We start from the raw sequence: 57,671 nt of genomic DNA, 5'->3' as shown, positions 1-57,671 counted from the left end.
CCGGCTGCTCAGCCTGCTCTGGAACGGACAGGTGGACGTGCTGGAGGGGCCGGAGGACTCCCCGCACCTGATCCGGCTGCGGCTGTTCCGCGACCGCGGCGTGGACGTGCCGGGCGTGCGGCTGCGGCTCGGCGAGCAGCAGAACGGGGTCTCCAGCTGGGCCGAGCTGCTGCGCGCCTACGAGCGCTGGACGGTGCTGGACGACGAACGGACGGTCGAGGACTACTGCAGCCGGCTGATGGCGGCCCGCCCGGCGGGGCTGACCCGCTCCGCCAGCCGGCCGGACCCGCTGTTCGTCCGGCTGGTCGAGCAGATCGCCCCGCAGCAGCTGCGGATGCTCCGGTCCCGCCGGGAGATCGGCGGGGAGCGGGTCGACGGCTGGTTCCGCCCGCTCTGGCAGTTCTGGGCGGACACCCTGCCGGCCGCGCTGAAGCTGGAGTTCGGCGACCAGCGGGCCGTCCAGCCGAACCTGGAGACGCTGCTGGACGTCATCCAGCGCGGGGAGCTGTCCCCGCGCGCCGTCGAGGACACCGAGGAGGACGCGTACGGCACCCGCGTCCCGCCGGTGCGGGAGGAGGACGACTTCGGCACCGCCCGACCGGCCGACCGGCCCGACGGCCGGGGCCGCGCTCGCACCTGGGAGCCCGCCCCGAAGCGCACCGGCGGCGAGCGGGACCCGTACGACGACGACCGCCACGGCACCGCCGGCGGGGAGCGGGACCCGTACGAGGACCGGGCCGACCGCGCCGACCGGGCCGGCGCCGCGTACGAGTCCCGCGCCGACCGGTCCGACCGGGCCGACCGCTCCGACCGCTCCGGGGCCGCGTACGACGACGACTGGACGAAGCCCTCCCCCCGGCCGGCGGACCGGCGGGAGGAGCCCGCCCCGGACACCGGGTTCATGGGACACCCCGACCGGGACACCGGGTGGGACACCGACCGGAGCGCCGACCGTGGCAGCGACCGGGACACCGGGTGGGACACCGACCGCAGCACCGACCGGAGCGCCGCCCGGGGCGAACCCCCGCGGGAGTTCCCCGACGAGCCGCGCTCCACCTCGTGGTGGGACGAGCCGGGCGAGCCGGGCACGGAGCGCCGGGGCGGTGAGCCCGCTTGAGCACTCCCCTGTCGCAGTCCGCGCCGGTCGTCCACCTCGATCTGCGCACCGCCGAACTCGCCGGCGAGGACCCCGCCGTGCTGCGGGCGGCCGTCTCGGCCCGGCTCGCGGCGCAGGGCCTGGTCCAACCGCACGACCAGCGCTTCCTGGTGGTCGACACCCCCGCCGGGCTGGACGAGCACCGCACCCGGTTCGAGCAGATCATGGGCTACCGCACGCCCGGCCGGGTGCGGGTGCTCTGCCTCCTGGTCGGCGGGCTCCCGGCCCGCTCCGACGAGGACCTCCCGGCGGAGCGCCGGCTGGTGCGCCCCGCCACCCTGCGCGCCCCCGAGGCGGGCCTGCTCTGGGCCGGCGACCTCCAGGCCGGTCACGGCGCCGCCGACCAGGCCGGGCCCGCCGACCCGCAGGCCCTGGCCGTCCTGGTCGACGTCCTCGCGATGCCCGAACTGTTCGACGAGACACTGGAGCTGCTCGGCTCGCTGCCCGACGGCGTGGCCGCCCCGGCCCTGCGCGTCCTGGAGCACGGCCTCTCCCCCGAGGTCCGCGGCCAGGCCTGGAGCGAGGCGCTGCTCCGCTTCGCCGGCTCGCACACCTCCGGTCCGACCGTCCTGGCCGGCGCCACCCTGCCCACCACCCTCGCCGGTCTGGTCGCCGGTTCCACCACCGGCACCCCGGGGCGGCCGGTCGACGGCGGCGAGACCTCCCGGGTGCGCCACGAGGTCGTCGACGCGCTGTCGGACGCCGAGGCCGAACTGGTCACCCTCGGCAGCCCGGCCGGGCTCGTCAACGGGGCCGGCCACCGTGAGCTGGAGTCCGCGCTCGACCGGGCCCGGTCGGCGCTCGACCGCTACGGCAGTCTGATCGGCAAGGTGCTGCGCAGCGACGGCGGCACCGTCGGCGCGCAGTCCGCGGCCGAGTCCGCGACCAGGCTCGCCCGGCTGGGCGTCGCCGTGGATCCCGCCACCACCACCGGCGAGCAGATCGGCGAGAGCCTGCGCAGCCTCGCCCTCGGGCTGCTGCGCGACGGCCTGTCGCTGCGCTCGGTGGAGCAGCAGTTGTCGCTGCTCGCCGAGCAGGTGCAGCCGCTCTCCAACGCCCCGCGGATCGCCGAACTGGACCGGCTGCGGGAGGCCGCGCCACCCGACCGTCCGCTGCCGCCCGACCCGCCCGGCTCCGGCGTGCTGGCCCTGACCGGGCTGGCCGGCGCGCTCGGCGGATTCTGGACCTGGCCGGCGCTGCCGGCCGCGCTCACCGTCCCGGTGCTGCTCGTGCTCGGCATGCTGCGGGCCGTCACCCGGCTGCCCGGCGGCCCGGGCCGGGCCTCCGACGCCGGCCGGTTCGGCGTGGCCGCCCTCCTCGGGGCCGCGGTGGCGGCCGCGGCCGCCGGCGCGGCCGGACTGCCGGTCTGGGCGGGCGCGCTCGGCCTGCCGGCCGGGCTCGGGCTCGGGGGCTGGCTGCTGCTGCGTACCTGGCACGACCACGCCCAGCGCTGGGGCCTGGAACGCGGGGTGACACCGCTGCAGGACGGACTGAACGGCCTGGACGAGCTCCTCGCCCGCGCCCTGCGCGAGTTCTGGGCCGTCGAGGAGCGCCGGTACTGCGCCGACGCGGCGCTGTCGGTGGTCGGGGTGCTCCGCGCCTCGGTCACCGCCGCCGAGGAGGAGGCCACCCGCGACCTCGGGGCCGACCCGCCCGAGGCCATGGCGGAGAGCGACGACGACTGGCTCGGCCGCACCGCCGACGACGATCCCGGGAACGACGCGTCCACCCCGTACAGGGGGGACGACGGGGACGACCGGTACGACGAACCGGACGAATCCGACGAGTACGACTGGACCAGCGTCCCCTCCGGAGGCGGCACCGAGCGGCGGGAGGAGGCCCGGACGGCCGACCCCTTCCGCCCGGCGGGGCCCCTGCCCGGCACCGCCCCCGCGGGCCCGCGCTGGCTGGAGCGCGGGGAGGCCAAGGGCGGTCCCGACCTGGTGCCGACCCTGGCCGGCGACCTCACGGACGCCACACTGACCGCCCTGGAGCCCTACTGGGGCGCGGTCGAGCGCGGCCACGCCGGCGACGCCGCCCAGGAGCGGATCGCCGAGCGGGTGCGCGAGCTTCTCGCGGTGGCCCGTGACCACCTGCGGCGCAACGACGTCCTGCCCGCCCCGCCGTTCGCCGCGCCGCACCGGGCCCGCAGCGGCCCGGCCGGGCTGCTCGGCATCGACATCCGCCGGGCCGCCGACGCGGCCGGCCCCGACCAGGACGGCCAGGGCCTGCTGCAGCTGAACTCGGCCGAGCAGTTGGACCTGCTCAGCCGCAACCCCGACGCCGTCGCCCTGATCCGGTTCGCCCCGGAGGCCGCCCAGGACGGCTCCGGCGGGCACCGGACCTCGCCCGGCCGACCCGAGGTCCGGGACGTCCGGACGGCGGCCGGCCGCTACGCCGGGCAGCTGCGGCTCACCGCGCTGCGGGCCGGCGTCGTCGAGACCGTCCGGCAGCGGCACGTCTCGCTGCCCGAGGAGGAGGAGCAGTGGTGAGCACCACCGGGCCCGTCCGGCTGCGGAGCCCCGGCGACCCCGGCCGCCCCAAGGGCGTCGACCTGCCCTACCTGACGCCCGCCGGGCGACGCCTGCTCGCCACCGCGAGGTTCGGCCCCGACCCGACCGGGCCGGTGGTCCGCGACGCCCCCCTGATGCGGAACACCCTGCTCGACGGCACGGTCAAGTGCGTGCAGGTCCGGGCGGCGGCGCCCCCCGGCACAGGGGTCACGGACGCCGCCCGCGACGCGCTCGACACCGAGGCGGCGACCGCCCTGCGGCTGCACCGCACGTTCGGGGACACCGAGTTCGCCCGGCTCTTCCCCGTGGTGATCGGCTACGACCTGGACGTCGCCGAGCCGTTCGTGCTCTACCGGCCGCCGCGCGGCACCCCGGCCGAGCGGCTGCACGGCCTCGCGGTCACCCAGCTGCGCACCGTCGAACGGGACCTCGTCGACGCCACCGCCCTGCTCGCCGAACTCGGCCTCGTCCACCACGGCATCACCCCCGCCGCCGTCCGCTGGGACGGCCGGGCCGTCCAGCTGTGGGGCCTGGACGCGGTGGCCCACACAGGGCGGCCGCGCACCCCGCGCGGCCCCGCGCCGTACGCCTCGCCGGAGGTGCGCGGCGGCACCGGGCACACCGACCCGCGGGACGCCCTCTGGAGCACCGCCCAGGTGATGTACCGCCTGGTCACCGGGCGGCCCGGCGACCCGGACCGGGAGCCCGCCGACCTCGCGGACCACCGCTCGCTCGCCCACACCATGCGGTCCTCCTTCGCCCCCCGCGCCGCCGACCGGCCCGCCCCGGCCGCGCTCCTCGGCCTGCTCGCGCCCGACCGGCGCCCGGGCGCGGGCCGCACCGCCGGCGGCGACGGCCTCGGCCGGCACCGCGCCGAGTTCGACCGGGCCGTCGCCCTCAAGCACCCCGGCGACACCGGGCTGCCCGGGTACGCCGCGCTCCCCGGGTACGGCGCCCCGGCGGCCGCCGACCAGGACGCGACGGCCGGCCCGGACGGCGCGCCGTACGGGTACCCGGCCGCCGACCCCGGCGGCGTGCTCTGCCCCTACTGCCTGGAACCCATCCGGTTCGACCCGAACGCCCTCTACGTGCCCGACGCCGTCCAGGACCTCCAGCCCTACCGGTTCGCCGACCAGCAGAACCCGCGGGTGCTCGCCGACGAGCTGCGCGGCGCCTTCCAGCTCTGCGAGGGCGGTCCGGCGACGCCGCCGCACCACATCCCCGTCCCCTACCTGACCCACGGGCGTCCGCTGACCGTCGCCATGATCGGCCAGTCGAACACCGGGAAGAGCCACCTGCTGACCCAGATGATCGCCGAGATCGCCGACGACCGGCTGAAGCCCTACGGCGTCAGCTGGCAGTCCGTCAACCCGGAGCAGCACGCCAGCTTCCTCAACGACCGCGTGGTGCCGCTGCGCGACGGCAACGTGCTCGCCCACACCGCCGGGCTCGGCGCCGGCGACTCCGCCCGCTTCGTGGAGTCGCTGCTGATCACCGACGCCCGCGGCCGGGTCCGCCCGCTGGCCTTCTTCGACCTCGCCGGCGAGGACCTCCTGCGCACCGACGCGCTGCTGCGGTTCCTCCTCGGCATCGACGCCCTGGTCTTCGTCGTCGACCCCACCCTCGCCATGCCGCTGCCGCAGCTCGACGAGATCCGCACCGCGCTCGGCCTGCACGTCAACCGGGACGGGGACCCGGCGTTCGCCACCGCCCTGGACCGCATCCCCCGCAACGGCCCGTACCTCACCGTCCCCTCGGCGGTCGTGGTCGCCAAGGCCGACCTGCTGCGCTCCGAGCCCCCCGTGGACCGCTGGCTGACCGAGCCCGGCCACCTTCCGCTGAGCCGCCGACGGCTCTTTGAGGAGAGCCGCGACGTGTACGCGCTGCTGCACCGCCACGCCGGGAAGGCCTGGCTGCGCCCCTTCGACACCGCCCTGCACTGCACCCTGCACATCTCCTCCGCCACCGGCGGGCGGCAGGAGGACAGCCGCTACCCGCGCGGCGTCCGGGCGCAGCGGGTGCTGGAGCCGCTGATCTCGCTGCTCGCCATGCACGGCATCATCGAGCTGGCCGACGGCCACGCCCCCGGGGAGGTGACCGGATGAGCGCCCCGGGCGCCACTGCTCCGGACAGCACCGTCGACCAGATCGTGTTCCGCTGGCAGGGCAATCTGGGGCGGCGCGGCTCCGGCATGGCCGCCGCCGCGTGGTCCTGCCCGCCGGAACGCGCCGACGAGCTGGCCCGCGAGCTCGCCCCGCTGCTCAGGGTGGACGGCGCGCTGCGCCCCAGCCTGGTCCGGACGGTCACCAAGCGCGGCGAGGCGGCGGTCATCCGGCGGTGGCCGACCGCCGACCTGGGCGGGCGGCCCAACACCGCCTGCCACCTGCTGCTCGGCCACCAGGATGTGCTCGGCGCCCGGCTCTCCCTGGCGCTGCGCGACTGGTCGTTCGGCACCAAGCGGTTCGCCGAGGAGGCCACCGACCGCTGCCCGCCCGTCTCCCGGGCCCTGCTGCGGGACAGCGCCGAACAGACCTGGGCCGACACCCCGGCCCGGATCGCCGGGGTGACCGACGCACTCACCGTCGCCACCGCGGCCCTGCTGCGCCGTCCTCGGCACCGCCTCTCCCTGCGCAGCGACGCCCTGCCGGGCTGGCCCGAGCGGAACCCGTCCGCCGCGGTGATCAGCGGCCTGCACGAGATCTTCGGCCACACCTGGCTCCAGCAGCCGTGGACCTTCGCGACCTACGACGTGACGGACCGCCACGACCTGCTGGTCACCTGGGTCGCCGACTGGGCGACCGACTCCGGGCAGCAGCAGCCCCGCTCCCGGGTGGACCCGCGCCGCCCCGAGGCCGACCTCGCCCACGAGCTGGCAGCCCGTCTGGTCGAACGCTGTCTGGAGACCACCGGCCGCCGGGCGGCCGGTCTGCCCGAACTGACCGGCGAGCTGCGGGACGCCGCGAGCTGGCCGGCCGAGGAGCGCCTACGGCGCCTCGCCCGCACCCTCGGCGTCCGAACGGCCAGACCGGATCCCGCCCCGGGCCCTGCCCCAGTCCCCGCCCCGGATCCCGCCCCGGGCCCTGCCCCAGTCCCCGCCCCGGATCCCGCCCCGGACCCCGACGACCAGCCCGTCTACGCCCCACCCGAGCGCCCCGTCCCGCCGGCGGTGCCGCCCACCGAAGAACTGCGCCGGGCCCTGCTCCGGCCCGGCTCGACCAATGACCTGCTGCCCTACCTGCTACGGCTGACCGACGGCATCGGCGACCGGCCCCTGCTCGACATCCTGCGCGAGGAGGACCTCCCGGACCCGGCCACCCGCCGCCTGCTGCTCGTCCTCCACCGCCGCAGCCCCCAGCGGCACCCGGAGGACGAACACCGCCTCTGCGCGGAGGTCCTGGACCAGCGGCTCTACCTCTACCGCACCGACCGGGGCCGGCCCGACCCGTCCGCCGAGTCCACCACCGAACTCGCCCGCCGCGCCGCCTGGCTGTTCCAGTGGGCCGTCACCCCGCACGTCCGCGACCGGCGCCACGCACCGGCCCTCGACGCCCTGCTGAGCGCGCTCCTCTACGAGGGCACCGCGGTCGAACACGAGCTGCTGCGCCACCTCGTCCCACCCCCCGGCGCCAAGGCCGCACCCCCCGACCTCCCACCCGAACTGTGGCAACGCCTCCTCCACGAACTCCCCCCCGGCACCCTCACCCCACCCACCGACCCGCCACGCCCCGCCGCCCCGCCTGACCCCCCACCACCCGACCGACGCCCCGCCCCACCCCCGGTCCCGTCCCCACCCCGCCGGCCCCCGCCGCCCCCACCCGACCCCCAGGGCCGGAACATCCTCATCCTCTGCGGCACCGTGGTCGGCCTGGTAGTCATCCTCGCGGCCGCGATCTACCTCATCCTCTGACCCACCCGCCCCCCGGCCGGAGCCCCCGTGCCGTCGCATCACACCCACTGCCACGTGCGAGGCCGCACGTGGCAGTGGCTGTGGTGCGACGCGCCCCTACCCGGTAGCCACCTTTTTGTGCGTACTGGGCAGCGAGACGCAGCGCGACAAGACTGGTCCCAGGGAAATGACAGCAAGTCAGAAAGCCGGCTGTTCGACCTGTTCGACCTGTCCGACCCGTTCCACCTGCTCGACCTGTTCCACCTGCTCGGCCGCCATCCGGTCGAGCCGCTCGTGGCCCAGGTCGGAGATCGGGCCGAGCGCGTCGGAGAGTCGGCGGCCGAAGTCGGTCAGGGAGTAGACCGTCTTCAGCGGAAGGACGTCGTACACCTCGCGGTGCACCAGGCCGTCGGACTCCATCTCGCGCAGGGCCTGGGTGAGGACCTTCTCACTGAGGCCGGGCAGCCGTCGGCGCAGTTCGGCGGGGCGCTGCGGGCCGGCCTCCAGCAACCAGAGCAGGGACGTCTTCCACTTGCCGTCGATCACGGCGACCACGGCGGTCACCCCGCACACGTTCGGGTTCACGGCCTGACCGCGCGTCATCTCTTTCCCCCGGAGTCGTCGCTGTCCACCACCATGTCTACAGGAGATGAAGTATGCCCACCAACCTCACCCGGCCCACCGTCACCGTGCTCGGACTCGGGCCGATGGGACGCGCCCTGGCCGGCGCCTTCCTGGACGCCGGCGTTCACACGACGGTCTGGAACCGCACCCCGGGCCGGGACGCCGCACTGGTCGCCCGGGGCGCCGTGAGCGCGACCACGCCCGAGGAGGCCGTGGCCGCGAGCGAGCTGACCGTCATCTGCGTGGTCAACTACGACGCCTCGGACGCCGTGCTGCACCGCGAGGAGGTGGAGGCCGCACTCAAGGGCCGGACGCTGGTCAACCTGACCGCCGACTCGCCGGACCGCGCCCGGGCCACGGCCGCCTGGGCGGCGCAGCACGGCATCGGGTACCTGGACGGCGCCATCATGACGCCGGCCCCGAGCATCGGCACCCCGGAGGCGGTCTTCATCCACAGCGGGCCCGCCGACCTCTACGAGCGGTACGCGCCGGTGCTGGCGGCGCTCGGCGGCACCCACACCCACCTCGGCGAGGAGATCGGCCGGGCGGCCGGCTTCGACATCGCGCTGCTGGACATCTTCTGGACGGCGATGGCCGGCTTCGTGCACGCGCTGGCGCTGGCCAAGGCCGAGGGCATCGCCGGGCGGGACCTGGCGCCGTTCGCCCAGGGAATCGGTGCGATCCTGCCCCCGCTGTTCGCCGAGTTCGCCGAGGACTTCGACAGCGGCAGCTACTCGGGCGCGATCAACCCGCTCACCTCGGCGGTCTCCTCCATGGCCCACGTCGTGCACACCGCCGAATCGCACGGCATCGAGTCCGGACTGATGCGCGCCGCCGAGGGCCTGGTCCGCCGCACCATAGCCCTCGGCCACGGCACCGACGGAGTAAGCCGCCTCGCCGAAATCCTCGGCCGCCGCTGACCCCAACCGGCAACGGCCCGGTCGCCGGCACCCACGACGACGGCACCACAATCGCCGACCACCTGTCGGCCGATCAACAAGAAAGGCCGTTGGCCTGGGATCGCTCCCAGGCCAACGGCCTTCCGACATCACTGTCGGGACGACAGGATTTGAACCTGCGACCCCTTGACCCCCAGTCAAGTGCGCTACCAAGCTGCGCCACGTCCCGTGGTCTCGGTGCCTTTGGCGGGGCCTGGGGGGCTCTGCTGTGGGGCTTCTCGACCTTGTCGCCGTTGTCCCGGCGACGTGGAAAACAATACAGCACGTCGGGGGGTGCTCGCTGCCAGGTATGGCGGTGGTGTCAGGGGGTCGGGTGGCGGGCGTCGTAGCGGAGGAAGGCGGGGCGGCGGGCGGCGAGCAGGGCGATGGCGGCGACGCAGGCCAGGCCGCCGCTGATGACGGAGGTGGCGGGGTTGGTGAGGGAGGCGACGGTGCCGGACTCGAAGTCGCCGAGGCGGGGGCCGCCGGCGACGACCACGATGAAGATGCCCTGGAGGCGGCCGCGCATCTCGTCGGGGGCCGCGACCTGCATCATCGTGTTGCGGAAGATCATGCTGACGGTGTCGGCGCAGCCGGCCACGGCGAGCAGGAGGAGGCCGAGCCAGAGGTTGTGGATCAGGCCGAAGGCGGCGATGGCAAGGCCCCAGGCGGCGACGGCGGCGAGGACGGCCACGCCCTGGCGGTTGACCCGGCCGACCCAGCCGGAGAACAGGGCGCCGGTCAGGGCGCCCACCGCGGGGGCGGCGACCAGCAGACCGACGGTGCGGGCGTCGCCGGCGTAGAAGGTGACCGCGATGGCGGGGAAGAGGGCTCGCGGCATACCGAAGATCATCGCGGCCAGGTCGGCCAGGAAGCTGGTGCGCAGGTTCGGCTGCTCCCGCAGGAAGCGCAGGCCGTCGAGGACGGAGGCGCGGCCGCGGCGGTCGCCGAGCGGGCGCATGGCGGGCAGGCGCCACATCGCGTACAGGGTGGCGGCGAAGGCCACGGTGTCGACGAGGTAAGCGGCCTGGGTGCCCCAGGCGCCGATGAGGACGCCGCCGAGCATGGGGCCGACGGTGAGGCCGAGGTTCATGCTGACGGTGTTCAGGGCGTTGGCGGCGGGGAGTTGGTGGCTCGGGACGAGGCGGGGGATCATCGCCGACCGGGCGGGCGAGCTCAGCGCGAAGAAGCCCGCCTGGACGGCGACGGCGGCGTAGAGGACGGCGACGAGGCCGAGCCCGGCGAAGGCCTGGGCGGCGAGGACGGCGGAGACCGCGGCGAGGCCGGCCGAGCCGATCAGGCCGAGCTTGCGCCGGTCCACGGTGTCGGCGATCGCGCCGCCGTAGAGGCCGAAGGCGACCAGCGGGAAGAGGGAGAAGAGCCCGACCAGGCCGGTGGCGAAGCTGGAGCCGGTCATGTCGTAGACCTGGACGGAGACGGCCACGGCGGTCATCTGCTGACCGATCGACGAGACCGCCTGCCCGAACCAGACCCGCCGGTAGTCGACGTTGTCGCGCAGCGGGCTGAGGTCGGCGAAGGCCTTGCGGTACCAGCGCGCGGACGAGGCGGGGAGCTCTGCCGAGGTGGCGGGGGGTTCGACGGACGTGGCGGGGGGCTTCACGGCCGGGGCCGGGGAGGGGCCACCCTCGGGGCCACCAGGGGTCGCGGCCGACCCCGGGGGCCCCGCGGGAACCGGGGACACGACGGGTACCCGGGGCACACCGGGTACCGGGGGCGCGGAGGCGGCCGCGGGCGGCGCGGCATCCGAATTGGCAGGATGATTGGTCGACACAGCCCCCCATATTCGACCTCCGCCCGTGCTCCCGGCCCACCGGGGTACCGGCCGAGCTGCCGCGGCCCCGCTGGGCTGGGCGGCCTCACCGGCCGGCCGCACCCCCGATGAGCGGCGGCAGCGACGGCAGTGGCGGCGGCTACCGGGTCAGGACCTGCTTCTCGCCCGCCTCGACCACGAAGTCCAGCCGGTTGCCCGGCGGCGGGAAGGGGCAGATGAAGTGGTCGGCGAAGGCGCACGGCGGCAGGTAGGCGCGGTTGAAGTCCAGAACCGTACGGCCGTCCGCGTCGGGCTCGGGAAGGCTGATGAAGCGGAAGCGGTAGGTGTCCGCGCCGCTGCTCGCGTCCGCGATGACCCCGCTCAGCCCGCGGCCCGCGCTGCCGACCGTCAGGGTGCGGTGCTCGCCCGCCACGGTGAAGGAGATCCGACCGGTGAGGGTCAGTGGGCGGTCCTTGCCGTCCGCGTTGGGGACGAGGACGGCCCGGGCCTCGCCCTCGAAGGGGGTGTAGACCGCCGGGACGGCCCATTCCGGCGAGTAGGGGTACGCGGAGATGCCGGCGAAGGACTGCCGCCCGGGCGAGGCCGGGTCGAAGACCCGCAGAGCGAGTTCACCCTCGCGCTCGATCGGGACGAGCAGCACGTCCCCAACCGAGGCGCTGTCCGCGGCCGGGTCGGTGTCCGGGCGGAGCAGCACCTCGCCGTCGACCGGGGCGGACGCGCCCGCGACGGTGATGCCCTCGGACGCCGTCGCCCGGAGCCGGACGCCCTCCGCGTCGGCCCACCAGCGGCCGGGCACGCCGGGTATCCCGGCGGGGTCCGGCTCCAGCCAGTGCGTGCCGGTGAGCGCCAGCTGGCCGTGGCGGGCGCTCACCGCCGCAGCGCGGCCCTCGCTCCAGTGCTTCCAGTCCTCCGCGGCTGTCGCCGTCATCGGTGTGCCCTCCCAGTCGGTCCGGGCCAGCCGGACTGTCCGCCGGGCACCGGGGCCCGGCGGACAGTCCGGCACCGCCCGTGCGGTGTCCGTCATCACGTCAACGTCGATCACCGGGGTGGATCATTCCCGGCAGGTCCGACGGGACGGACGGCGGGCCTCACCCGGGCGCCGAGGGGCGGGTCAGCCCTTCAGTGGCCGGAAGAGCCCCTCCTGCACCACGGACACGACCAGCTGCCCGTGGCGGTCGAAGATCTGCCCGCGCGCGAGACCGCGGGCGCCGTGGGCTATCGGGGACTCCTGCTGGTAGAGCAGCCAGTCGTCGGTCCGGAACGGTCTGTGGAACCACATCGCGTGGTCGAGCGAGGCCATGTCGAAGTGGCGCGTGCCCCAGAGCGGCTCGACGGGGGCGCGAACGGCGTCGAGCAGCGTCATGTCGCTCGCGTAGGTGAGCGCGCAGACGTGGATCAGCGGGTTGTCGGGCAGGGCGCCGTTGGTGCGCAGCCAGACACCGCTGCGGGCCTCGACGCCTGCCAGCTCCTCCTTGGTCCAGCGCAGCCGGTCGACGTAGCGGATGTCGAAGGGCTGGCGGCGGCTGATGAACGGGGGCAGCTCGCCGAGCCGGGACCCGACCTCCTCCAGAGCGCTCGGCAGGTCCTCGGGGGCGGCGACGGCGGGCATCGGGTACTGGTGCTCGATGCTGCCCTCCTCGGGGACGTGGAAGTCGGCGGTGAGGGCGAAGATCGAGCGGCCGCCCTGGATGGCGAGCACCCGGCGGGTGGTGAAGGAGCGGCCGTCCCGGATCCGGTCCACCTGGTAGACGATGGGCACGCCGGGCACGCCGGGGCGCAGGAAGTAGGCGTGCAGCGAATGGACGGGGCGGTCGCCGTCCACCGTGCGCCCCGCCGCCACCAGCGCCTGGCCCGCGACCTGGCCGCCGAACGTCCGCTGCAGCGCCTCCTCCGGGCTGCGCCCGCGGAAGATGTTCAGTTCGATCTGCTCAAGGTCCAGCAGCTCGACGAGTTCGTCGACAGGGGTACCCATGCGTGCGCTTCCTCTCCGGGTGACCGACCCGGACGGAGATGCCCGCCCGGCTGCCGACGCCCGTTCTATCGAATTCTCCCGCCCAGTCGAATCCTTCAGCGAGCCAGGGCATTCCCCTCGCCCCCGCACCCCTCCACCGATTCACTCGAACGAGGACCCATCGCTTCGAACACGCCGGCGTAGGAGCTCCGCCCGGCCACCGCGAGCACCGCAGACGGGCACCGCGAGCGCCGCAACCGGGCACCGCCGGCACCGCAAAGGGACACCGCGACCACCGCCCGGACGCCGAAGGCTCCGCACGCGGACGCCGACAGCGCCGCCGTCACAGACCCGACTGGCGGACGGTGATGTTGAGCCGGCCGGTCAGCCCGAGCGCCGGATCCGCCGTGCCGGGCAGCGTGCGCACCACCCCGTGGTACGCGAAGCGAGCCGGCCCGCCGAAGACCAGCAGGTCACCGCTGCGCAGTTCCAGGTCGGTCCACGGCCGGGTGCGGGTCCGGGTGTTGCCGAGCCGGAAGAGGCAGGTGTCGCCGAGGGAGAGCGAGACCACGGGCGCGTCCGTGCGCTCGTCGCGGTCCTGGTGCAGCCCCATCTTCGCGCCGTGCGGGTAGTGGTTGACGATCGCGATGTCCGGTTCGTACCCGGCGGCGCCCGCGATCGCGTCGACGGCCTCGCCGTACGCCGCGTCGACCGCGCCGCGGGCGAGCCGGGCGAGCTCCGGCGGGAACGCCTTGACCGGTGCGCCGTCGGCCGCGACGCGACGGTAGCCGTAGGGGTACCAGTCCCAGCCCAGGGCGACCATGCGGACCGACATCATGCCGCCGGTCGGCATCCGGACGGCGTGCATCCCGGCCGGCGGCCGGGCCCACTCCCGGCACGCGGCGACCAGGCGGAGCTGGGCTTCGGCGTCGAGCCAGCCGGGGACGAGCACCGCGCCGGGCGCCGGTTCGGACCGCCCGGGGACGGAAGCCCCGTCAGCGCCCGACCCGGCACCGGACCCGAGGTCACGACCGGCACCGGACCCCGGGACGCGACCGGCACCCGACCCGAGGTCGCGACCGGAGCCCGTACCGAACAGTTCGCCCTGGATCACGCCACCATCCTCCCGCACCCACCGGGCGGCCGGCAGGGCGAGCGGGCGCAGGACCCGATCAGTGGCGGTCGGGCGCTCCACCGATCATCCCGATCTCCCGGGCACAGGCCGGCCACGCCTCCCACCCCTGCAGATGGAGGATCTCCTCGGCCACGGTGGTCTGCTGGCGCCGGCTCGCCCGGTCGGGGCGGTCGGCGAAACGCAGACCGCCCGCCTCCTCCCAGGTCGGCGGCCAGATCTGCAGGCCGCCGAAGTAGCCGTTGCCGGTGGCGGCCCGCCAGTCGCCGCCGCTCTCGCACTCGGCGAGCTCGTCCCAGATCATGTCCGCCACCGTCGAAGCGGCCCGGGCCCGGCCGGCCGGGAGCGGCGCCACGGCCGGCAGAACACGACGGCGAGCGCGACGGCGAGGACGACGAGGGGCGCGGGGACGACGCCGGCAGCCGAGGACCGCACCGGGTGACCGGTCGGTACGAAGGATTCACGGCTGATCCTATGAACGCTGAGAAGGCACAGCAGCCGACCCTAAGCGCACCTCTCGCCGGCCCGTCCCGACGCGCCGGACACGCCGACGGCCGCTCCCCCGCACAGCGGAGAAGCGGCCGTTCGAACAGCACGTCCGGAGTACGGCGGCCACCTGGAGCAGGCGGCCCGCCCGAACCGGCGGCCCCGGTCGCACCGGAAGGCACGACGGACCGGAGCGCACGACGGACCGGCGGGATCCTCATGGACCCGAGAGGTCCGTCGGACCCGAGAAGTCGGCCGACCCCGAGGGATCACGCGGTCCCCGAGGGATCAGACAGTCCCCGAAGGATCAGACGGTCAGGGTCTGGCCCGGGAAGATCAGGTCGGGGTTGCCGCCGATGACCTTGGCGTTGGCGTTGTACAGCTCGTGCCAGTCGGTGCCCTGGGCAGCGGCGATGGTGCTGAGGGTGTCACCGGCCTTCACGGTGTAGTTGCCGCCGGTGACCGGCTTGGCGTCGTTCGAGGCCGGAGCGGCGGGTTTCGCGGGCTTGGCCGGCTTCTCGGCCTTCCAGGAGGCGGCGGCGTCCGAGGACTTCGGCGCGGCCTTGGGGGCCTCGGCAGCCTTGGGCGCGGCCTTGGGGGCCTCGACGGTCTTCGGCGCAGCGGTGGCGGCCGGGGCGGCCGGCTTCGCGGCGGCGGCGGTGTCGACGGCGGCCGGGGTGCCGCCCTTGGTCAGACCGGCCTTGACGGAGCAGACGGGCCAGGCGCCCGGGCCCTGCGAGGCGAGCACCTTCTCGGCGACGGAGATCTGCTGCGCCTTGGTGGCCAGGTTGGCCTGCGCGGCGTAGGCGGTGCCACCGAAGGCGGCCCAGGTGCTGGAGGTGAACTGCAGGCCGCCGTAGAAGCCGTTGCCGGTGTTGATGGCCCAGTTGCCGCCGCTCTCGCACTGGGCAACCGCGTCCCAGGTCGAGACGGAGGCGGCGGAGGCCGAGTTGGCCGTGACGAGGCCGGCCACCGGCAGGGCCGCGACAGCGGCACCCGCGACAACAGCCATCCGAACGCGGTTGCGCTTGGTGACGGTGGAGGTGGTGGCAGCGGCGGTCTCGTTACGGAAGGTCATGAGGTTCCTCTCGACAGCCCCGGGCGGGCATGCGGAACCAGACCCTCGAAGGAGTCGAATCGCTCGCCGCGTCCATCGGGCGGCCGGGCACGTGTCGGACGTGCCGCGCCGCCCCGGCCACCCACCACGCACCGGCGACCAGATCGAGCGGTCGCATCGGTGGGCACGGCCCGCGCCGGGGTGAGCCGGTGGGCTGTGCGTCGGAGGTGAACCCGGGTGGTGCTCGTTGCACCGCCAATGAAGCTACGAGTCAGGTCGCCGCGGAACCAAACACCCGACGGTCTGCCCAGCTCAGCAAGGCGTTACCGGCGGTAATGACCATGCAAGCATGTCCAAAATGTCCGATATAACCGTCATTTCCTAGATCAAACATTGCCCGGCCGTGACCCACCTCACGGTTTCCTTCCGGCCTTCCTGCCGCCGACATCGACAGATTGTGAGCATTCGACCACGTCACGCGGTCGGATCAGGGGCAATTCCCGTCACCCTCGGTGTCCACCCGTGACCCCTGCCACAGGGGTCCGTTGGTAAAGGCGGCCGGAAAGGCCCCTCGCCCCACCGCCCGTCCCGCCCCGTCCCAGCCCGGTCCCACCCCCGACGACCACCCCCGAGGACCGACCCCGGCCCGACCCGAGCGCCCACCCAGAGGCCCTCCAGCCGATCCACCAGCTCTTCCAGCCCCACCAGCGCTACCCGCTCCACCTACTGCACCAGCCACACCCAGCCCCACCGCCCGCTCCCCTCCCCCGCCCGCGTCACCCCTGACCGCCGGCGAACCCGACAACCGAGGAGTCCCAGTGCCGCGCATGCTCGCCGTCAGCGACGAGGTCCGATCCGAGATCGGCGACGACGAGGCAGACCGCCTGCTCGGCGGCGCCCACACCCCCGACAGCTACGAGTGCACGTCCTGCCGCACCCCCGGTGACTCCCTCCAGGAGCCCACCAGCACGGTGCTGTTCGTCGGCGAGGAGACGGCGGTGCTCGCCTTCGCCCATGCCCGCTGCATCCCCTCCCAGGTGGTGCCGGTCTCCGAGGAACAGCTGGTGGGCGCGGTGCGCAGCATCAGCCAGGCACAGCCCGCCGTCCCGGGCCCCGCGATCCCGGGGCCCGCCGTCCCGAACCCGGCCCAGTCCGCCGGTGCCCAGGCCACCAGTGCCCCGTCCGCCGGTGCCCAGGCCACCGCGCCCGGCCAGGCCGCCATCCTCGGCATCACCTGCGGGCTGGTCCTGCACGGCGACACCGGTCACGCCGCGGTCGTCGTCGAGCCCACCGGACCGGTCGGCCGGCCGGGCAACACCTCGGGCACCGACGAGTTCCTGGACCTCCTCCAGGACGCCGGCTTCCAGCCCGTCACCGACCTCGACAAGACGCCGGACCAACTGGCCGGCTGGTCCGTCCTGGTGGCGATGGGCAAGCTGCACGCGATCCTGCAGCCCGCGGCCGCCGGAGGCAGCACCGGCTGGTGGCAGGCCCATCAGCCGCTCCAGGTCACCGACGCCTGGAGGTTCGCCGCCAACCAGCTCACGGAGGTGACCATGTACGCGGTCCCGGCGGGCATGGTGGGCCGGCAGCCGCGCGAGGACCTGCTGCGCCAGGCGCTGGAGCGTGCCGTCGCCCTGGGTCAGGTGGTCGGCGCCTCCCTCCCGCTCGCGGGCACCTGAGCCTCCCCGACACCCCCGGCACGCCTCGTCCCGCCCCGGCCGGAAACCCACACCCGCCGGAAACCCCCGTCCGGAAGCCCACCCCGGCCGGAAGGCCCGCCACGGACCGGTCCGCACCCCGACCGGCACAGGCCAACCTTCCGGCCGGGGCGGGGCACCCCGCATCCCCCGGGGGACTCGCTCGTTGGCCCCTGTGTGTACAGCTACGACGTCTCCGCATCCCACCGCCGGTCCACCACCGCCCCCCGAGTGATCCCGGGCATGCGCCCGTCGTTCGACGCTGAGCACCCGCACTCGGCCACGCCGATCTACGACGAGCTGTACTCCGAGTACCGGCGGCTGTTCCGCGCGCTGCCCGGCGACCGCTCGGGCGAGGAGAACCTGAGGTTCGCGGGCTTCGCCGTCCGCGACGGCTACCCGGTGCTCGCCGAGCCCCGTCCGTACCCGCCGCAGCACCAGGCGTTCCAGACGTACGCGGGCCAGGCCGCCGGCCTCCCCCAGTTCATGCCGAACCAGCAGAACGGCCAGGGCCACACCGGGCACCACACCGGCAGCACCCACAGCACCCACAGCACCCACAGCAGCGGCACCCACACCACCCACACCCACCACACCGCGAGCCAGCACACCGGGGCCCCGCACACTCCCGCGGACCCCACCAGCGACGGGCTCGGCCAGGTCGGCCAACCCGCCCAGCCCGCCGCCCAGTTCGCCAACGGCCAGGGCTGGGTCGCGGCCGGCTACCTGGGGCCCGTGCCGCACCCGATGCCCGCCCCGGCACCGGCACCGGCGCCGGTGATGAGCAACGGCAGCGGCCCCATCGCCGGTCCGGCCACCGGCGGACGCCACCGCAACCTGCTCTCGCTCCCCCCGGGCCGCAGCAGCGACCAGCACTGACCCGGCCCACGCACCGGCCCGCACCCGCCGGAGCACCCGCCCGCGCACGCAGGAGGGCCCCCGCCGTCGAAACGGCGGGGGCCCTCCTGTCGAACCGTCCGTCGACCCCCCGGCCGACAGACCACCGGACCACCGGGCCGGCCGGCCCGCCCGCCACCAGGGCGCGGCGGCCGACCGGGCGCAGCGGCGGCGACTACTTGCGCTTGCGCTTCTCCCGCACCCGCACCGAGATCGAGATCGGCGTGCCCACGAAGCCGAACTCCTCACGCAGCCGGCGCTCGACGAAGCGGCGGTACCCGGCCTCCAGGAAGCCCGAGGCGAACAGCACGAAGCGCGGCGGGCGGGTACCCGCCTGGGTGCCGAACAGGATGCGCGGCTGCTTGCCACCGCGGATCGGGTGCGGGTGCGCCGCGACCAGCTCGCCGAGGAAGGCGTTCAGGCGCGCGGTCGGGATGCGCGTCTCCCACCCGGCGAGGGCGGTCTCGATGGCCGGGACGAGCTTCTCCATGTGCCGGCCGGTCTTCGCCGAGACGTTGACCCGGGGCGCCCACTGCACCTGGACGAGATCGCGCTCGATCTCGCGCTCCAGGTAGAAGCGGCGCTCCTCGTCGAGCTGGTCCCACTTGTTGTAGGCGATGACGACGGCGCGCCCGGCCTCGACGGCCATCGAGATGATCCGGGTGTCCTGCTCGGCCAGGGTCTCGCTGGCGTCGACCAGCACGACCGCGACCTCGGCCTTCTCCAGGGCGGCGGAGGTGCGCAGCGAGGCGTAGAAGTCCGCGCCGGCGGTCAGGTGGACCCGGCGGCGGATACCGGCGGTGTCGACGAACTTCCAGGTCTTGCCGCCCAGTTCGATCATCTCGTCGACCGGGTCACGGGTGGTGCCGGCCAGCTCGTTGACGACCACCCGCTCCTCGCCGGCGACCTTGTTGAGCAGGCTGGACTTGCCGACGTTGGGCCGGCCGATCAGCGCGACCCGGCGCGGGCCGCCGGCGGCGACGCCGAAGGTCTGCGGCGGGGCCTCGGGCAGGGCGGCCATGACGGCGTCGAGCAGGTCACCGGAGCCGCGGCCGTGCAGGGCGGAGACGGGGAAGGGCTCGCCGAGGCCGAGCGACCACAGGTACGCGGCCTCCGCCTCGGTGGACTGGCCGTCGACCTTGTTCGCGCAGAGCACGGTCGGCTTGCCGGCCCGGCGAATGATCTTGATCAGGGCTTCGTCGGTGTCGGTGGCGCCGACGGTGGCGTCGACCACGAACAGCACCGCGTCGGCGGTCTCGATGCCCAGCTCGGCCTGCGCCGCCACCATGGCGTCGATGCCGAGGACGTCGATCTCCCAGCCGCCGGTGTCGACGACCTTGAAGCGGCGGCCGTTCCAGGTGGCCTCGTAGCTGACCCGGTCGCGGGTGACGCCCGGCTTGTCCTCGACGACGGCCTCGCGGCGGCCGATGATGCGGTTCACCAGGGTCGACTTGCCGACATTCGGGCGGCCGACGACGGCCAGCACGGGCAGCGGCGCGTGGTCGGCGCCCCCGAGCCCGTCGACGTCCTCGGGGTCGAACCCCTCCTCGGCGGCGAGCGCCATGAATTCGGCGTACTCGGCGGCGTCCAGCTCACCGTGCTCGGTGGCGGAGTGCTCTGCGGTCATGTTCGTGTTTTCCGTTTCCCGGCGCGGCCCTTCCCAGGGGCGTGCCGTGCGTACCTGCCCCGGTCGGGGCAGCGCGAGTACTTCGAGGAAGGCGCCCCGCGGGCGCTTCCGTACTTCCAGGGAGGCGCCCCGCGGGCGCTCCCGAACAGCGGGCCGCGACCGGCGAAGGCCGCGGACGGTGTGCCCCGGGCGGTGGGCCCGGAGTGATGGATCCCGGACGGCGCGGGGGATGGGACCCCCGGGCGGCGCCCGGTGGCGACTCAGACCGCCGACAGCCCGGCCCGCTCCTCCACCAGCATGATTATCGTGCCGATGACCTGCTCCAGGCTGAGTTCGCTGGTGTCCACCAGGACGGCGTCGGCGGCCTGGGTCAGTGGAGCGGTCTCGCGCGAGGAGTCCGCCTTGTCCCGGCGGACCAGGTCGGCGGCCATCTCGGCGATGGTGGCCTCGTCGACGCCCTTGGCGCGCAGCTCGGCCGCCCGCCGCTCGGCCCGGGCCGCCACCGAGGCGGTCAGGAAGATCTTGACGGTGGCGTCCGGGAACACCACGCTGCCCATGTCCCGGCCCTCGGCGACGATGCCGCGCTCGGCGACCTCGGCGCAGCCGCGCTGCAGCTCCACCAGGCGGGTCCGCACGGCGGGCACCGCGGCGACGGCGCTGACCTGCGCGGTCACCTCGGGCCCCCGGATCGGACCGGACACGTCCTGACCGTCCACCGTGATGGTCGGGCCGGCCGCGTCGGTGCCGGAGACGATCACCGGCTTGCCGCAGGCCACGGTCACGGCCTCCGGGTCGTCGATGTCCACGTCGTTGGCCAGCATCCACCAGGTCAGCGCCCGGTACATGGCGCCGGTGTCCAGGAAGCTCAGCCCCAGCCGGGCGGCGACCGCCCGGGAGACGGTCGACTTGCCGGAGCCGGAGGGTCCGTCGATGGCGACGACGACCGGGGCGTGCGCTCGGTCGGCAGTGTCCACGGGGCGAACCTCTCTCTGGGCCTGAGCCCGAACCTGAATCCTGTGCGGCGCGAGCCGCACAGCCTGAAACCGGGGGATGTCTCCCTCCAGGTTAATGGACCGGCGCCAGACCCCGCCCCGGTGCTCCGTGCCACCGGAACCGGCCCCGTACCGGCCGCGTACCGCCACCCCCGCACCGGCACCCGCACCGGCCCCTGATCCGACCCCCGAACCGGCAGGCACCCCTACCGGCCGCGCTCCGGCCCCTCGGGTACCGGTCCTCAGTCCCGGACGCTCCAGCCGCTCGCCCGGAGCGCCACGGTGAGCGGCGTCACCGCGCCCGGCGCGACCGACAGCTGGACGAAGCCCACCTGCTGCCCCGACGAGTGCTCGATGACGACGTCCTCGATGTTGACCCCGGCGGCGCCGACCTCGCCGAAGAGCCGGCCCAGCTCGCCGGGCTGGTCGCCGAGGACCACCGCCACCGTCTCGTACCGGGTCGGCGGCGCACCGTGCTTGCCGGGGATCCGCGACTGGCCGGCGTTGCCCCGGCGCATCACGGTCTCGATCCCGGCCGCGCCCGCTCGGCGCTCGCCCTCCTCGGTGGCCTGCAGCGAGCGCAGGGCGGCGACGGTCTCGCCGAGGTCGACGGCGACCTCCTCCAGGATGTCGGCGACCGCGCCGGCGTTGGCGGAGAGGATGTCCACCCACATGCCCGGGTTGGAGGCCGCGATCCTGGTGACGTCCCGAACACCCTGGCCGGAGAGCCTTATGGCCGTCTCGTCGGCCTTCTCCAGCCGGGCCGCGACCAGCGAGGCGACCAGCTGCGGGGCGTGCGAGACCAGGGCGACGGCCCGGTCGTGCGCGGCGGCGTCCATCACGATCGGCATCGCGCCGCAGAGGGCGACCAGCTCCAGGACGGCGTTGAGCGTCTCGGTGTCGGTGTCGGCGGTGGGGGTGAGCACCCAGGGCCGGCCCTCGAACAGGTCGGCGCGCGCGGCCAGCGGGCCCGAGCGCTCGCGGCCGGCCATCGGGTGGCTGCCGATGTAGTGGACGGTGTCGCAGCCCAGCGCGGCCACCTCGGCCCTGGGCCCGTCCTTGACGCTGGCCACGTCGGTGTACCAGCGCGCCAGTCCGCGCCGCTGGCAGTCGGCGAGCACCTTGCCGACGAGAGCGGGCGGCACCGCGATGATCGCGAGGTCCACCGGACCGTCGGCCGGCTCGGTGGTGCCGGCGCCGAGCGACGCGGCGGTACGGGCCGCGTCCGGGTCGGCGTCCTCCAGATGAACGGTCAGCCCGCGTCCGGTCAGGGCGAGGGCGGCGGAGGTGCCGATGAGTCCGGTACCGACGACGGCGGCAGTGCGCATGGCGGGGTGGCTCTCCTCAAGGGGCTGGCCTGGACGTGCCCGCCCATCCTCTCGCATCCCCACCACCCCCGCGGCCACAGTCCACCCCCGCCGACCGCAACCGCGCGGCCACCGGCTCCGTCCCCCCTGACGCGACACCACGCGCACCGCACCGCACACGCACCGCACCGCGGACACGACACACCGCGACCACAGGACACCGCACCACGCACCGCACCGCACCGCACCGCACCGCACCGCACCAGCACGCACGCACCGCACACGTGCGGACACACACCGCCGCACACGCACGCCGCACACGCCGAGCGGGCGAAATCCGAGGACGCCCGCGCCGATGCGAGGCAGACTGACCGCCCAGGGGGCGGCAGCGCGCCGTCGGCGCGAGCGGCGCGAACGAAGGGGTAGGCCGGGTGGACGACCAGCACAGGGCAGACGACGAACAGCAGTCCGACCGAACCGCGGTACCGGCCCATCCGTCGGAGCTCGACTCCGTCGTGGTCCACGCCGTCGGCGCGGTCTGCCGCCGGCGCGCCCGGGTGGCCCTGCCGCCCGGCGGGCGACTGCGGCTGACCGGGCTGCCGCAGGTGCTCGACGGGCGGTCGCTGCGGGCCCGGGTGCTCTCCGGCCCGCCCGGCACCGCCGTCACCGAGGCCCGCCTCGAACCGGTCGCCGAACTCCGTTCCCCCGACGAACTCCCCGAGCTCCACAGCCGGTTGAAGGCCGCCCGGGAACACGAGTCCGCCGTCCGCGAGCGGCAGCGCCTGGTCCTCGACACCATCGCGGAGACGACCGCGCTGCGCGCCGTCCCGCCGGCCCGCCGCCGGGACGAACCGCTCCGCCGCACGCCCGCCGACGCCTGGCTGGAGCTGGCCGAGTTCGTCGACGAGCGGCTCACCCGGCTCCACCTCCGCGCCGACGAGCTGGCCGAGGAGCTCGAACGGGCCGAGCACGCGACCGAGACGCTGGCCGACCGGCTGGCGCGTTCGTCCACCGCCGGACCGGCCCGGCCGGTGGAGACCTCCGCGACCGTCCTGCTCACCCTCACCGCTCCCGCGCCCGCGAACTCCCGGCCCGAGGGCACCGCACCCGCCCCCGAGATCGACATCGAACTCGAATACGGCGTCCCCGCCGCCCGCTGGGTGCCCGCCTACCGGCTCTCCTACCAGCAGGGCTCGGACACCGGCCGGCTGGTCCTGCGCGCCTCCGTCGCCCAGCGGACCGGCGAGGACTGGACCGGCGTCCGCCTCGCCCTCTCCACCGCCGACCTGGAGCGGCGCACCGACCTGCCGAAGCTGCGCTCGCTGCGGATCGGCCGCAGCCAGCCCGCCCCGCCGCCCTCCGGCTGGCGCGAGCCCCCGGCCGGGCTGAGCGACCTCTTCACCGGCTACGACACGGTGGGCCCCCGCCCCGAGCCCCGCCGGAGCGGACCGGTCCTCGTCGGGACCGCCGCCCCGCTCCCGCGCCCCGTACCGCCCCCTGCCCCGATGGCACCGGGCGGCGCACCCCTGGCAGGCGGCACCCGCGGCGGCGTCCAGGCCTTCGAGGCGCCCGCCCCGTCCCTCGGCTTCGCCGGCTACGGCGGGCCGCCGCCGCCGCAGCCCGGTGCCCCGCTGCCCCCGCCGGCGGCCGCCGCGGCCCCGGCGCCGCTCGCCCGCCGGGACCGCTCCGCGCGCCGCTCCGCCGCCGGCGGGGTGGCCGAGGCCGCGTTCGCCGACGAGTTCGGCGCCGCCGCGGCCCCGTCCGCGCCCCCGGCTCCTCCCGCCCCGGGCGCCACGCTGCTCGACTACCCCACGCTCGTCCTGGCCGGCCCCGACGAGCCCGTCGCCCGCCGGGGCACCCTCCACCCGACGGCCCCGACCCGCCCGACGCCCACCGGCTCCTCCCTGAGCGGCCTGCCGCTCCCCCGCCACGCCGTGCCGCCGCGCGCCTCGGCCGGCTCCTTCGACCACCGCTTCGACGCCGCCGCCCCCGCCGACATCCCGTCCGACGGCACCTGGCACACCGTCACGATCGGCGAGATCCCGGTCACCGTCCGGCCCGAGTACGTCACCGTCCCCTCCGTCGAGGAGAAGGTCTACGGGACGCTGGTACTGGCCAACGGGACGGCCCACGCCGTGCTGGCCGGTCCGGTCGAGGTCACCGTCGACGACGAGTTCCTGCTCACCGCCGCCCTGCCCACCCTCGCGCCGGGCGGGACGTGCCGGCTCGGCACCGGCGTGACCGAGAGCGTCGAGGTCGCGCGCCGCACCGAGCTGCACGAGTCCACCACGGGCATGCTGAACACCAACACCGTGCTCGACCACCGGGTGCACGTGGAGCTCGCGAACCGGCTCGGGCACGCCGTCACCGTGGAGGTCCGCGAGCGTGTGCCGGTCACCCCGGACAGCGAGATCCGGATCGAGGAACGGGCCGACTGGCACGCGCCCGCCGTCCCCTCCCCGGAGTGCCCGCCGAGCAGCCGGCTCTGGCGGGTCGAACTGCCGCCGGGCGGGCGGGCCGAACTCGACGGCGGGTACCAGATCAGAATCCCGGCCGGAAAGGCCATCGTCGGTGGAAACCGGAGGAACTGAACGATGAGCAGCGACACCATCCCCCTCCCGGTCACCGCCGTCACCTGCCTGGAGGACCGCAGCCAGGTCGAGCGCGCCGTGATCGTCGACCTCGCCGCCGGCGTCCAGCGGCTGCGCCTCGGCCCGATCACCGCGCTCGCCGTCGACCGGACCCTGCGGGCCGAAGCCACCGGCCTCGCCCCCGCCGACGCCGAGTCGTCCGGGGTGGCGGGCCCCCGCGTCCTGGACGCCCGGATCGTCCGCGCCTGGACCCCGCCCGCCCCGCTGGCGCCCGGTCCGGACGACTCCGCGCTGCGCCACCGCGTCCACGAGCTCGACGTGCGGGCCCGCCAGGAGGACCAGCTGCGCCACCGTCTGGAGGCCCGGCTGGCCCTGCTCGCCCAGCTCTCCGCCGACCTGCTCCGCGAGGTCGGCGAGGGCGCCGGCGCCGGCGAGGTCGAACGGGCCCGCTGGGCCCGCGAGCTGGACCGGGTGGACGCCGAGCGCGAGCGGTACGGCGAGGAGCTGCGGGCCGCCCACTCCCGGCTGCGCGACCTGGAGGTCGAGCGCTCAGAGGCCCGGACGGCCCTCGACGAGGCCGAGGAGGCGCCCGCCGAGCTGGTCGCCCACCTGGACCTCACCATCGAGGCGTCCGCCGCAGGACCCGCCCGGCTGACCGTCAGCCACCTGCTGCCGTGCGCGGTCTGGCGGCCCTCCTACCGGGCCACCCTCGCCGAGGGGTCGCTCCACCTGGAGTCCGAGGCGGTGGTCTGGCAGCGCACCGGCGAGGACTGGACGGGCGCCCGGCTGACCTTCTCCACCGCCCGCTCGGCACTGGCCACCGCACCGCCCGCGATCAGCGAGGACGTGCTGGCCCTGCGCGAGCGCAGCGCCGAGGAGCGGCGCACGGTCGAGGTCGAACTGCGCGAGGAGACGATCAGCACCCTCGGCCCGTCCGAGGCCGTGCCGGGGGTGGACGACGGCGGCGAGGTCCGGATCCTGCGGGCCCCCACGCCGGCCACCGTGCCCTCGGACGGCCGGGCGCACCGGGTGCCGCTGGGCTCCTTCACCGCGCCCGCCACCGGCGAGTACGCCTGCGCCCCGGAGCTGTCGCCGCTGGTGACCCAGGTGGTCCGGTTCCGCAACGCGGCCGGGCACGCGCTGCTCGCCGGCCCGGTGGAACTGATCCGCGGCAGCGGCTTCACCGGCCGGGGCGAGCTGCCCTTCACCGCCGCGGGCGCCGAGGCGGAGCTGGCGTTCGGCAGCTCGGACGGCTACCGGGTGGTCCGGGAGACCGACGAACGGCAGGGCACCGCGGGGCTCACCCAGCGCTCGGTGACCACCCGGACGGTCCGGCTGCACATCTCGCGCTTCTCGGGCCCGGAGGAGCGGGACGAGCAGTTGGTCACGGTGCGCGAGCGGGTACCGGTCTCCGAGGTCTCGGCGGTCGAGGTGCGGCTGCGCAAGGAGGAGTGCTCCCCGGCTCCGGACGCCTTCGACACCGAGGGCATCGTTCGCTGGGACCTCCCGCTCGGCCCGGGCGCCCGCCGGACGGTGACGCTGGTGTACGAGATCTCCGCCTCCGCGAAGGTGGCGGGCCTGTGACACCACGACCTGTGACACCGGCGCCCGAACCCGGTCGGCCGCGCCCTCGCCGTGACGACCGTTCAGGTACAACAGGAACATGATCCTGCACCTCGCCCCCCTCGACGACTGGCTGGCCGACCCCGGCCGGCCGTACGCCACCGCCTCGCTGCTCACCGACGGGTTCATCCACTGCTCGGCGGACGAGCGGACGGCGCTCGCGGTGGCCAACGCCTTCTACGCCGACACTCCCGGTCCGCTGATGGTGCTGCTGATCGAGGAGTCGCTGGTGGAACCGATGGTGAAGTGGGAGGCCCCGAACGGCGCACCGCCGCCCGGAGCCACCCCCGGTGTGCTGTTCCCGCACATCTACGGGCGGCTGAACCGGTCCGCCGTGGTCGGCCTGGAGAAGGTCGAGCGCGGCCCGGACGGCCACTGGGCGAACCTCACGCCCTGGAGCTGAACCGCCACCGGCCCGGCTACAGCCAGCCCCGCTCCCGGGCCGCCATTCCGGCCTGGAAGCGGGTGGTGGCGCCCAGCTCGCGCATCAGGCTCTGCAGCCGGCGCTGGGTGGTCCGGGCGCTCCAGCCGAGCGAGCGGGCGATCGACTCGTCGGTGAGGCCGGCCGCCAGCAGGCCGAGCAGCTTGCGGTGGTCGGCCTCCGGCTCCAGCGCGCCCTCGGCGGCGCCGATCGCGGACTGGAGCTGGACCGCCCGTTCCCACTCCGCCTCGAACAGCGTGTCCAGGGCCTGGAGCAGCGCCGACGGGTGGATCACGTAGGCCGCGTCGAGGACGCTGTCGCCCACGCTGATCGGGATGATGGCCATCCGGTCGTCCGACATGATCATCTTCATCGGCAGCACCGGCCGGACCCTCGCCTCCTCGCCGTCCGCGACGCCGGCCAGGATGTTCTTCTCCAGCCGGCCGGGCCAGGCGACCGCCTCCCGGTCGTAGATGGTCCGGAACCGCAGCCCCTCCCGCATCCGCTCGCGTTGCAGCGGGATGTTGGCGACCGGGTCCTGGATGTACGGGGGGCAGTCGAAGCCGCGGACCTGGTACTGGCTGGTCTCGGTGATGTGCTCCAGCCGCTGGGCGATCGCCTCGCCGCCGGTCAGCACCTCGACCGAGTGCGCCGGGTCGGTGTAGCGCGAGGCCTCCCGGAAGGCGTCCATCAGCCGGTGCATCTCGGCCCTGGCGTGCCGCAGCTCGGACTCGCGATGGCCGATCAGCGTGCCGATCGCGACATCGGGCGCCACCGGGAGGAAGCGGTGGCGGTCCACCGGCGCCCTGGTCGCCATGCCCTGCTGTGCCAATCGGTCCAGCGCGCGGACGCTCTGCTGGAGTGTCAGACCGCAGCAGGTCGCGAGGTCCTCCGCGGTGGACTGCGGGTTGGCCACCAGCGCCGCGTAGACCTGACCGTCCGGCGCGGCCAGTCCCAGTGTGCTGAGTGGTGCATCGGACACGACGCCGCTCCCCCGTCTCGACTCCCGCCCGCGCCCCCGGTGGCGCAGTCCCGCCACTCGGCGGGTCGTGGTCAGGTGGCAATCTTCGGCCACGGATCATCGCGCTGACAAGGCGATGACCAGGCGATGCGTCCTTGCTCACAGCAGGACCCGCCGAACAGCAGGAGGGTCTCCCCGCCACTCGGCGGGGAGACCCTCCCGAAACACCCGAATATGTAGACCGGTCTACCGATGCAGTCCCGCTCACGCGGATTATGCAGACCGGTCTACAGACACGGTGCGCGAATATGTCGGTCGGTCTACAGAACCAGCCCCCGATTATGCAGACCGGTCCACAGAAACGCCCCCAACTCTGCAGACCGATCTACAGAGATCGCCAGAATATGTCGACCGGTCTACAGAGGAGAGGAACCCCTCTATCGACCGGTCCACAGATTCCTACAGGCCGACCTCGCGCATCAGCTGACCGACCTCGGGGTTGGTCAGACGACGCAGCCAGCCGGACTTCTGGTCGCCCAGCGCGATCGGGCCGAAGTGCGTGCGCACCAGCTTCTCGACCGGGAAGCCGGCCTCGGACAGCATCCGGCGGACGATGTGCTTGCGACCCTCGTGCAGGGTCACCTCGACCATGTAGTTCTTGCCGACGTTGGAGATCACCTTGAAGCTGTCGGCCCGGGCGAAGCCGTCCTCCAGCTCGATGCCCTTGGCGAGCTGCTTGCCCAGGTCACGCGGGATCGGTCCCTGGATCGCGGCCAGGTAGGTCTTGGTCACGCCGTACCGCGGGTGGGTGAGGCGGTGGGCCAGCTCGCCGTGGTTGGTGAGCAGGATGATGCCCTCGGTCTCGGTGTCCAGACGACCGACGTGGAAGAGCCTGGTCTCCCGGTTGGTCACGTAGTCACCGAGGCACTGGCGACCGTCCGGGTCCTCCATGGTGGAGACCACGCCGGCCGGCTTGTTCAGCGCGAAGAACAGGTACGACTGGGTGGCGACGGTCAGGCCGTCCACCTTGATCTCGTCGTTCTGCGGGTCGACCCGCTTGCCCTGCTCGGTGACGCGCTTGCCGTTGACCTCGACCCGGCCCTGCTCGATGAGCTCCTCGCAGGCCCGGCGGCTACCGATGCCGGCCCGGGCCAGCACCTTCTGCAGGCGCTCGCCATCGGGCTCGCCGGCGGTCTTCGGCAGGTTCACGGCCGGCTTGTCGTGCCGGGCCAGAACGGCGTCCTCGATCTTGGCCTGCAGCTCGCGCGAACGCTGCGGCTGACGGCGCGGGTCGCCCGGGGCGCCCTGGCCCTCACGGCGCGGCCGCGGTGCCGGGTTGGGACGGCGCCCGGAGTAGCCGCCGCGCGCCGGCGTGGCGTTGGGGCCGCCGCCGAACTCGGGGCGGTCGTAGCGCCGCTCCTCGGGGCGCAGCGGGCGCTCCAGGAAGCCGCGGTCGTCGCGCCGGTCGTCCCGGCGGTCGTCACGCCGACCGTAGGAGCCGGACCCGCCACGCGGCGCGCCGGAGCCGCCGCCGTAGGACCCACCGCGCGACGAGCCGGAGCCGCCGCCGTACGAACCGCCACGCGAGGAGCCGGAGCTACCACCGTACGAACCGCCGCGCGACGAGCCGGAGCCGCCGCCGTACGAACCGCCGCGCGACGAGCCGGAGCCGCCGCCGTACGAACCGCCGCCCGACGAACCGCCGCGCGAACCCGAACCGTACGAACCGGACCCACCGCGGGAGCCGGAGCCACCGCCGTAGGACCCACCACTCGACGAGCCGCCGCGCGAACCCGAACCGTACGAACCGGACCCACCGCGGGAGCCGGAGCCACCGCCGTAGGAACCCCCGCCGTACGAACCGCCGCCCTGCGAGCCGCCGCCGGACGAACCCCCGCGCGGAGCGCCCGATCCGCCACGGCCCGCGCCGCCCCCGTGGGAGCCGCCGCCGCTCCGGCCCCCGCCCTGTCCGCCGCGACCGCCGCCGCCGCCGCTGCTGTTCCTGCCGTTGCCACTGCTACGCATCAAAGTGTCCGTACGTCGTTCCGTCTGGGATTGGGCTGTGCGGTCGTTTCGGCCGACCTCACCGCCCCCCTATCGATCGAGCGGAGCCCGATCGGCTTCGCCACTGCCGTCCGCAGCCTGCGCGGCAGCGGCGGCGACCGCCTCCGCGATCATCGTGCCCTCCAGGGACTCCGCTTCCACGTCGTCGACCTCGGGCAGGAAGGGAGCGAGTTCCGGCAGCTCATCCAGGCCGCGGAGCCCCATCCGTTCCAGGAAGTAGTTCGTCGTCCGATACAGGATCGCACCTGTTTCGGGCTCGGATCCGGCCTCTTCCACCAGTCCTCGCTGTACCAGGGTACGCATCACGCCGTCACAGTTCACACCACGGACGGCTGAGACCCGTGATCTGGACACCGGCTGCCGGTAGGCGACGACCGCCAGAGTCTCCAGCGCGGCCTGGGTCAGCCGGGCCTGCTGGCCGTCCAGGACGAAGCGGTCGACGGCCGCCGCGCAGTCGGCCCGGGTGTAGAACCGCCACCCGCCGGCGACCAGCCGCAGGTCGAAGCCCCGGCCCTGGGCGGTGTACTCGGCGGACAGCTCACGCAGCGCCGACGCCACCTCCTCCCGCGACCGTTCGAGGACGGACGCCAGGTGGGCCTCCCGGGCGGGCTCGTCGACGACCATCAGAATCGCCTCCAGCTCGGCCCTCAGCCCGGGCCCGTCCGCCGCCTCAAGCCTGACGGGCCCGGACGCGGGCGCCGCAGGCGCTGGTGCAGGCACAGGCGCAGGCGCAGGCGGCGCAGGCGCAGGCACAGGCGCCGCGGACACCCGCCCGCCTCCCCCTGCACCAGAAGTCGACGGGGCCGACTTCTGGTGCACCACCAGGGCCTCGGACGCCACCGGACCGGGCTCGACCCCCCGCGCCCCACCGGGAGCCGCCCCACCAGGAGCAGCGAAAGCACCAGGAGTCACGGGAACCACGGGCGCGGCAGCGACCTCCCCCTCCCCGACCACCCCCGGCGCCGGCTCCAGCCACTCCCCGACCACCCCCACCCCCGGCTCCAGCCACTCCTGGGCCCTCGGCTGCCCCGGCACGCCGAGCGGACGCCGCACCGGCCGCTCCCCACCGTCCGCCCCAGTCGTCATCGCTCCTCCTTCTGCTCACCGGCCGGCCGGTCGAACTCGTCCGTCACCTCGACCACACCCCGGTCCTCCTCGGCCACCCAGCGCACCAGCAGCTCGCCCAGGGCCTCGGGCTGCTCGAAGGCGAGCACCCGCTCCCGGTACAGCTCCAGCAGGGCCAGGAAGCGGGCGACCACCACCAGGGTGTCCGGCGCGTCGGCGACCAGCTGCTGGAAGGACGCCTCGCCCAGCTCGGTGAGCAGCCCGACCACCAGCCCGGCCTGTTCCCGCACGCTGACCGGCGGACTGTGGATGTGGTCGACGTAGACGACCGGCTCCGGCCTGGGCGCCATCGTCCGCGCCGCCAGCTGCGCGAACCGCTCCGTGCCGATGCTGATCACGACCTCGGGGAGCAGCTGCGCGTGGTGGGGCTCCAGTCCGACGGTCCGGGGGCGCCGGAGCAGTTCGGCGGCCCAGCGGTCGCCGAACAGGGCCGCCGCGCGCTTGTAGGCCCGGTACTGCAGCAGCCGGGCGAAGAGCAGGTCGCGAGCCTCCAGCAGGGCGAGGTCCTCCTCGTCCTCGACCTCGGCGGCCGGCAGCAGCCGGGCGGCCTTGAGATCGAGGAGCGTCGCGGCGACCACCAGGAACTCGGTCGCGGCGTCCAGGTCCCAGTTCGCGCCCATGGCCCGGATGTGCGCCATGAAGTCGTCGGTGACGGTGGCCAGCGCCACCTCGGTGACGTCCAGCTTGTGCTTGGCGATCAGGCTCAGCAGCAGGTCGAAGGGGCCCTCGAAGTTCTCCAGCCGCACCCGGAAGCCACCGCCGGGCGAACCGGCGGCCGTCCCCGGCCCGTCTGCCGCGGCCGACCCTTCTGCCGCGGCCGACCCCTCTGCCGTACCCGGATCGGTCCCCGCAGCGACGCGAACGTGCGCGTCGACGGTCTCACCGGACCTGACGGACCCATTGGCCCCACCCGACCCACCAACCCCGAGGAACGCATCGGATCCGGCGGTCCCATCGGCAGCGACGGACCCGGCGGCGGGCGGTTCGGGGGTGCTCGGCATAACGGTCCATCTTCACCCGGCGGCCGCCGCCCGCCCCGCGCCGGGGCCGCCGACACGCCGCACGCAGCGCCGGGCGCCGCCGGTCACCGGTACAACGCCGGACCACCGGCCCAGCCCCCCCAGAGGCATCACGAGCCCACCGGCACCACCGGCCCCACGAGCGCCACAAGGCGCCCCGCAGGCCTCAGCGCCCGCGCAGCCGCCGTACCAGGATGCTCGCCTCGCCGCGCTGCTCCAGATCGGCCAGCACGACCGCGATCGCCTCCCGGACGATCCGGCCGCGGTCCACCGCCAGCCCGTGCTCACCGCGGAGCACCAGCCGGGTGTGTTCGAGGTCCATCAGTTCCTCGGCGGACACGTACACGGTGATCTTCTCGTCGTGCCGCTCCCGCCCGGTGGGGCGGCGCGGTGCCCGTCCACGCGGCCTGGGGCGCCCTGTGGCGCCCGCCTGGTCCTCGGTGGCACCCGCATGCTGGCGCGGCGCCGGAGCGGCGCCACGGCCACCCTGAGCCGTCTTACCGGCCTGCGCGGCACCCGCCGCTCCCCCGGCCGTACTGCCCGCCGCACCGGGCTGCCCGATGCCCTGGGCCCCGCCCGGCTGGGCGGGGGCCGGCACCGAGGCGCCGCCCGCCGAGTGGTGCTCGCGCGGCCGACCGGCCTCGCCGCCGTTCGCGGCGCCCCCGGTCGCACGGCCCGCGGCACCGCCGGTGCCGTCGTCGGCGCCCTCGGCACCGTCCGGGCCGGCACCGTTGACGGCCCGCGCGGTCTCCGGTCTGGGCGCCTCGGCGGCCGGACGCGGCGCGAGGGACGGCGACAGCGCCATCCCGCCGGTGGTCCGGAACAGCTCGTCGGCACCCGGGAGACTCACTCGGCGGGGCGGCACCGGTCGAGCACCTCCCTGGCGAGCTGGCGGTAGGCGGCGGCACCGACCGAGTTGGTCGCGTACGTCGTGATCGGCTCACCGGCGACGGTGGTCTCCGGGAAGCGCACGGTCCGCCCGATGACGGTGTGGAAGACGTGCTCGCCGAACGCCTCGACGACCCGGGCCAGCACCTCACGGCTGTGCACGGTGCGCGAGTCGTACATGGTGGCCAGGATGCCGTCCAGGCGCAGCTCGGGGTTGAGCCGCTCGCAGACCTTCTCGATCGTCTCGGTCAGCAGCGCGACACCGCGCAGCGCGAAGAACTCGCACTCCAGCGGAACGATGACGCTGTGAGCGGCCGTCAGGGCATTGACCGTCAGCAGGCCCAGCGAGGGCTGGCAGTCGATGATGACGAAGTCGTAGTCGGGCAGCAGCGGCTTCAGGGCGCGCGCCAGCGCGGACTCCCGGGCCACCTCGCTGACCAGCTGCACCTCGGCGGCGGAGAGGTCGATGTTGGAGGGCAGCAGGTCCATGCCGGGCACCGCGGTCTTCAGCAGCACCTCATCGGCCGTCAGGCCGCGCTCCATCAGCAGGTTGTAGACGGTGACGTCGAGTTCCATCGGGTTGACGCCGAGACCGACCGAGAGCGCGCCCTGCGGGTCGAAGTCCACGAGCAGCACCCGGCGGCCGTACTCGGCCAGCGCCGCGCCCAGGTTGATGGTCGACGTGGTCTTGCCGACGCCGCCCTTCTGGTTGCACATCGCGATGATCTGCGCGGGGCCGTGCTCGGCCACCGGCGCGGGGATCGGGAAGTACGGCAGCGGACGGCCGGTCGGGCCGACCCGCTCGCGCCGCTGGCGCGCGGCGTCGGGGGCCAGCGTGGCGGCGTACTCCGGGTCCGGCTCGTACTCGGCGTCCGGGTCGTCGTAGGCGCCGTAGGCGAACTCGCCGTAGGCCAGGCCGTGGGCCGGCAGGTCGACGTCGTAGTCGGTCACCGTGGTCACCTGTGCTGTGTTCTGTCGTGCTTCGAAAGTGCGGAGTGCGACCGAGCCGACCTCGGCCGAGCCCACGGTGGCCTGCCGGGCCCCGGACTCCTCACTCGGCTGGACGGCGGTGTGCTCCGCCAGTCCTGGCTGACCACCCCCGGGAGCAAATGTCGACTCATTCACAAGTCGTCTTACCTCCTTGGGCATCCAGGACTCTATGTCGATTCGTCAGCGTGGCAGCATGCCGACGGTTTGCGACTCTAGGCCGTTCAAGGCGTTCGCAGCAACACAATCCACGGTAGTGGGCAGGATGTGTCGACTATCGGGCAACCCTCTGTCAAGGGATGCGCGGGCCCTTGACCCTAACGTTTCTGCGGTCGGGTGACACGACCCACAGAAATTGACGACAGAGCGACCCGCCCACATCACCCCCGTTCACGCGTCCGGATCGGCGCCGCCCACCCACCCCGGCCACCCCCGATCACGTGTCCGCGTCGGCACCGTTCACCCGCCCCCGTCGGCGCCGCTCACCCGCGCGCGTCGGCGCCGCTCGCGAGCATGGCGAAGCCCCCGATCCGAGGACCTCCGGCCCGCTGGCGGACGAGGAGGGACGGTCGGGGGCCTACGGGCCGTCCCACCGGGAACGGCCCAGGTCGGAGCGGTCCGCGCCGGCGTGGCGCGGACCGCTCCGGACCGGGGGAACCGAGATCAGGCGAGCACGCTCTCCAGGGAGACGGACTCCAGGCCGAAGGCCTCGGCGACGGCGCCGAAGGTGATCTGGCCCTCGTGCACGTTCAGGCCCTTGGCCAGCGCCGGGTCACGGCGCAGCGCGTCCTTCCAGCCGCGGTTGGCCAGCTCCACGATGTAGGGCAGCGTGGCGTTGGTCAGCGCGTAGGTGGAGGTGTTCGGGACGGCGCCCGGCATGTTGGCCACGCAGTAGAAGACCGAGTTGTGGACCTGGAAGGTCGGCTCGGCGTGCGTGGTGGCGTGCGAGTCCTCGAAGCAGCCGCCCTGGTCGATGGCGATGTCAACGAGCACGGAGCCCGGCTTCATGCGGGAGACCAGCTCGTTGGTGACGAGCTTCGGGGCCTTGGCGCCCGGGATCAGCACGGCGCCGATCACCAGGTCGGCCTCCAGGACGGCCTTCTCCAGCTCGAAGGCGTTGGAGGCGATGGCCTTGATCTTGGTGCCGAAGACCTTGTCGGCCTCGCGCAGCTTGTTGATGTCGCGGTCGAGCAGGGTCACCTCGTAGCCCATGCCGATGGCGATGGTGGCCGCGTGCCAGCCGGAGACGCCACCGCCGATGACGACGGCCTTGGCCGGGTGGGTGCCGGGCACGCCGCCGGGCAGCACGCCGCGGCCGCCGGCCGGGCGCATCAGGTGGTACGAGCCGACCTGCGGGGCCAGCCGGCCCGCGACCTCGGACATCGGCGCGAGCAGCGGCAGGGCGCCGTTGGCGAGCTGCACGGTCTCGTAGGCGATCGCGGTGGTGCCGGACGCGACCAGCGCGTCGGTGCCGGCGCGGTCGGCCGCCAGGTGCAGGTACGTGAAGACGGTCTGGCCCTTGCGCAGACGGTGGTACTCCTGGGCGATGGGCTCCTTGACCTTCAGCAGCAGGTCGGCGGTGGCCCACACCTCGTCGGCGGTGGGGAGGATGGTGGCGCCGGCGGCCACGTACTCCTCGTTGGGGATCGAGGAGCCGAGACCGGCGTTGTCCTCGATGTAGACCTCGTGTCCGTTGCGGACGAGCTCATGCACGCCGGCGGGCGTGATGGCCACGCGGTACTCGTGGTTCTTGACCTCGCGGGGGATGCCGACCTTCACGGCTAAACACGTCCTCTTGCCATGGGGGTCCCTACCGGAGAAGACCGGCGGGCGACGCGCACGTGGGGAAGCCTCCGGACGACACCGGGGCATGGATCGCTGCGCGACTGAGTTCGAGTGTAATGAAGCCCAGGCGGCGTGTCAGCCTTCCAAAGCGAACAAATCTGCCGGACACATTGGCAGGTTCGTAGGCTTCCCCAGCGATCTTCCCGCCGAAGCAATGCCAACCGGGCATCTCCGACAATACTCCGGAACCCGCCCCTACCACCCGCCGTCGAGGCGTTCCCGCAGCTCCGCGAGGGCGTCGCCGACCACCTGCTGCCCGCGCTCGTCGCCCAGCCTCCGCAGCACCGACAGGGAGGCCCGGTACTCCCGCTCGGCCTCCTCGAACCGGCGCTGCGCGGTGTGTGCCTCGGCCACCCGGGCGAGCAGCCGGGCCTCGGCCGCGTGGTCGCCCATCGCCTGCCGAAGGGCGAGCGCCCGCCCGTACCAGTCGGCGGCGCGAACCGCCTCGCCGAGCGCCCGGTAGCAGCCGGCCGCGCCCTCCAGGGCCCGGGCGCAGAGCGCCTCGTCGTCGGCCGACCGGGCGTGCTCCAGGGCCGCCCGGTAGTGTGCGCAGGCCTGCTCCCAGCGGCCGGCCGCGGCCTGGAGGTCCCCCAGATTGAGCAGTGCGGCGGCGGCCCGGCGCGGTTTGCCGTGGCGTTCGGCCACGGTCAGCACCTGCTCGTGCAGCTGGTAGAGGTCGGCGGGGGCGGCCGCGCCGGTCAGCGGCAGCGCCCGGAGCAGGGCGGTGACCAGCCGGCCGGCCGAGCCGTCCAGATCGCCCTGGCCGATCGCGTCGGCGACCGCGCCGAGCAGGACGTCGCGCTCGCCGAGCAGCCACTGCCGGGCGTCGGCGGCGGAGCGCAGCCGGAGCGGGCCGGGCAGCGGGTCGGGGCCGGGGCCGCCGGCCGGGTCGAGCAGCGCGCGGGCGGATTCGGTGAGCCGGACCAGCCGCTCCAGCAGCCGGGCCCGGGCCAGTTCGACCTCGGCGGGCCGGTCCTCGCTCTCCCGCAGCCGGACCAGCCGGGGGTAGAGCCTGCCGGGCACCCGGTACCGCGGGGTCCCGTCGGCGGCGGGAGGCTCCGCCCCGAGCAGCTCCCGCTCGGCGAGCGCGGCCAGCATGGTGGCGGCCTCCGGCGCCGGGCAGCCGACCAGGGCCGAGGCGGTCCGCAGGTCGGCCGTCTGCCCCGGTGCGAGGGTGAGCGCCCGCAGCATCCGCGCCTGGGCGGCCGACAGCGTGCCGTAGAGCAGGGTGAACGCGCCGATCAGCGGATCGTTGTCCGGCACCGGGACGGGCTCGGCGGGTTCGGGCCCGGGCTTCACCCAGGCCGCGGGGTCCGTCACCGGGACGGCGGCAGCGGCGGCAGCGGCCGGCTCCACCTGCTCGGCCTTCGAGCCGACCGTACCGACCGGGCCGGCCGGGCCGGCCGGGCCGACTGCACCGCCCGCAGCGGTACCGGCGGTCCCCGGCTTTCCGGCCCCGCCCGGCCGGCCGGGCCGCTCCGGGGCCGGGGCCTGCTCCGGAGCCGGCGGGGAAACGTGCTCCGCGGGCTGCGTCCCGCCGCGCCGATCACCGCGCTTCGCGCCGCCCCGCGCGGGCCCCGCAGGACGCCTGACACCCTTCCCGTCCCCCGGACCGGCCCCGGCGCCGCCCGGAGCCCGCCCGTCCGCCCCGGTCCCGGTCCCGGCCTTGGGCCCCGCACCGACCCCCGCACCGGCCCCCGCGTGCAGGGCGCCGCCCTTCGTACGCTCCGGCCCACCGGACGCGCCGGGCCCGCCCCGGGCGCCCTCCTTCCCCCCGGAAGTCGTCTCCCCGGCCGCGTGCACCCCACCAGCCGCCTTCGCGCCCCCCGCCGGCTTGGCGTCGGCCTCCCGCACCGCCCGCGCCAGCTCCTTCGCGGCATCCGTCACCGCCAGCTTCGGATTGCCCCGCAGCCACCCCGCCATCAGCCGCAGTGCCGCCGGCCGGGCCGCGCAGGCCTCGGCCAGGTCGGCCCCGCCGACCGGGTCGCAGCTGATTCTCGTCCCGCCGACCAGGTCCCCGAGCAGCTCCCCCGAGGCCTGCCGGTCGAGCCCGCCGAGGATGACCGGGTCGATGTCCTCGATGCCGGTGAGCGGCCCGGCGGTGGTGGCCAGGACGAGGCAGCCGGGCTCGTCCGCGAGCAGCGGCCAGAGCTGTCCGGCGTCCCGCACGTCGTCCAGCAGCAGCAGGACCTTCCGCCCGGCCAGCGTCTCGCGCAGCGCGACGCAGGCCGGTTCGTCCCGGCTGTCCTCGACGGCGCCGGGCAGCGGGACGCCCGCGACGTCCGCGCCGAACTGCTCCAGCAGCCGGCGGGCGGCCCTGGCGGGCGGCACCCGGCCGCCGTCCGGGGTGGAGAGCCGGGCGAACAGCACACCGTCGGGGTAGTCGGCGGCGACCGTGCGGGCGAACCGGACGGCCAGGGTGGTCCGCCCGGAGCCGGGCCGGCCGGCCAGCACCAGGACCCGGCTGCGGCCCTCGGCCGGGCGTGCGGCGGCGGCCCGCAGGGCGGCGAGCTCGGCACGCCGGCCGACGAGCAGCGCGGGACCGGCGGGCAGCCGGTCGAGCCCGGGAACGTCCTCGACGGATACGCCGGGCCCCGCGTCCATGGTCGCCGTCTTCCTCGCCACCCGTGCCACTCCCGACGTCACCCAGCGCTCAGCGGAGGCGGCCCGGGACGGGCGCCCTGTCTGCGAAGCGTAGTTCGACCGTCCGGCTCCGCCGAGGTGACATCCGGTCGTACGAACCGGTAAGTCACCCCTGCGGGTCAACCGCGGGGTGACGCGCCGTCCACCGGCCCGCCGGGAGGGTCACCCCACGAAGCGTCGCCCCACGAAGCAGCACCGCAGAAGGGTCACCGCGCGAAGCAGCACCGCGGAGGCGTCACCCCCACGAAGCAGCACCGCGCCGAGGTCACACCGGAGGTGTCACGCCGAGAAGGGCCGCGCCGGCCACGGCGAGTCGGCGGGGCGCAGCGCGTCCAGGCCGCCGGGCCCGGTGAGCGCGGCGTGCACGGCGAGCGTGCCGGTGATCAGGGTGGGGTTGTGCAGCTCCCCGGCGTGGATCAGCCGGATCAGCTCGGCGACCGGCACCCGGGCGGTCTCGATCTCCAGTTCCTCGCCGTGCGCCTCGTAGCGCTCGCCCTCGGCGGCGGTGAGGTCGGTGGCGAGGAAGAGCCGCAGCGCCTCGTCCGTGCCGCCGGGCGAGGTGTAGAAGTCGACCAGCACCCGCCAGGTGCCGGCCTTGCAGTGCGCCTCCTCGTACAGCTCGCGCTGGGCGGCGTGCAGCGGGTTCTCGCCGGGGACGTCGAGGAGGCCGGCCGGCAGCTCCCAGAGCCGCTGGCGGACGGGGTGGCGGTACTGGCGCAGGATCAGCACCCGCTCCTGGTCGTCCAACGCCAGGACGGAGACCGAGCCGGGGTGGGTCTGGTAGTCGCGGCGGGCCCAGCTGCCGTCGGGCATCCGGACCTCCTCGGAGCGCACGCCGGTGACCTTGCCCTGGAAGGGCGTCGCGGTCCCCCGGGTCTCCCACTCCTCGGCCACGTCAAAGATGCTCTGGTCGTCCATCGCTCTCCCCTTTTCGTCAGTACGACACAATCTAACGCCGGACGGCGGCCCCGCGGGAATCGCGGGGCCGCCGTCCGGTGACATGTCGACGACTACTCCTGGTGGGCGCCCATTGCTCGGCGCCGGCCTCCGGGCGCCGAGCAATGGGTACCGACTACCGGGTACCGACTACCGGGCGGCCGTCTTGATCTCGATGGCCGCCTTGACCAGACCCGCGAACAGCGGGTGCGGGCGGGTCGGGCGGGACTTCAGCTCCGGGTGGGCCTGGGTGGCCACCAGGTAGGGGTGCACCTCGCGCGGGTACTCGACGTACTCGACGAGGTCGCCCTTCGGGGAGAGGCCGGAGAACTGCAGGCCGGTCTTCTCCAGGTCGGCGCGGTACGCGTTGTTGACCTCGTAGCGGTGGCGGTGGCGCTCCTCGACGTACTGCTCGCCGCCGTAGACCTCACGGACGATGGAGCCCTCGGCGAGCTTGGCCGGGTAGAGGCCCAGCCGCATCGTGCCGCCCAGGTCGCCCTTGCCGTCGACGATCGCCAGCTGCTCGGCCATGGTGGAGATGACCGGGTACTTGGCGGCCGCGTCGAACTCGGTGGAGTTGGCCTCGGGCAGGCCGGCCAGGTTGCGGGCGGCCTCGATGACCACGCACTGCAGGCCCAGGCAGAGGCCCAGCAGCGGGATCCTGTTCTCCCGGGCGTAGGTGATCGCGGCGACCTTGCCGTCCACACCGCGGTCGCCGAAGCCACCGGGGACGCAGATCGCGTCCACGTCGCCGAGCTGCGCCTGGGCGCCCTCGGGCGTCTCGCAGTCGTCGGAGGTGACCCACTTGATCTCGACGCGGGCGTTGTTGGCGAAGCCACCGGCGCGCAGCGCCTCGGTCACCGACAGGTAGGCGTCCGGCAGGTCGATGTACTTGCCGACCAGCGCGACCTTGACGATGTGCTGCGGCTCGTGGACGCGGCGCAGCAGGTCGTCCCAGGTGGTCCAGTCCACGTCGCGGAACGGGAGGTCCAGCCGGCGGACCACGTACGCGTCCAAGCCCTCGCCGTGCAGGACCTTGGGGATGTCGTAGATCGACTTGGCGTCGATGGCCGCGACCACGGCCTCCTCGTCCACGTCGCACATCAGCGAGATCTTGCGCTTGATGGCCTGCGGGACCTCGCGGTCGGCGCGCAGCACGATGGCGTCCGGCTGGATGCCGATGTTGCGCAGCGCGGCCACCGAGTGCTGGGTGGGCTTGGTCTTCAGCTCGCCCGAGGGGCCGATGTACGGCAGCAGGGAGACGTGCACGAAGAACACGTTGTCCCGGCCGACCTCGTGGCGGACCTGGCGGACGGCCTCCAGGAAGGGCAGCGACTCGATGTCGCCGACCGTGCCGCCGACCTCGGTGATCACCACGTCGACGTCCTCGGTCGCCATCCGGCGGATCCGGGCCTTGATCTCGTTGGTGATGTGCGGAATCACCTGGACGGTGTCGCCCAGGTACTCGCCGCGGCGCTCCTTGGCGATGACCGTCGAGTACACCTGGCCGGTGGTGACGTTCGCCGAGCCGTGCAGGTTGGTGTCGAGGAACCGCTCGTAGTGGCCGACGTCGAGGTCGGTCTCGGCACCGTCATCGGTGACGAAGACCTCGCCGTGCTGGAACGGGTTCATGGTGCCCGGGTCCACGTTGAGGTACGGGTCGAGCTTCTGCATCGTCACGCGGAGTCCGCGGGCCTTGAGCAGGGCGCCCAGGCTGGAGGCGGTGAGGCCCTTGCCGAGCGAAGAGGCGACACCCCCGGTGACGAAGAGGTGCTTGGTCGTCACGGCGCGGCCGTTCGATGCCTTGCCGGAATGGGGCTGTGCCAAGAGGGGGCTCCCGTGGGTCGCGTGTCGAAGGTGACGTGGGCGGGAAGCTCTCGGCTCGCCTGGCGCGACGGGAGTGCGGTGTGGTGCACGGCACTCGATGAGTCGTCGGTTCGGCTGGTCCGGGGCGTTTGATCCCACCGGTCCACGGGATACCAGGGTATCAGTGCCCCGGCCCGGACGCGTTCCGGCCCGCTCGCGGCGCTCGGGAACCACTCCGTCGGCGCACCACCCGGCGCACGCGTCACACCGGTCGCACCACCGGCCCGAGCGGGCCACTCCGCGGCGCTCGGGCGGGTCATGGAGCCCCCTCCCGACGGACCATCCGGAGGTGATCCTTCCGAGCCATCCTTTACGGCTCCCCCACGATGCACGGCATTTCCGCCGAATTGTGGCGCCACGCAGGGCTGCGCCCGCGTGCTTCGCCCCTTTCGTCCGTCGTAAGCTGCACGGACGCATCGCCGACAGTACGAGCAAGCGGAGGGCGTGGGAGGGCAAGGACACCTCTCGGTCCCCGATGCGCGACCGGACCTCCCCGTTATCCAGCACCTCCCCACCCACCCTGGGGCTCGACCGAGCCCCGCGCGGACACTCCAGCAAGGCCTGCCACCACCCCCGGCAGGCCGGACGTCCCGGGGTGACCCCCGGCCCCGCAGACCCGCTGGCTCTCCCCGGATCGCCGATGCGTCGTGACCACATTGCGAACTGGAGATCCACGTGGCCGGCCGTATCGAGGACTACGCACTCATCGGGGACATGCAGACCGCTGCCCTGGTCAGCAGGGACGGAGCGGTCGACTGGCTGTGCCTGCCCCGCTTCGACTCGCCGGCGGTGTTCGCCGGCCTGCTCGGCACCGATGAACACGGCTTCTGGCGGATCGGCCCGGCCGAGGTGATGGCCGCCGAGCTGCCGGCCGCCCCCGCGCCGGCCCCCGACACCCCACACGTCCGGTACACCGACACCGGCGACCTGCGGGTCCCCCCGCCCACCGCGGCCGCGCCGGCCGTCCCCGCCGACCGGCGCCGCTACCGGGGCGACTCACTGATCCTGGAACAGGAGTGGGACTCCCCGGGCGGCAGCGTCCGGGTGATCGACTTCATGCCCCCGCGCCCGCTGGCCGGCCGGGACTCCGTCCCGCAGATGATCCGGATCGTCGAAGGCCTGTCCGGCACCGTCCGGATGCGCTCGGCGGTGCGGATGCGGTTCAGCTACGGGCGCGTCGTGCCCTGGGTGCACCGCGTCGAGCAGGCCGACGGCGGCCACCGGACGGTGGCCGTGGCCGGCCCCGACTCGGTCTGGCTGGACGGCGAGGCCGACACCTACGGGCGCAACCTCACCACCTACGCGGACTTCACCGTCCAGGCCGGCGAGCGGATCGCCTTCGCGCTCACCTGGCAGGCCTCGCACCTGGACGCGCCCAAGGCCCCGGACGCCGAGGAGATGCTCGACGCCACCGCGGACTTCTGGCACGAGTGGGCCGGCCAGTGCACCTACCAGGGCCCCTACCGCGAGGCGGTGATCCGCTCCCTGATCACCCTCAAGGGCCTCACCTACGCCCCCACCGGCGGCATCGTCGCCGCCCCCACCACCTCCCTGCCCGAGGACATCGGCGGCGAGCGGAACTGGGACTACCGCTACACCTGGCTCCGCGACGCCGCCATCACCCTCTCCTCGCTGCTGCGCACCGGCTACCGCGACGAGGCCCGGGCCTGGCGCGAGTGGCTGCTGCGCGCCGTCGCCGGGGACCCGGAGAACCTGCAGATCATGTACGGCATCGCCGGCGAGCGCGAGCTCACCGAGTCCTCGCTGGACTGGCTGCCCGGCTACGAGGGCTCCCAGCCCGTCCGGGTCGGCAACGGCGCCGCCGGCCAGCTGCAGCTGGACGTCTACGGCGAGGTCGTCGAGGCCCTGCACCTGGCCCACATGACCGGGCTGGTCCGCAACGACCACGCCCACCACCTCCAGCTGCGGCTCATCGACTACCTGGAGGACCACTGGCAGGAGCCGGACGAGGGCATCTGGGAGGTCCGCGGCCCGCGCCGGCACTTCGTCCACTCCAAGGTGATGGCGTGGGTGGCGGTCGACCGGACCATCAAGCTGCTGGAGCAGAACCCCGAGGACGCCCCCTCCGACGGCCACCTGGAGCGCTGGCGCACGCTGCGGGCGACCATCCACCGCGACGTCTGCGAGAAGGGCTACGACCCGGAGCGCAACACCTTCACCCAGTACTACGGCGGCAAGGAGCTGGACGCCTCGCTGCTGCTGATCCCGCAGGTCGGCTTCCTCCCGCCGGACGACAAGCGGGTGATCGGCACCATCGAGGCGATCCAGCGCGAGCTCTCCACCGAGGACGGCTTCGTGCTGCGCTACCCGACGCACGACGAGAGCGGCAACAACGTGGACGGCCTCTCCGGCCACGAGGGCGCGTTCCTGGCCTGCTCGTTCTGGCTGGCCGACGACCTCGCCATGATCGGCCGGGTGCAGGAGGCCCGCGAGCTGTTCGACCGGCTGCTGTCGCTGCGCAACGACCTCGGCCTGCTCGCCGAGGAGTGGGACCCGCGGGAGAAGCGCCAGGTCGGCAACTTCCCGCAGGCCTTCAGCCACGTCCCGCTGATCGACACCGCGCTGCGGCTGACCGCCTGCGGCGGGGCCTACCTCTCCGCCCAGCCGGACGCCCCGGCCGTCGACCGGGTCGAGCAGGCCACGGTCTGAGCGGTGCCTGCCCGGGCGGCCACGGCCCGGGCAGGCCCGGTCCCACCCGTCGCGGTCCCACCCGTCGCGGACCGGCCGCTCGGCTCGGCTACGGGGTGCGCTGCACCAGCTCGTCGTAGGTGCTGAGCACCTGGGCCACCGTGGCGGCCTCGTCCGGCCAGGTCTCGGCCTGCTGGCGGCCGGCGGCCACTAGGCGCCGGCCGCGCTCCGGGTCGGCCAGCAACTCGCGCACCGCCCGGCCGAGCGCCGCCGCGTCGCCGGGCGGGACCAGCACGGCGGCGTCGCCGACCAGCTCGGGGATGCCGCCGACGGCGGTGGCCACCACCGGGACGCCCGCCCGCATCGCCTCCTGGACCGCCAGCGAGCGGGCCTCCCAGCGGCTGGAGACCACCAGCACGTCGGCCGCCGCCAGCAGGTCCGGCACGTCGGTGCGGTAGCCGAGCAGCCGGACCTCGGCCTTCTCCACGGCCGCCCGCTCACGGAGCCCGGCGGCCTCGGGGCCGTCGCCGGCGATCAGCAGCAGCGGCCGCGGATCGAGCCCGGCCAGCTCGCGGGTGGCGTCCAGCAGCACCCCGAAGGCCTTCTGCGGGACGAGTCCGCCGACCGCCAGCAGCAGCGGACGGTCCGGGCCGTCGCCGAGCAGCGCCGCCCGGGCCTCGGCCCGCTCCAGCCGGCCCTCGGGCACCGGCGGGGCGGCCACCGGGCCGAGCCGGGCGTCGGTGGCGCCCAGCTCGCGGGCCCGGGCCACCAGGTCGGAGGAGGCGCCGAGCACCAGGTCGGCGGCCCGGGCCACCCGGCGCTCCATCAGCCGCTGGAGCCGCCGCTCCATGCCGGTGGCCAGCAGCGCGTGGTGCGAGGTGACCACCAGCGGGGTCTCCGGGCGCAGTCCCGGGAAGCGGCCGGCGGTGCGCAGCGCCAGGTCCGACAGCAGCCCGGCGCGCAGGCCGTGGGCGTGCACCACGTCGGCGCCGGTGAAGGCACGGCGCAGCTCGCCGATCGCGGTGGCGTCGCTGCGGGCGCCCGCCGTGGGGGTGATGTCGACCAGGTGGAACCTGGCTCCGGTGCGGGAGAAGCCGAACAACGCGTCCGTACCGGCGGGCGCGCAGACCGTGACGGTCACTCCGTGCGCGACCAGGCCCTGTGCCAGGGAGCGCACGTGCGCGCCGATGCCGCCGGTACTGGCGGCCAGGACGAGCACCACCTGCAGCTGACCCGGTTCTGGGGCGGCCGCGGTGGCCCGGGCGGCGGAATGGTCCACGTCGTCTCGCATCCGACTCGATCAGGTTCGCGCGCCGCGTCGCGAGGATTGCCCGCCGACGGCGCTCGGGACTGGAAAGCCAGTGTCCAGCCGCCACCATGCCAGGTCGGCGGCCCTCTTGGACAGTCGGCGCCACGGGGGGCGCGTCGCGGTCCGCCGGAGGGCCGCCGGGCCGGGCGGCGGCGGCTAACGGTGGCGCGGAGCCCGGGCGGCGGCCAGCAGTTCCTCGGCGTGGGCGCGGCCCAACTCCGAGTCCTCCAGGCCGGCGAGCATCCGGGAGAGCTCGCGCACCCGCTCCTCGTCGTTGAGCACCTTGACGCCGCTGCGGGTCACGGTGCCGTCGTTGGTCTTCACCACCACCAGGTGGCGGTCGGCGAAGGCGGCGACCTGCGGCAGGTGGGTGACCACCACGACCTGGGCCGACTCGGCCAACTTGGCCAGCCGGCGGCCGATCTCGACCGCGGCCTTGCCGCCGACGCCGGCGTCCACCTCGTCGAACAGGTACGTGGGGACGGGGTCGGCGCCGGCGAAGACCACCTCGACGGCGAGCATCACCCGGGACAGCTCACCGCCGGAGGCGCCCTTGGCGATCGGGCGGGGCTGGGCCCCGGGGTGCGGGGCGAGCAGGACCTCGACCTCGTCCACGCCGTGCGGGCCGTAGGCGACGGTGCGGCCGTCGACCTCGAGGCCGGAGAGGTCGTCGACCTGGGCGATCGCGAAGGTCACCCGGGCGTGCGGCATCGCGAGTTCGGCGAGTTCGGCGGAGACGGCCTCGGCGAAGCGGCCGGCGGCGGCCTGCCGGGCGGTCGAGACCTCGCCCGCGAGCTCGGCCAACTCGGCGCGCAGCGCGGTCTCCTGGGCGCCGAGTTCGTCGATCCGCTCGTCGTCGCCGTCGAGCTCGGCGAGCCGGGCGGAGCCGTTGTCGGCCCAGGCGAGCACCTCGGCGAGGGAGTTCTCCGGGCCGCCGTACTTGCGCAGCAGTTGGGCCAGGACGGCCCGGCGGTCCTCGACGGCGGCCAGCCGGACCGGGTCGGCGTCCAGGTCGTCGGCGTAGCCGGCCAGGTCACCGGCGACGTCGGCCAGCAGGTAGCCGACCTCGTTCAGCCGGTCGGCGAGGCCGGCGAGGCGCTCGTCGTGGTGGCGGACGGCGTCCAGGGCGCGGCGGGCCTGGGCCAGCAGGGTGCCGGCGTCCAGCGCCTCCGGGTCGGCGGGGTCGCCGGCCAGCGCGGCGTGGGCCAGGGTGGCGGCGGAGGAGAGCGCGTCGGCGTGGCCGAGCCGCTCGGCCTCGGCGCCCAGTTCGACGTCCTCGTCGGCGACGGGCTCGGCGGCGGCCACCTCGTCCAGGCCGAAGCGCAGCAGGTCGGCCTCCTGGGCGCGTTCGCGGGCCCGGGTGGTCAGCTCCTCCAGGGTGGCCGAGACCTCCCGCAGCCGGCGGTAGACCTCGCGGTAGCGGGCCAGCGGCTCGGCCACCGCCTCGCCCGCGTACCGGTCCAGGGCGCCGCGCTGGCGCGCCGGCCGGAGCAGCCGCTGCTGGTCGGTCTGGCCGTGCACGGCGATCAGGTCCTCGCCGAGCTCGGCCAGCAGCCCGACCGGCACGGCCCGGCCGCCGACGTACGCCCGGGAGCGGCCCTCGGCCGAGACGGTCCGGCTGATCAGCAGCGCGCCGTCGTCGAGTTCGGCGCCGGCCTCGACCGCGCGGACCGCCGCCGGGGAGCCCTCGGGCAGTTCGAGGCGGCCCTCGACGACCGCTCGTCCGGCGCCGTTGCGCACCAGAGCGGGGTCGGCCCGGCCACCGAGCAACAGGCCGAGGCTGGTCACCACCATGGTCTTGCCGGCACCGGTCTCACCGGTCACGGCGGTGAAGCCGGGGGCCAGTTCGACCACCGCATCGTCGATGACCCCTAGATCCCGTATCCGCATCTCGTCCAACACGGTGACGACCTTACGAGGTTCCGGCCCCGGCGCGCGACGAGCGGCAACTCCACGCCCCTCAAGTTCATCCCTTCCGGGGCGTTTCGGCGGGGCTGGGCACGGTGCACCAGGGCAGGAAGATCTGCGCGAGCGGGCCGATGGCCAGCGCGTATGCGACGGTGCCGACGCCCGCGGTACCACCGAGCAGGACTCCGGCGGCCAGCACGGTGAGTTCGATTCCGGTCCGGATCAGCCGCAGCGACCGGCCGGTGCGCCGGTGCAGGCCGGTCATCAGGCCGTCGCGCGGGCCCGGGCCGAAGCGCGCGCCGATGTAGAGGCCGGTGGCCAGGCCGTTCAGCACGATCGCGCCGACCATCAGCGCGATCCGGGCCGGCAGCGGTCCGGGCGTGCCGGTCACCCGGAGGGTGAGGTCCATCGCCGCGCCGATCATCAGCACATTGGCCACGGTCCCGAGTCCGGGGCGCTGGCGCAGCGGGATCCAGAGCAGCAGCACCAGCGCGCCGCAGATGGTCACCCAGGCGCCCACCGAGAGGCCGGCGGTGCGCTGCAGGCCCTGGTGGAAGACGTCCCACGGGTCGAGACCGAGCCCGGAGCGCAGCATCAGCCCCATGCTCGCCCCGTAGAGGGAGAGCCCGACCAGCAGCTGCGGGAGGCGGCGGCCCAGTGCGTGGGTGTCGCCGAGCAGGCGGACGGCGAGGGAGGGGCGCCGCGCCGTGACGGCGGGCGCGGGGGTGGTCGGTCGCGTGGTCGTGGTGGCCATCGGGCTCTCCCGCAGGTGGTGCTGCACCGTACGGGCCCGGCCCGCGACGGTGGCGGACTCGACGGCCGCCCTGCCATGATGGACAGGCCAAAGCGACCCCTTCCAGGGCCAATTCCGAGCAAGTGGACTGATCAGCCATGGCCGACTGGCACACCACCGTCACCGCCGCCGCACTGGCCCGGCTGCTCGACGCGGCCCGGCTGCCCGAGCCCGCCGCCGCCCGCCGCCCCGCCTACCGGACGCTGGCCGGGCAGGTCCGGTTGCTGGTCACCGAGGGCCGGCTGCCGGTCGGGGCCCGGCTCCCCGCCGAGCGCGAGCTGGCCCTGGCGCTGCGGCTCAGCCGCACCACCGTGGCCACCGCGTACGAGGCGCTGCGCGCCGAGGGGTACCTGCACAGCCGGCGCGGATCCGGCAGCTGGACCGCCCTGCCCGAGGGCGCCCCGCCGCCCGGCGACGCGCTGCACCCGGTGCCGCCGGACGAGCAGGGCCGCACGCTGGACCTCGGGGTCGCCGCGCTGCCCGCCCCGCAGCCCTTCCTCGGCGCGGCGGCCGCCCGGGCCGTCGAACAGCTCCCCGCGTACGCCGCCGGGCACGGCAACTACCCCACCGGCGTCCCGGTGCTGCGCGAGGCGGTGGCCCGGCGCTACACCGAGCGCGGCCTGCCGACCACCCCCGACCAGATCCTGATCACGATCGGCGCGATGGGCGGGCTGCACCTGGTGCGGCAGGCGCTGATCTCCCGCGGCGACCGGGTCGCCGTCGAGGCGCCCAGCTACGCGCACACGCTGCAGGCCCTGCGCCTGGGCGAGGCGCGCCTGGTGCCCGTCCCCTACGGCTGGCCCGGCGGGCCGTCCCGGCAGCCCTCCTGGGACCTCGCCGAGTGGCGCCGGGTGCTGCGCGGCGCCACGCCCAGGGCCGCCTACGTGATCCCGGACTTCCACAACCCCACCGGCGCCCTCGTCCCCGAGGAGCAGCGCCGCGAACTGCTGGCCGCCGCGCGGGCCGCCGGCACGATCGTGCTGGCCGACGAGACCACCGCCGAGCTCGGCTGGGGCCTCGCGCCGGACGCCGTGCTCCCCCGCCCGATGGCCGCGCTGGACCGGTCCGCCCAGGTGGTCACCGTCGGCTCGGCGGGCAAGCTGCTCTGGGGCGGCCTGCGGATCGGCTGGGTCCGGGCGGCCCCCGCGCTGGTGCGCCGGCTGGCCACCGCCCGGGTCTACAGCGACGTCGGCGCCCCGGTGCTGGACCAGCTGATCGCCGCCGAGCTGCTCGGCGAGCCGCTGGCGGCCGTCCGCGCCCACCAGCTGGACCGGCTGCGCTCCACCGCCGAGGCCTTCGCCCGCGCGCTGCGCGAGCGGCTGCCCGCCTGGCACTACGCCGCTCCGCCCGGCGGGCTCGCGCTCTGGGTCTCCACCGGGGGCCTGTCCGGCGCGGCACTGGCCCAGGCCGGGGAGCAGGGCGGCGTACGGATCGCGGCGGGCAACCGCTTCGGCTCGGACGGGGCCTTCGAGCACCACATCCGGATCCCGCTCACCCTCCCCGCCGCGGCCGTGCCCGCCGCCGTCGAACGCCTCGCGGAGGTCGCCGCCCGGGCCGCCCTCGGCGGCCGCTGGAGCGCGGGCGACGACAGCCAGCCGCTGGCGGTCTGAGGGCCGCCCACGGCGAAGGGCCCGGGCCGCCGGTGATCGGAACCGGCCGCCCGGGCCCCTCCGTCAGTGCGTTTCGGCCCGGCCGCGCCAACCCGTCACCGGCAGCGCGAACTTCGCCACCAGCCGGTCGGTGAACGGCGCCCGGTGCAGTCGCGCCAGCCGCACCGGCGTCTGCCCCCGGCGGACCTCCACCCGGGCCCCGGCCGGCAGCTCCACCGAGCGCCGCCCGTCGCACCAGAGCACGCCGTGCGGGGTCTTCGGCTGCACCTCGACCGCCAGCACCGAGTCCGGCGAGGCCACCAGCGGCCGGGCGAACAGCGCGTGCGCGCTGATCGGCACCATCAGCAGGGCCTCCACCTCGGGCCAGACCACCGGGCCGCCGCCGGAGAACGCGTACGCCGTCGAACCGGTCGGCGTCGCGCAGACCACCCCGTCGCAGCCGAAGTTGGAGACCGGACGGCCGTCCACCTCGGTCACCACCTCCAGCATCCGCTCCCGGGACGCCTTCTCGATCGAGGCCTCGTTCAACGCCCAGTCCTGGTGGACCACATCGCCGTTGGTCCGGACGATCACGTCGAGCGTCATCCGTTCCTCGACCTCGTATTCGGCGTCGACGACCCGCTCCACCACGACCGCGAGATCGTCCCGCTCGGCCTCCGCGAGGAAGCCCACCCGGCCCAGGTTGATGCCGAGCATCGGCAGCCCGTGCTCACGGGCCAGCTCGGCCCCGCGCAGCAGCGTCCCGTCCCCGCCGGCGACCAGGATCAGCTCGCAGCCGTCCGCCGCGCCGGGCCCGCCGGCCACCCGCTCGATGCCGTCGGGCAGGTCCAGGTCGACCGCCTCGGCCGCGAGCAGCCTGATCCGGATGCCCGCCTTCAGCAGGCCGTGCACCAGGCCCTCGACGCTGCGCAGCGCGGCCTCCCGGCCGGTGTGCGCGATCAGGAAGACCGTACGTCCCTCACTCATGCGCGCCCCTCTCCGCCCGTCCCGACAGCTCCGAGGTGCCCCCGTCTCCCCACGGTAGCCGCGGGCGACGCGTACCCCTCGACAGCTCTCCCCCGGATCTCGGCCGGGATTACCCCCACGGTTCGCTCGCTCATGCCCGCTGCCCTCTCCCTACGTCGGCCGGGTCGCCCTCGGCCCGGTGCGGCCGCGTCACTCAGCATGACGGACCGGACGTCCGCAGAGCACCCTACCGGGGGCCTTCGGCGACGGCCCGGTCCGCCTCCGCCGGGTCCAACGGCGGGGCGTCCCGGCGCAGCCAGAGGAAGTACTCGACGTTCCCCGACGGCCCCGGCAGCGGGCTCGCGGTGACCGCCCGCACGCCCAGCCCCTGCTCCCACGCCTTCCCGGCCACCTGCCGGATCATCTCGGCGCGCAGCTGCGGGCTGCGCACCACGCCGCCGCTGCCCAGCCGCTCCTTGCCGATCTCGAACTGCGGCTTGACCATCAGCACCAGGTCCGCGTCCTCGGCGGCGCAGCCGGCCAGCGCGGGCAGCACCAGGCCGAGCGAGATGAACGAGAGGTCGCCGACCACCAGGTCGACCGGCGAACCGCCGATCAGCTCCCGGGTCAGCTCGCGCACGTTGGTGCGGTCCATCACCGTCACCCGCTCGTCGCTCTGCAGCGACCACGCGAGCTGTCCGTAGCCGACGTCCACCGCCAGCACGCCGGCCGCCCCGGCACGCAGCAGCACGTCGGTGAAGCCGCCGGTAGAGGCGCCCGCGTCCAGCGCCCGGCGGCCCTCGACCACCAAGCCCTGCGGGACGAAGGCCGCGAACGCCCCGGCGAGCTTGTGCCCGCCGCGCGAGACGTAGTCGGGGTCGTTCTCGTCGTTCGCCACCACGACCGCCGCCGCGGTCTCCACCTGGGTGGCCGGCTTGGTCGCGGTGGTGCCGCCGACGGTCACCCGGCCGGCCGCGATCAGCTCGGACGCGTGCTCGCGCGACCGGGCCAGCTTGCGGCGGACCAGCTCCGCGTCGAGACGGCGTCGTGCCACTGCCACTGGTGTTTCAGCTCCTACGGGTCATCGCGAACGGTCGGACCCAGCGGGTCGATCCTGGTCGAGCGCGGCCAGCGTGTCGGTCAGCCGCTGGTGAACATCTTCGTACACCGCGACGTGTGCCTCGGTCGGCACCCCGTCCAACGCCTCCAGCCGGGCCAGCGCGGCGTCGACGGCCGGGTGGCCGGTGGGAGTCGGCTCGACGCCCAGCGGCAGCGGCTCGTCGATGCCGAGGAAGGCGTCCGGGACGGCGCCCGCGGCTGAGTCCGCGGCGAGGTCCCGGGCCGGGTCCGCCGGGCGGATGACGGGCGCGGGGGCGGTGCCCGGGCCGGGATCAGGCATCGGGCTTCCTGGTGCTGCTCTTGCGGACGGTGGTCTTCCTGGTCGCGGTCCGCTTCTTGGCGGGCGGCTCCTGGCCGGCGGCCTGCGCCGCCTTCTTCGCGGCGGCCCGCTCGGTGGTCGCGGCGGCGGTCTTCTTGACGGCGGTCCGCTTCGCGGGAGCCTTCTTCGCCGCGGCCTTCCTGGCGGCGGGCTGCTGCTCGGCGGGCTTCTGCTCGGCGGGCTTCTTGGCGGCAGCCTTCTTCACGGCGGGCGCCTGCGCTGCGGGCCTCTGCGCGGCGGCCTTCTTCGCCGCCGGCTTCTTCGCCGCGGGCTTTCGCTCGGCGGGCTTCTCGGCCGCCGCCGGCTTCTTCGCCACCGCCGGCGGCACCGGCGGATCGGTCTCCACCGGCTCGTCGACCTCGACCCGCTCGGCCACTATCGGCTCGCCGCCCACCCGCGCCGCGGGTGCCGCCGGCTCGTCGTCCAGCTCCCAGCCGTGCCCGAACAGGGCGTCGGCGCGGGGCGCCGGCGCCGCCGTGCCGGGCTCCTCCTCCTGCGGCGACGCGGCCGGAACGGCCTCCTCCTCGACCTCGCGCAGCTTGCTCTCCAGGTAGGCGAGCACCACGCCGACCTTGGTCACCTGGTCGCCGACCTTCTCGAAGGCCTTCTCCACCTCGCTGCGCGCCACGCCGACCGCCAGGTCCACCCCGGCCCGGCCGGCGGTCACCGCCTCCTCGGCCAGGGTCTGCAGCGACTTCGCGGACGGCGGGAACGGCCCGCCCAACCGCCGCTCCACCTCGGCGACGTCGACCCCGCTCATCTCCAGCAGCCCGGCCGCCGTCCCGACGACCCGCTTGCCGACCTCCTCCACCAGCCCGGCGGCGACCTCCACCGCTCCCCGCACCGTCTTCGGCAGCATCCGGGTGCCTCCTTAGCGCCTGCGCGCATCGCTCCGTCGCCGTCGGTGCCCGGACCGGTTCCGGGCACCCCACCGACGACGCTACCGCCAAAACCCGCCTGCGGTACCGTGGCCCCGCAGTGACCGCCGCCGTCGCACAGGGAGTGGACCAGCCGCCATGGCCAACGCCGAGGAGTGCCGGACGGCACTGGAGCAGCTCAGCCGGAACCTGGCGAAGTCCACCGGCAACGTCCGCAAGGCGGCCGACCTCGACCGCTCCCTCACCTGCCGGATCACCGACCTCGACCTGACCTTCACCGGCCGGCTGCGCGACGGCCGGATCGAGGACGTCACCGAGGCACCCGGCCCGCCCGCCACGAAGGCCGAGATCCGGCTCACCATGAGCAGCGACGACCTGGTCGCCCTGGTCGGCGGCACGCTCAACTTCGCGGCGGCCTGGGCCAGTGGCCGGGTGCGGCTGGAGGCCGGCTTCCGCGACCTGCTGCGGCTGCGCACACTGCTCTGATCGGGCGGCGCGGCGGCCGACCGGCCCGCGCCCCGGCACCCGTTCGTGGGGCCGGCCGCGCGGACCGCCCGGCCGGCCCCGGGGCTCAGAACCCCAGCTCGGCCAGTGCCTTGCGCCCGTCCGACGGACCGCCGTCCGCGTCCAGTGCCGTCCAGGCCGCCGCGCAGAGCGCCCGCAGGCCGTCCCAGCGGTCCGAACCGGTGCCCTCCAGCTTCAGCACCCTGTCCTGCGCCACCACGACCCAGCCACCGCAGCCGAACCCGCCGCCCGGCTGCCCGGTGACCTGCGGGTGCGCCACCAGCAGCCCCCGCAGGTCCTCCGCCAGGTACGTCGGCCGGTGCTCCACCGGCGCCGAGAGCAGCTGCGCCGCCGTGGTGACCCCGGTGAACACCAGCAGGCTGTCGACGCCGCCGTTGAACGCGCCCTCGATGTCGGTGTCCAGCCGGTCCCCGACCACCAGCGGCCGCTCGGCGCCGGTCCGTAGGACGGTCTCCCGGTGCATCGGCGGCAGCGGCTTGCCCGCCACCTCGGGCTCCACACCCGTCGCCGCGCGCACGGCCGCCACCAGCGCACCGTTGCCCGGCGCGATCCCGCGCGCGGTCGGCACCGTCAGATCGGTGTTGGAGGCCACCCACGGCAGCCCGCTCCGCACCGCGTAGGAGGCCTCCGCCAGGTGCGTCCAGCCCACCGAGGCGTCAAAGCCCTGCACCACCGCGAGCGGCTCCTCGGCCAGCGTGCGAACGGCCACCAGGCCGCGCTCGGCCAGCGCCTCCTCCAGGCCCAGGCCGCCGACCACGAGCACCTTCGACCCGGCCGGCACCTTCTCGGCGACGACCCGGGCGGCCGCCTGCGCCGAGTTGATCACGTCGTCCGGCTCGGCCGGCACCCCCAGCTCGGTCAGGTGCGCGGCCACCACCCGCGGCGGGCGGGAGGCGTTGTTGGTCACGTACGCCAGCCGCATCCCGGCCGAACGCGCCGAGGCCAGCGAGTCCGCCGCGTGGTCGATCGCGTCGGGCCCGGCGTAGACCACGCCGTCGAGATCCAGCAGTGCCGTGTCGTACGCCTCGGTGAGCGGGCGCTCACTGCCGCCGGGGGCGGTCCGTCGCTCGGTGGTGGCCGTCTCGGTCATGCCTTCGCTACCTCATTCACTGCGTCGATTTCCCGTCATCCGTCTCGTCCCGGGCCCTGCCGCCGGGGACTTCGTCGTCCCCCGCGCCCCGGTCGGCGGCCGCCGGCAGCCCGCCGGGTGACGGGCGGGGTCCGGTGTACCCCGGCGCCCCCGGCAGCAGCGGGCCGAACGCCCCGGCACGGGCCGCCAGGGTCGCCCGGGTCTGCCGCAGCGCGGACCGGTAGTGGTCGGTGTCCGGCCGCATCGCGACGGCCAGGGCCAAGTGCTCGGCGGACGTCTCGAAGTCGCCCAGCCGGGCCGCCGAGACGCCCCACCCGAACTGAGCGTAGTCGTCGGACGGATCCGCCAGGGCCACCGCCCGGAAGTTCTCCAGGGCCGCCGCGTACGAACCGGCGTCGAACTGCGCCCGCGCCAGCATCTCCCGGATGCTGCGCGAGTGCGGCTCCGCCGCGGCCGCCCGCGCCAGCAACTGCTCGGCGGCCGCCGGATGCCCCTGGGCCAGCAGCTTCCCGCCCCGGCGGAACCACTCGTAGACGTCCCCCGCGGGCTCCCCGGCCCGCCCCTGCTCCGCCCCGCCCCCGGGGCCGCCGAAGCCCTCGCCCGAACTCCCGGCGCCCGCCGACCCGTTCATCACACCGTCCGCGGAGCCGTCCGCCCCGCCGCCGCCGTCCAACCGCTCCTGCCCACCACTCATGCGCCCACCTCGCCGCCCGCGCCGACCGCCTCGCGGGACGCACAACGCTGCGTCGACCGCCCACTGCGCTCTCTCACGCCGTACCTCGCCCTCGGTCACGACACCCGCCCGCTCCGGACCAGCACGGGTGTTCCGATCTCTGAACAACGCGTACCCGATTACGATGCCCAGAATGAGCACACCCAGTGCAGAAAGCGGAGCGGAGTCTCCGCAGGGCGGCCCCGGTAACCCCGGCCACGTCGCCACCGCAGGTCTGTCCCTCTCCCCCTTCCGCGGCCTCCGCTACGTCCCCGACCGGGTCGGCGCCCTGGCCGCGGTCACGTCACCGCCGTACGACGTCGTCGACCCCGGCCGCCGGCTCGATCTGGAGACCGCCGACCCGCACAACGTGGTCCGGCTGATCCTGCCGCGCCCCGAACCCGAGGACGCCGGCGACCGGCCCGACCGCGACACCCGCTACCGGCACGCCGCCCGGCTGCTGCGCGCCTGGCAGCGCGAGGGGGTCCTGGCCGCCGACCCGGAGCCGGCGCTGTACGTCTACGAGCAGCGGGTACCCGCCACCGGCGACTCCCCGGAGCTGCTCCAACGCGGCCTGATCGGCGCCCTCGCCGTCAGCGGCAGCGAGGCCGGCGTCGTCCTCCCCCACGAGGACGTGATGCCCCGGCCGGTGGCGGACCGGGTCGGTCTGATGCGCACCACCCGCGCCAATCTCGAACCGCTGCTGCTCACCTACCGGGGCAACGGGGGCGCCGCGGGGGTGATCGAACGGGCCGTCGAGGACGACCCGCTGCTCACCACGACCACCACCGACGGCACCCACCACAGGCTGTGGGCCGTGACCGACCCCGCCGGGATCGCCGAGATCAGCCGCGACCTGGCCACCTGCCGGGCACTGATCGCCGACGGCCACCACCGCTGGGAGATGTACCTGCGGCTCCAGCGGGAGCACCGCCACCTGCCGCGCAGCCCCTGGGACCGGGGCCTGGTGCTGCTGGTCGACACCGCCCGCTACCCGCTGCGGGTCCGCGCGATCCACCGCGTGCTGTACCGGCTGCCGATCGCCGCGGCCCTGGAGAAGCTGGGCGACCAGTGGCGGATCAAGGAGGTACCCGGCCCGCTCGCCACCGCCCTCCAGGCCCTCGCCGAGCAGAAGCGGCAGGGCGGCAACGGGTTCGTGCTGACCGGCGGCGACGGCGTCTACTGGCTGATCGGCGAGCCAGAGGAGGCCCTGCTCGACGCCAGCGTGCCGCACGACCGGCCGGAGGAGTGGCGCCACCTGGACGCGACCGTGCTGCACGCCGCTCTGCTCGACCACACCTGGCGGGTCCCCGACGGCCCGGACGACATCGGCTACCTGCACACCGCCGTGTCCGCCGAGCGCGAGGCCGCCCGAACCGGCGGCACGGCGGTGCTGCTCCACCCGGTGCGCGAGAGCGTGGTCCGCCGGCTCGCCGAGCAGGGTGTCACCATGCCCCGCAAGTCCACGTCCTTCGGCCCGAAGCCGGCCACCGGGCTGGTCCTGCGCAGTCTCGAACTGGGCTGAGCGTCCTGCGGCCGGGCCGTCCGGTCGCGTCCGGACAGCAGTGAGGCCCTGCCGCACCCCGGAGTTTCCCGGGGTGCGGCAGGGCCTCACTCACCTACTGGCCGCGCTTGTCAGCCCTTGGCGTCGGTGGACCGCTCCGGCACCACGCCGTCGAAGTCCTCGTCGATCTCCAGGTCGTCCTCGTCGTAGAACTCCTCGACGTCTTCCTCGTCCTCGAAGATCTCCCGCTCGTCCGGCACGCCGCCGCGCGACTTCGCCGGAGCCGGGGCCGGAGCCTCGTCCTCGGCCTCTTCCCGCGCGACCTCGTCCTCGATCTCGGGGTCGAGCGCGTCGACGAACTCCAGGCCGTCGATCTCGGCCAGCCGCTCGGACGCGTTGGTGGCGCCGTCGGTGTCGGCCTCGGCGGCCTTGGCGAACCAGTCGCGGGCCTCGTCGCCCCGGCCGGCCGCGATCAGGGCCTCGGCGTACGCGTACCGCAGTCGCGCGGTCCACGGGTGCACGGCGCTGGAGGCCAGCTCCGGGCTCTGCAGGGTGACCACGGCCGCCTCGAACTGCTCCATGTCGCCGCGGGCACCCGCCGCGACCAGGCGCATCTCGACCTGACCGGCCTTGTCCAGCTGCTTGACCTCGGCCTCGCCGGCCATCGCCAGCGCCCGCTCCGGGCGGCCCAGACCGCGCTCGCAGTCCGCCATCACCGGCCACAGGTCCGCCCGACCGGTCATCCGACGGGCGGCGCGGAACTCGGTCAGCGCCTCGGAGTAACGCTGGGTCATGTACGACGCGAAGCCGGCCGCCTCACGGACGGCGGGCACGCGGGACGCGAGCCGCAGCGCGACGCGCGAGTACTGGTAGGCCTCCTCCGGCTCGGTGTCGAGCAGGCGGGCGACCATCACCAGGTTGCGGGCGACATCGTCGGCGAGCGTCTTGGGCAGGCTCTTGAGCTCCTGGCGGACATCCGCGTCCAGCTCGAAGCCGGTGACGTCCTCCGGGATCGGCAGCCGCTTGACGGGCTCGAAGTTGCCCCGACGGTCGTCGTAGTCCCGGCCGCCGCGGTCGTCACGATCGCGGTTGAAGCCACCGGACGGGCGGTCGTCACGGCGGTAGCCACCGCCGCCGGAGGGACGGTCGTCGCGACGGAAGCCACCGCCGGAGGGGCGGTCGTCACGACGCGGACGGTCGTCACGGTCACGGTTGAACCCGCTCGGGCGGTCGTCACGGCGGAAACCGCCGCCGGACGGACGGTCGTCACGGTCACGGTTGAA

General features: G+C 74.8%; 44 protein-coding genes, 1 tRNA gene and 1 pseudogene (1 of these 46 running past the window's edge). 14 read left to right on the top strand and 32 right to left on the bottom strand.

The annotated features are described in order from the left end of the window. The 4 genes in view from ACZ4UX_RS20895 to ACZ4UX_RS20880 are tightly spaced (each overlapping or abutting the next) and all read left to right on the top strand, a layout consistent with a single transcriptional unit that may run on beyond the window. On the top strand, positions 1-1,117 hold the final stretch of the coding sequence (locus tag ACZ4UX_RS20895; RefSeq protein WP_465707757.1) for a tubulin-like doman-containing protein. 2,627 nt of this gene lie to the left of the window's left edge; the window shows 1,117 of its 3,744 coding nt (coding positions 2,628-3,744); its start codon lies off the left edge, out of view; it ends in the stop codon at positions 1,115-1,117. Next, positions 1,114-3,648 carry a hypothetical protein gene (locus ACZ4UX_RS20890; RefSeq protein ID WP_465707756.1) on the top strand — a complete coding sequence of 845 codons (2,535 nt, stop codon included), beginning with the start codon at positions 1,114-1,116 and terminating at the stop codon, positions 3,646-3,648. Before ACZ4UX_RS20895 ends, ACZ4UX_RS20890 begins: the two co-directional genes overlap by 4 nt. Next, positions 3,645-5,774 (top strand): hypothetical protein, encoded by a 2,130-nt coding sequence (locus ACZ4UX_RS20885; protein ID WP_465707755.1) that lies wholly within the window; start codon positions 3,645-3,647, stop codon positions 5,772-5,774. The genes ACZ4UX_RS20890 and ACZ4UX_RS20885 overlap by 4 nt, the downstream gene beginning before the upstream one ends. After that, on the top strand, positions 5,771-7,576 hold the full coding sequence (locus tag ACZ4UX_RS20880; protein ID WP_465707754.1) for a hypothetical protein: 1,806 nt from the start codon (positions 5,771-5,773) through the stop codon (positions 7,574-7,576). The genes ACZ4UX_RS20885 and ACZ4UX_RS20880 overlap by 4 nt, the downstream gene beginning before the upstream one ends. 177 nt (positions 7,577-7,753) lie before the next feature. Here the strand turns inward: ACZ4UX_RS20880 and ACZ4UX_RS20875 are convergent, their stop codons facing one another. Continuing rightward, entirely contained in the window at positions 7,754-8,158 is a 405-nt protein-coding gene (locus tag ACZ4UX_RS20875; protein WP_465707753.1) for a winged helix-turn-helix transcriptional regulator, read from the bottom strand. A 53-nt stretch (positions 8,159-8,211) separates the two neighbouring features. On the opposite strand from ACZ4UX_RS20875, the gene ACZ4UX_RS20870 reads away from it, so the two are divergent. Beyond that, positions 8,212-9,099: an NAD(P)-dependent oxidoreductase gene (locus ACZ4UX_RS20870; RefSeq protein WP_465707752.1), complete on the top strand. Its 888-nt coding sequence runs from the start codon at positions 8,212-8,214 to the stop codon at positions 9,097-9,099. 134 nt (positions 9,100-9,233) lie between these two features. Here ACZ4UX_RS20870 and ACZ4UX_RS20865 read toward each other — a convergent pair. The 7 genes from ACZ4UX_RS20865 to ACZ4UX_RS20835 form a co-directional block, all read right to left on the bottom strand. Beyond that, positions 9,234-9,307, bottom strand: a tRNA-Pro gene (locus tag ACZ4UX_RS20865). A gap of 132 nt (positions 9,308-9,439) precedes the next feature. Next, the gene (locus ACZ4UX_RS20860) at positions 9,440-10,738 is read right to left on the bottom strand and encodes an MFS transporter (protein ID WP_465707751.1); all 1,299 of its coding nucleotides are present in this window, start codon (positions 10,736-10,738) and stop codon (positions 9,440-9,442) included. Between the two features lie 310 nt (positions 10,739-11,048). After that, entirely contained in the window at positions 11,049-11,837 is a 789-nt protein-coding gene (locus ACZ4UX_RS20855; RefSeq protein WP_465707750.1) for a DUF1684 domain-containing protein, read from the bottom strand. A 183-nt stretch (positions 11,838-12,020) separates the two neighbouring features. Continuing rightward, a complete protein-coding gene (locus ACZ4UX_RS20850) occupies positions 12,021-12,881 on the bottom strand; it encodes an acyl-CoA thioesterase (protein WP_352297673.1) in 861 nt (286 codons plus the stop codon). A gap of 322 nt (positions 12,882-13,203) precedes the next feature. Then, complete coding sequence (locus tag ACZ4UX_RS20845) at positions 13,204-13,812, bottom strand: alpha-ketoglutarate-dependent dioxygenase AlkB (protein WP_465707749.1); 609 nt, start codon at positions 13,810-13,812, stop codon at positions 13,204-13,206. A gap of 220 nt (positions 13,813-14,032) precedes the next feature. Further along, positions 14,033-14,296 carry a transglycosylase family protein gene (locus tag ACZ4UX_RS20840; protein ID WP_465707748.1) on the bottom strand — a complete coding sequence of 88 codons (264 nt, stop codon included), beginning with the start codon at positions 14,294-14,296 and terminating at the stop codon, positions 14,033-14,035. A gap of 489 nt (positions 14,297-14,785) precedes the next feature. Further along, a complete protein-coding gene (locus ACZ4UX_RS20835; RefSeq protein WP_465707747.1) occupies positions 14,786-15,556 on the bottom strand; it encodes a transglycosylase family protein in 771 nt (256 codons plus the stop codon). Between the two features lie 797 nt (positions 15,557-16,353). On the opposite strand from ACZ4UX_RS20835, the gene ACZ4UX_RS20830 reads away from it, so the two are divergent. Both ACZ4UX_RS20830 and ACZ4UX_RS20825 read left to right on the top strand, forming a co-directional pair. After that, complete coding sequence (locus tag ACZ4UX_RS20830) at positions 16,354-17,217, top strand: hypothetical protein (RefSeq protein ID WP_465707746.1); 864 nt, start codon at positions 16,354-16,356, stop codon at positions 17,215-17,217. 261 nt (positions 17,218-17,478) lie between these two features. Further along, positions 17,479-18,114 carry a hypothetical protein gene (locus ACZ4UX_RS20825; protein WP_465707745.1) on the top strand — a complete coding sequence of 212 codons (636 nt, stop codon included), beginning with the start codon at positions 17,479-17,481 and terminating at the stop codon, positions 18,112-18,114. A gap of 193 nt (positions 18,115-18,307) precedes the next feature. Here ACZ4UX_RS20825 and der read toward each other — a convergent pair whose 3' ends face one another. The 3 genes from der to ACZ4UX_RS20810 all read right to left on the bottom strand — a co-directional run bounded on the left by der (position 18,308) and on the right by ACZ4UX_RS20810 (position 22,079). Continuing rightward, positions 18,308-19,759 (bottom strand): ribosome biogenesis GTPase Der, encoded by a 1,452-nt coding sequence (gene der / locus ACZ4UX_RS20820; protein ID WP_329490181.1) that lies wholly within the window; start codon positions 19,757-19,759, stop codon positions 18,308-18,310. A gap of 260 nt (positions 19,760-20,019) precedes the next feature. Further along, positions 20,020-20,733 (bottom strand): (d)CMP kinase, encoded by a 714-nt coding sequence (gene cmk / locus ACZ4UX_RS20815; protein WP_329490180.1) that lies wholly within the window; start codon positions 20,731-20,733, stop codon positions 20,020-20,022. 260 nt (positions 20,734-20,993) lie between these two features. Further along, on the bottom strand, positions 20,994-22,079 hold the full coding sequence (locus tag ACZ4UX_RS20810) for a prephenate dehydrogenase (protein ID WP_465707744.1): 1,086 nt from the start codon (positions 22,077-22,079) through the stop codon (positions 20,994-20,996). Between the two features lie 410 nt (positions 22,080-22,489). Between ACZ4UX_RS20810 and ACZ4UX_RS20805 the strand changes: the two genes are divergently transcribed. The 3 genes from ACZ4UX_RS20805 to ACZ4UX_RS20795 all read left to right on the top strand — a co-directional run bounded on the left by ACZ4UX_RS20805 (position 22,490) and on the right by ACZ4UX_RS20795 (position 26,675). After that, positions 22,490-24,649 (top strand): DUF4139 domain-containing protein, encoded by a 2,160-nt coding sequence (locus ACZ4UX_RS20805; RefSeq protein WP_465707743.1) that lies wholly within the window; start codon positions 22,490-22,492, stop codon positions 24,647-24,649. 3 nt (positions 24,650-24,652) lie between these two features. Beyond that, positions 24,653-26,233, top strand: coding sequence for a DUF4139 domain-containing protein (locus ACZ4UX_RS20800; RefSeq protein WP_465707742.1), 1,581 nt, complete (start codon positions 24,653-24,655; stop codon positions 26,231-26,233). Between the two features lie 79 nt (positions 26,234-26,312). Beyond that, positions 26,313-26,675, top strand: a complete 363-nt coding sequence (locus tag ACZ4UX_RS20795; RefSeq protein ID WP_329490176.1) for a DUF952 domain-containing protein — start codon at positions 26,313-26,315, stop codon at positions 26,673-26,675. 16 nt (positions 26,676-26,691) lie between these two features. Here ACZ4UX_RS20795 and ACZ4UX_RS20790 read toward each other — a convergent pair whose 3' ends face one another. The 10 genes from ACZ4UX_RS20790 to ACZ4UX_RS20745 all read right to left on the bottom strand — a co-directional run bounded on the left by ACZ4UX_RS20790 (position 26,692) and on the right by ACZ4UX_RS20745 (position 40,946). Continuing rightward, positions 26,692-27,675 carry a helix-turn-helix domain-containing protein gene (locus ACZ4UX_RS20790; protein ID WP_329490175.1) on the bottom strand — a complete coding sequence of 328 codons (984 nt, stop codon included), beginning with the start codon at positions 27,673-27,675 and terminating at the stop codon, positions 26,692-26,694. Between the two features lie 438 nt (positions 27,676-28,113). Further along, on the bottom strand, positions 28,114-29,679 hold the full coding sequence (locus tag ACZ4UX_RS20785; RefSeq protein WP_465707741.1) for a pseudouridine synthase: 1,566 nt from the start codon (positions 29,677-29,679) through the stop codon (positions 28,114-28,116). A gap of 69 nt (positions 29,680-29,748) precedes the next feature. Continuing rightward, positions 29,749-30,342: an SMC-Scp complex subunit ScpB gene (gene scpB, locus ACZ4UX_RS20780; protein ID WP_380392224.1), complete on the bottom strand. Its 594-nt coding sequence runs from the start codon at positions 30,340-30,342 to the stop codon at positions 29,749-29,751. 458 nt (positions 30,343-30,800) lie between these two features. Beyond that, positions 30,801-31,589 carry a segregation and condensation protein A gene (locus ACZ4UX_RS20775; RefSeq protein ID WP_465707740.1) on the bottom strand — a complete coding sequence of 263 codons (789 nt, stop codon included), beginning with the start codon at positions 31,587-31,589 and terminating at the stop codon, positions 30,801-30,803. Positions 31,590-32,028: 439 nt separating this feature from the next. After that, positions 32,029-32,712 (bottom strand): hypothetical protein, encoded by a 684-nt coding sequence (locus tag ACZ4UX_RS20770; protein ID WP_465707739.1) that lies wholly within the window; start codon positions 32,710-32,712, stop codon positions 32,029-32,031. Further along, complete coding sequence (locus tag ACZ4UX_RS20765) at positions 32,709-33,776, bottom strand: ParA family protein (RefSeq protein ID WP_380392235.1); 1,068 nt, start codon at positions 33,774-33,776, stop codon at positions 32,709-32,711. The genes ACZ4UX_RS20770 and ACZ4UX_RS20765 overlap by 4 nt, the downstream gene beginning before the upstream one ends. 624 nt (positions 33,777-34,400) lie before the next feature. Continuing rightward, entirely contained in the window at positions 34,401-35,516 is a 1,116-nt protein-coding gene (gene ald / locus ACZ4UX_RS20760) for an alanine dehydrogenase (protein ID WP_329490170.1), read from the bottom strand. A 261-nt stretch (positions 35,517-35,777) separates the two neighbouring features. Beyond that, positions 35,778-38,207, bottom strand: coding sequence for a tetratricopeptide repeat protein (locus tag ACZ4UX_RS20755; RefSeq protein ID WP_465707738.1), 2,430 nt, complete (start codon positions 38,205-38,207; stop codon positions 35,778-35,780). Between the two features lie 297 nt (positions 38,208-38,504). Continuing rightward, the gene (locus tag ACZ4UX_RS20750) at positions 38,505-39,143 is read right to left on the bottom strand and encodes an NUDIX domain-containing protein (protein ID WP_465707737.1); all 639 of its coding nucleotides are present in this window, start codon (positions 39,141-39,143) and stop codon (positions 38,505-38,507) included. Between the two features lie 168 nt (positions 39,144-39,311). Continuing rightward, positions 39,312-40,946 carry a CTP synthase gene (locus ACZ4UX_RS20745; protein WP_465707736.1) on the bottom strand — a complete coding sequence of 545 codons (1,635 nt, stop codon included), beginning with the start codon at positions 40,944-40,946 and terminating at the stop codon, positions 39,312-39,314. 756 nt (positions 40,947-41,702) lie between these two features. Here ACZ4UX_RS20745 and ACZ4UX_RS20740 point away from each other — a divergent pair. Further along, the gene (locus ACZ4UX_RS20740; RefSeq protein WP_465707735.1) at positions 41,703-43,697 is read left to right on the top strand and encodes a glycoside hydrolase family 15 protein; all 1,995 of its coding nucleotides are present in this window, start codon (positions 41,703-41,705) and stop codon (positions 43,695-43,697) included. 88 nt (positions 43,698-43,785) lie between these two features. Here the strand turns inward: ACZ4UX_RS20740 and ACZ4UX_RS20735 are convergent, their stop codons facing one another. From ACZ4UX_RS20735 to yczE, 3 genes are all read right to left on the bottom strand, one after another. Then, entirely contained in the window at positions 43,786-44,967 is a 1,182-nt protein-coding gene (locus ACZ4UX_RS20735) for a glycosyltransferase family 4 protein (RefSeq protein ID WP_465707734.1), read from the bottom strand. A gap of 174 nt (positions 44,968-45,141) precedes the next feature. Beyond that, on the bottom strand, positions 45,142-46,875 hold the full coding sequence (recN, locus tag ACZ4UX_RS20730) for a DNA repair protein RecN (RefSeq protein WP_465707793.1): 1,734 nt from the start codon (positions 46,873-46,875) through the stop codon (positions 45,142-45,144). Positions 46,876-46,951: 76 nt separating this feature from the next. Continuing rightward, positions 46,952-47,647, bottom strand: a complete 696-nt coding sequence (gene yczE / locus ACZ4UX_RS20725) for a membrane protein YczE (RefSeq protein WP_380391927.1) — start codon at positions 47,645-47,647, stop codon at positions 46,952-46,954. Between the two features lie 137 nt (positions 47,648-47,784). Between yczE and yczR the strand changes: the two genes are divergently transcribed. Further along, the gene (gene yczR / locus ACZ4UX_RS20720) at positions 47,785-49,296 is read left to right on the top strand and encodes a MocR-like transcription factor YczR (RefSeq protein ID WP_329490163.1); all 1,512 of its coding nucleotides are present in this window, start codon (positions 47,785-47,787) and stop codon (positions 49,294-49,296) included. A gap of 63 nt (positions 49,297-49,359) precedes the next feature. On the opposite strand, the gene ACZ4UX_RS20715 is transcribed toward yczR, so the two are convergent. From ACZ4UX_RS20715 to ACZ4UX_RS20700, 4 genes are all read right to left on the bottom strand, one after another. Further along, positions 49,360-50,262 carry an NAD kinase gene (locus tag ACZ4UX_RS20715; RefSeq protein WP_352296109.1) on the bottom strand — a complete coding sequence of 301 codons (903 nt, stop codon included), beginning with the start codon at positions 50,260-50,262 and terminating at the stop codon, positions 49,360-49,362. A gap of 226 nt (positions 50,263-50,488) precedes the next feature. Then, positions 50,489-51,295: a TlyA family RNA methyltransferase gene (locus ACZ4UX_RS20710; protein ID WP_329492300.1), complete on the bottom strand. Its 807-nt coding sequence runs from the start codon at positions 51,293-51,295 to the stop codon at positions 50,489-50,491. Positions 51,296-51,322: 27 nt separating this feature from the next. Beyond that, positions 51,323-51,640 (bottom strand): hypothetical protein, encoded by a 318-nt coding sequence (locus ACZ4UX_RS20705; protein ID WP_465707733.1) that lies wholly within the window; start codon positions 51,638-51,640, stop codon positions 51,323-51,325. After that, positions 51,633-52,538: a hypothetical protein gene (locus ACZ4UX_RS20700; RefSeq protein ID WP_465707732.1), complete on the bottom strand. Its 906-nt coding sequence runs from the start codon at positions 52,536-52,538 to the stop codon at positions 51,633-51,635. Before ACZ4UX_RS20700 ends, ACZ4UX_RS20705 begins: the two co-directional genes overlap by 8 nt. A gap of 157 nt (positions 52,539-52,695) precedes the next feature. Here ACZ4UX_RS20700 and ACZ4UX_RS20695 point away from each other — a divergent pair, with 157 nt between their 5' ends. After that, positions 52,696-53,043, top strand: coding sequence for an alkyl sulfatase C-terminal domain-containing protein (locus tag ACZ4UX_RS20695; RefSeq protein ID WP_352296101.1), 348 nt, complete (start codon positions 52,696-52,698; stop codon positions 53,041-53,043). Between the two features lie 85 nt (positions 53,044-53,128). Here the strand turns inward: ACZ4UX_RS20695 and ACZ4UX_RS20690 are convergent, their stop codons facing one another. Both ACZ4UX_RS20690 and ACZ4UX_RS20685 read right to left on the bottom strand, forming a co-directional pair. Next, complete coding sequence (locus ACZ4UX_RS20690; RefSeq protein ID WP_465707731.1) at positions 53,129-54,172, bottom strand: HAD-IIA family hydrolase; 1,044 nt, start codon at positions 54,170-54,172, stop codon at positions 53,129-53,131. Between the two features lie 16 nt (positions 54,173-54,188). Then, the gene (locus ACZ4UX_RS20685; RefSeq protein WP_465707730.1) at positions 54,189-54,866 is read right to left on the bottom strand and encodes a tetratricopeptide repeat protein; all 678 of its coding nucleotides are present in this window, start codon (positions 54,864-54,866) and stop codon (positions 54,189-54,191) included. 172 nt (positions 54,867-55,038) lie between these two features. On the opposite strand from ACZ4UX_RS20685, the gene ACZ4UX_RS20680 reads away from it, so the two are divergent. Further along, positions 55,039-56,409 carry a DUF1015 domain-containing protein gene (locus ACZ4UX_RS20680; RefSeq protein ID WP_329490156.1) on the top strand — a complete coding sequence of 457 codons (1,371 nt, stop codon included), beginning with the start codon at positions 55,039-55,041 and terminating at the stop codon, positions 56,407-56,409. Positions 56,410-56,519: 110 nt separating this feature from the next. Here ACZ4UX_RS20680 and ACZ4UX_RS20675 read toward each other — a convergent pair whose 3' ends face one another. Continuing rightward, the gene (locus tag ACZ4UX_RS20675; RefSeq protein ID WP_465707792.1) at positions 56,520-57,407 is read right to left on the bottom strand and encodes a tetratricopeptide repeat protein; all 888 of its coding nucleotides are present in this window, start codon (positions 57,405-57,407) and stop codon (positions 56,520-56,522) included. A 33-nt stretch (positions 57,408-57,440) separates the two neighbouring features. After that, positions 57,441-57,671: pseudogene (locus ACZ4UX_RS20670) on the bottom strand (DEAD/DEAH box helicase); the annotation flags it as partial.

The sequence above is a fragment of the Kitasatospora sp. NPDC028961 genome, assembly GCF_055564815.1.
The sequence above is the reverse complement of the archived record's forward strand: the minus strand, read 5'-3'. Positions and strand labels throughout refer to the sequence as shown.

Coding starts and splice junctions, on each gene's coding strand:
- ACZ4UX_RS20785 (WP_465707741.1), bottom strand. CDS start 29,679: ATGCGTAGCAGTGGCAACGGCAGGAACAGCAGCGGCGGCGGCGGCGGT.
- ACZ4UX_RS20735 (WP_465707734.1), bottom strand. CDS start 44,967: ATGCGAGACGACGTGGACCATTCCGCCGCCCGGGCCACCGCGGCCGCC.
- ACZ4UX_RS20870 (WP_465707752.1), top strand. CDS start 8,212: ATGCCCACCAACCTCACCCGGCCCACCGTCACCGTGCTCGGACTCGGG.
- ACZ4UX_RS20700 (WP_465707732.1), bottom strand. CDS start 52,538: ATGCTGCCGAAGACGGTGCGGGGAGCGGTGGAGGTCGCCGCCGGGCTG.
- ACZ4UX_RS20750 (WP_465707737.1), bottom strand. CDS start 39,143: ATGGACGACCAGAGCATCTTTGACGTGGCCGAGGAGTGGGAGACCCGG.
- ACZ4UX_RS20875 (WP_465707753.1), bottom strand. CDS start 8,158: ATGACGCGCGGTCAGGCCGTGAACCCGAACGTGTGCGGGGTGACCGCC.
- ACZ4UX_RS20835 (WP_465707747.1), bottom strand. CDS start 15,556: ATGACCTTCCGTAACGAGACCGCCGCTGCCACCACCTCCACCGTCACC.
- ACZ4UX_RS20810 (WP_465707744.1), bottom strand. CDS start 22,079: ATGCGCACTGCCGCCGTCGTCGGTACCGGACTCATCGGCACCTCCGCC.
- ACZ4UX_RS20825 (WP_465707745.1), top strand. CDS start 17,479: ATGCGCCCGTCGTTCGACGCTGAGCACCCGCACTCGGCCACGCCGATC.
- ACZ4UX_RS20705 (WP_465707733.1), bottom strand. CDS start 51,640: ATGCCTGATCCCGGCCCGGGCACCGCCCCCGCGCCCGTCATCCGCCCG.
- ACZ4UX_RS20880 (WP_465707754.1), top strand. CDS start 5,771: ATGAGCGCCCCGGGCGCCACTGCTCCGGACAGCACCGTCGACCAGATC.
- ACZ4UX_RS20800 (WP_465707742.1), top strand. CDS start 24,653: ATGAGCAGCGACACCATCCCCCTCCCGGTCACCGCCGTCACCTGCCTG.
- recN (WP_465707793.1), bottom strand. CDS start 46,875: ATGCGGATACGGGATCTAGGGGTCATCGACGATGCGGTGGTCGAACTG.
- der (WP_329490181.1), bottom strand. CDS start 19,759: ATGACCGCAGAGCACTCCGCCACCGAGCACGGTGAGCTGGACGCCGCC.
- ACZ4UX_RS20680 (WP_329490156.1), top strand. CDS start 55,039: ATGAGCACACCCAGTGCAGAAAGCGGAGCGGAGTCTCCGCAGGGCGGC.
- ACZ4UX_RS20690 (WP_465707731.1), bottom strand. CDS start 54,172: ATGACCGAGACGGCCACCACCGAGCGACGGACCGCCCCCGGCGGCAGT.
- ACZ4UX_RS20795 (WP_329490176.1), top strand. CDS start 26,313: ATGATCCTGCACCTCGCCCCCCTCGACGACTGGCTGGCCGACCCCGGC.
- yczR (WP_329490163.1), top strand. CDS start 47,785: ATGGCCGACTGGCACACCACCGTCACCGCCGCCGCACTGGCCCGGCTG.
- ACZ4UX_RS20715 (WP_352296109.1), bottom strand. CDS start 50,262: ATGAGTGAGGGACGTACGGTCTTCCTGATCGCGCACACCGGCCGGGAG.
- ACZ4UX_RS20685 (WP_465707730.1), bottom strand. CDS start 54,866: ATGAGTGGTGGGCAGGAGCGGTTGGACGGCGGCGGCGGGGCGGACGGC.
- ACZ4UX_RS20695 (WP_352296101.1), top strand. CDS start 52,696: ATGGCCAACGCCGAGGAGTGCCGGACGGCACTGGAGCAGCTCAGCCGG.
- ACZ4UX_RS20855 (WP_465707750.1), bottom strand. CDS start 11,837: ATGACGGCGACAGCCGCGGAGGACTGGAAGCACTGGAGCGAGGGCCGC.
- scpB (WP_380392224.1), bottom strand. CDS start 30,342: ATGGTCGTCGACGAGCCCGCCCGGGAGGCCCACCTGGCGTCCGTCCTC.
- ACZ4UX_RS20850 (WP_352297673.1), bottom strand. CDS start 12,881: ATGGGTACCCCTGTCGACGAACTCGTCGAGCTGCTGGACCTTGAGCAG.
- ACZ4UX_RS20840 (WP_465707748.1), bottom strand. CDS start 14,296: ATGATCTGGGACGAGCTCGCCGAGTGCGAGAGCGGCGGCGACTGGCGG.
- yczE (WP_380391927.1), bottom strand. CDS start 47,647: ATGGCCACCACGACCACGCGACCGACCACCCCCGCGCCCGCCGTCACG.